Origin of the sequence: Dysgonomonas sp. (genome assembly GCF_035323175.1) — a bacterium.
Classification (GTDB): domain Bacteria; phylum Bacteroidota; class Bacteroidia; order Bacteroidales; family Dysgonomonadaceae; genus Dysgonomonas.
On record NZ_DAOKYH010000005.1, the window covers coordinates 115,343 to 173,013 of the forward strand.

The 57,671-nt window shown below is 38.3% G+C and carries 46 protein-coding genes (2 of these 46 running past the window's edge); 14 read left to right on the forward strand and 32 right to left on the reverse strand.

Translation table 11 applies throughout. The features are described 5' to 3' along the window. A protein-coding gene (locus PKC55_RS08550; RefSeq protein ID WP_283685554.1) for a porin family protein crosses the window boundary here: on the forward strand, window positions 1-69 show its final stretch. The gene continues 585 nt to the left of window position 1, outside the view; 69 of the gene's 654 nt are visible here — the last part of the coding sequence; its start codon lies beyond the left edge, outside the window; it ends in the stop codon at window positions 67-69. A 55-nt stretch (window positions 70-124) separates the two neighbouring features. Here PKC55_RS08550 and thrC read toward each other — a convergent pair whose 3' ends face one another. The 10 genes from thrC to PKC55_RS08600 all read right to left on the reverse strand — a co-directional run bounded on the left by thrC (window position 125) and on the right by PKC55_RS08600 (window position 9,945). Further along, window positions 125-1,423 (reverse strand): threonine synthase, encoded by a 1,299-nt coding sequence (thrC, locus tag PKC55_RS08555; RefSeq protein WP_324372659.1) that lies wholly within the window; start codon window positions 1,421-1,423, stop codon window positions 125-127. 195 nt (window positions 1,424-1,618) lie between these two features. Next, window positions 1,619-2,155, reverse strand: coding sequence for a DUF4251 domain-containing protein (locus PKC55_RS08560; RefSeq protein ID WP_283685552.1), 537 nt, complete (start codon window positions 2,153-2,155; stop codon window positions 1,619-1,621). Between the two features lie 142 nt (window positions 2,156-2,297). Continuing rightward, on the reverse strand, window positions 2,298-2,903 hold the full coding sequence (locus PKC55_RS08565; RefSeq protein ID WP_006841631.1) for an SIS domain-containing protein: 606 nt from the start codon (window positions 2,901-2,903) through the stop codon (window positions 2,298-2,300). 166 nt (window positions 2,904-3,069) lie between these two features. Next, window positions 3,070-3,576: a 5-(carboxyamino)imidazole ribonucleotide mutase gene (purE, locus tag PKC55_RS08570; RefSeq protein ID WP_006841632.1), complete on the reverse strand. Its 507-nt coding sequence runs from the start codon at window positions 3,574-3,576 to the stop codon at window positions 3,070-3,072. Window positions 3,577-3,582: 6 nt separating this feature from the next. After that, on the reverse strand, window positions 3,583-3,963 hold the full coding sequence (gene gcvH, locus PKC55_RS08575; protein ID WP_135105369.1) for a glycine cleavage system protein GcvH: 381 nt from the start codon (window positions 3,961-3,963) through the stop codon (window positions 3,583-3,585). 25 nt (window positions 3,964-3,988) lie between these two features. Further along, on the reverse strand, window positions 3,989-4,720 hold the full coding sequence (locus PKC55_RS08580) for a hypothetical protein (RefSeq protein ID WP_324372663.1): 732 nt from the start codon (window positions 4,718-4,720) through the stop codon (window positions 3,989-3,991). Then, window positions 4,717-6,174, reverse strand: a complete 1,458-nt coding sequence (rpoN, locus tag PKC55_RS08585; protein ID WP_324372665.1) for an RNA polymerase factor sigma-54 — start codon at window positions 6,172-6,174, stop codon at window positions 4,717-4,719. Before rpoN ends, PKC55_RS08580 begins: the two co-directional genes overlap by 4 nt. Before the next feature lie 52 nt (window positions 6,175-6,226). After that, window positions 6,227-6,739: a DNA-deoxyinosine glycosylase gene (locus PKC55_RS08590; protein ID WP_291126151.1), complete on the reverse strand. Its 513-nt coding sequence runs from the start codon at window positions 6,737-6,739 to the stop codon at window positions 6,227-6,229. Window positions 6,740-6,745: 6 nt separating this feature from the next. Beyond that, window positions 6,746-8,509, reverse strand: coding sequence for a peptide MFS transporter (locus PKC55_RS08595; RefSeq protein ID WP_291126149.1), 1,764 nt, complete (start codon window positions 8,507-8,509; stop codon window positions 6,746-6,748). A gap of 74 nt (window positions 8,510-8,583) precedes the next feature. Further along, window positions 8,584-9,945 (reverse strand): MFS transporter, encoded by a 1,362-nt coding sequence (locus PKC55_RS08600; protein WP_283685547.1) that lies wholly within the window; start codon window positions 9,943-9,945, stop codon window positions 8,584-8,586. Between the two features lie 239 nt (window positions 9,946-10,184). On the opposite strand from PKC55_RS08600, the gene coaBC reads away from it, so the two are divergent. Both coaBC and PKC55_RS08610 read left to right on the forward strand, forming a co-directional pair. Then, on the forward strand, window positions 10,185-11,378 hold the full coding sequence (coaBC, locus tag PKC55_RS08605) for a bifunctional phosphopantothenoylcysteine decarboxylase/phosphopantothenate--cysteine ligase CoaBC (RefSeq protein WP_291126147.1): 1,194 nt from the start codon (window positions 10,185-10,187) through the stop codon (window positions 11,376-11,378). Window positions 11,379-11,641: 263 nt separating this feature from the next. Beyond that, complete coding sequence (locus PKC55_RS08610; RefSeq protein ID WP_324372670.1) at window positions 11,642-15,484, forward strand: hypothetical protein; 3,843 nt, start codon at window positions 11,642-11,644, stop codon at window positions 15,482-15,484. Here the strand turns inward: PKC55_RS08610 and mnmL are convergent, their stop codons facing one another. Together mnmL and PKC55_RS08620 are read right to left on the reverse strand one after the other, a co-directional pair. Then, window positions 15,485-16,408 (reverse strand): tRNA modification radical SAM protein MnmL/YtqA, encoded by a 924-nt coding sequence (mnmL, locus tag PKC55_RS08615; protein ID WP_291126142.1) that lies wholly within the window; start codon window positions 16,406-16,408, stop codon window positions 15,485-15,487. A gap of 135 nt (window positions 16,409-16,543) precedes the next feature. After that, entirely contained in the window at window positions 16,544-17,365 is an 822-nt protein-coding gene (locus tag PKC55_RS08620) for an aldo/keto reductase (RefSeq protein WP_291126140.1), read from the reverse strand. Between the two features lie 232 nt (window positions 17,366-17,597). Here PKC55_RS08620 and PKC55_RS08625 point away from each other — a divergent pair, with 232 nt between their 5' ends. The 4 genes from PKC55_RS08625 to tsaE all read left to right on the forward strand — a co-directional run bounded on the left by PKC55_RS08625 (window position 17,598) and on the right by tsaE (window position 22,711). Then, window positions 17,598-19,058 carry a tryptophanase gene (locus PKC55_RS08625; RefSeq protein ID WP_291126138.1) on the forward strand — a complete coding sequence of 487 codons (1,461 nt, stop codon included), beginning with the start codon at window positions 17,598-17,600 and terminating at the stop codon, window positions 19,056-19,058. A 360-nt stretch (window positions 19,059-19,418) separates the two neighbouring features. Next, window positions 19,419-20,555, forward strand: a complete 1,137-nt coding sequence (locus tag PKC55_RS08630; RefSeq protein WP_324372674.1) for a glycoside hydrolase family 18 protein — start codon at window positions 19,419-19,421, stop codon at window positions 20,553-20,555. Window positions 20,556-20,684: 129 nt separating this feature from the next. Beyond that, a complete protein-coding gene (gene porX / locus PKC55_RS08635) occupies window positions 20,685-22,229 on the forward strand; it encodes a T9SS response regulator signal transducer PorX (protein WP_291128761.1) in 1,545 nt (514 codons plus the stop codon). Window positions 22,230-22,294: 65 nt separating this feature from the next. Further along, window positions 22,295-22,711 carry a tRNA (adenosine(37)-N6)-threonylcarbamoyltransferase complex ATPase subunit type 1 TsaE gene (tsaE, locus tag PKC55_RS08640; RefSeq protein ID WP_135105381.1) on the forward strand — a complete coding sequence of 139 codons (417 nt, stop codon included), beginning with the start codon at window positions 22,295-22,297 and terminating at the stop codon, window positions 22,709-22,711. On the opposite strand, the gene PKC55_RS08645 is transcribed toward tsaE, so the two are convergent. Continuing rightward, window positions 22,708-25,410 (reverse strand): TonB-dependent receptor domain-containing protein, encoded by a 2,703-nt coding sequence (locus PKC55_RS08645; RefSeq protein WP_324372678.1) that lies wholly within the window; start codon window positions 25,408-25,410, stop codon window positions 22,708-22,710. The genes tsaE and PKC55_RS08645 overlap by 4 nt on opposite strands. 258 nt (window positions 25,411-25,668) lie before the next feature. Between PKC55_RS08645 and PKC55_RS08650 the strand changes: the two genes are divergently transcribed. Next, a complete protein-coding gene (locus PKC55_RS08650) occupies window positions 25,669-27,207 on the forward strand; it encodes a glycine--tRNA ligase (RefSeq protein WP_324372680.1) in 1,539 nt (512 codons plus the stop codon). A 28-nt stretch (window positions 27,208-27,235) separates the two neighbouring features. After that, window positions 27,236-27,814: an FKBP-type peptidyl-prolyl cis-trans isomerase gene (locus PKC55_RS08655; RefSeq protein ID WP_291130488.1), complete on the forward strand. Its 579-nt coding sequence runs from the start codon at window positions 27,236-27,238 to the stop codon at window positions 27,812-27,814. A 52-nt stretch (window positions 27,815-27,866) separates the two neighbouring features. Here the strand turns inward: PKC55_RS08655 and PKC55_RS08660 are convergent, their stop codons facing one another. The 7 genes from PKC55_RS08660 to PKC55_RS08690 form a co-directional block, all read right to left on the reverse strand. Continuing rightward, window positions 27,867-29,078, reverse strand: coding sequence for a cofactor-independent phosphoglycerate mutase (locus tag PKC55_RS08660; protein WP_291130485.1), 1,212 nt, complete (start codon window positions 29,076-29,078; stop codon window positions 27,867-27,869). Between the two features lie 82 nt (window positions 29,079-29,160). Next, complete coding sequence (thrA, locus tag PKC55_RS08665) at window positions 29,161-31,602, reverse strand: bifunctional aspartate kinase/homoserine dehydrogenase I (RefSeq protein ID WP_291130483.1); 2,442 nt, start codon at window positions 31,600-31,602, stop codon at window positions 29,161-29,163. Window positions 31,603-31,616: 14 nt separating this feature from the next. Continuing rightward, on the reverse strand, window positions 31,617-33,155 hold the full coding sequence (locus PKC55_RS08670) for a S41 family peptidase (protein ID WP_291130480.1): 1,539 nt from the start codon (window positions 33,153-33,155) through the stop codon (window positions 31,617-31,619). Between the two features lie 80 nt (window positions 33,156-33,235). Continuing rightward, on the reverse strand, window positions 33,236-33,844 hold the full coding sequence (locus tag PKC55_RS08675; protein WP_135105388.1) for an L-threonylcarbamoyladenylate synthase: 609 nt from the start codon (window positions 33,842-33,844) through the stop codon (window positions 33,236-33,238). A 108-nt stretch (window positions 33,845-33,952) separates the two neighbouring features. After that, window positions 33,953-34,771, reverse strand: coding sequence for an enoyl-ACP reductase FabI (locus PKC55_RS08680; protein ID WP_006841656.1), 819 nt, complete (start codon window positions 34,769-34,771; stop codon window positions 33,953-33,955). A 129-nt stretch (window positions 34,772-34,900) separates the two neighbouring features. Continuing rightward, entirely contained in the window at window positions 34,901-35,296 is a 396-nt protein-coding gene (locus PKC55_RS08685; protein ID WP_291130477.1) for a Dabb family protein, read from the reverse strand. 56 nt (window positions 35,297-35,352) lie between these two features. Next, entirely contained in the window at window positions 35,353-37,164 is a 1,812-nt protein-coding gene (locus PKC55_RS08690) for a YgiQ family radical SAM protein (RefSeq protein ID WP_291130474.1), read from the reverse strand. 251 nt (window positions 37,165-37,415) lie between these two features. Here PKC55_RS08690 and tamL point away from each other — a divergent pair, with 251 nt between their 5' ends. Further along, window positions 37,416-39,728, forward strand: a complete 2,313-nt coding sequence (gene tamL, locus PKC55_RS08695; protein WP_291123907.1) for a translocation and assembly module lipoprotein TamL — start codon at window positions 37,416-37,418, stop codon at window positions 39,726-39,728. A 69-nt stretch (window positions 39,729-39,797) separates the two neighbouring features. Here tamL and bsh read toward each other — a convergent pair whose 3' ends face one another. Together bsh and PKC55_RS08705 are read right to left on the reverse strand one after the other, a co-directional pair. Then, complete coding sequence (bsh, locus tag PKC55_RS08700; protein WP_291123909.1) at window positions 39,798-40,838, reverse strand: bile salt hydrolase; 1,041 nt, start codon at window positions 40,836-40,838, stop codon at window positions 39,798-39,800. A gap of 137 nt (window positions 40,839-40,975) precedes the next feature. Then, the gene (locus PKC55_RS08705) at window positions 40,976-42,313 is read right to left on the reverse strand and encodes a dihydroorotase (RefSeq protein WP_291123911.1); all 1,338 of its coding nucleotides are present in this window, start codon (window positions 42,311-42,313) and stop codon (window positions 40,976-40,978) included. A gap of 581 nt (window positions 42,314-42,894) precedes the next feature. On the opposite strand from PKC55_RS08705, the gene PKC55_RS08710 reads away from it, so the two are divergent. Further along, on the forward strand, window positions 42,895-43,026 hold the full coding sequence (locus tag PKC55_RS08710; protein WP_291129148.1) for a hypothetical protein: 132 nt from the start codon (window positions 42,895-42,897) through the stop codon (window positions 43,024-43,026). Between the two features lie 475 nt (window positions 43,027-43,501). Here the strand turns inward: PKC55_RS08710 and PKC55_RS08715 are convergent, their stop codons facing one another. From PKC55_RS08715 to PKC55_RS08740, 6 genes are all read right to left on the reverse strand, one after another. After that, window positions 43,502-43,723 carry a DUF2795 domain-containing protein gene (locus PKC55_RS08715; RefSeq protein WP_006800744.1) on the reverse strand — a complete coding sequence of 74 codons (222 nt, stop codon included), beginning with the start codon at window positions 43,721-43,723 and terminating at the stop codon, window positions 43,502-43,504. 68 nt (window positions 43,724-43,791) lie between these two features. After that, on the reverse strand, window positions 43,792-44,352 hold the full coding sequence (locus PKC55_RS08720) for a cob(I)yrinic acid a,c-diamide adenosyltransferase (RefSeq protein WP_006841663.1): 561 nt from the start codon (window positions 44,350-44,352) through the stop codon (window positions 43,792-43,794). Window positions 44,353-44,363: 11 nt separating this feature from the next. Then, window positions 44,364-45,044: an O-methyltransferase gene (locus PKC55_RS08725; protein WP_291129146.1), complete on the reverse strand. Its 681-nt coding sequence runs from the start codon at window positions 45,042-45,044 to the stop codon at window positions 44,364-44,366. 1 nt (window position 45,045) lies between these two features. After that, window positions 45,046-45,771 carry a porin family protein gene (locus PKC55_RS08730; RefSeq protein ID WP_283685524.1) on the reverse strand — a complete coding sequence of 242 codons (726 nt, stop codon included), beginning with the start codon at window positions 45,769-45,771 and terminating at the stop codon, window positions 45,046-45,048. Further along, entirely contained in the window at window positions 45,772-47,523 is a 1,752-nt protein-coding gene (locus PKC55_RS08735; RefSeq protein ID WP_291129143.1) for an amino acid ABC transporter substrate-binding protein, read from the reverse strand. A gap of 176 nt (window positions 47,524-47,699) precedes the next feature. After that, window positions 47,700-48,431: a lysophospholipid acyltransferase family protein gene (locus PKC55_RS08740; protein ID WP_291129141.1), complete on the reverse strand. Its 732-nt coding sequence runs from the start codon at window positions 48,429-48,431 to the stop codon at window positions 47,700-47,702. 142 nt (window positions 48,432-48,573) lie between these two features. On the opposite strand from PKC55_RS08740, the gene uvrB reads away from it, so the two are divergent. From uvrB to PKC55_RS08755, 3 genes are all read left to right on the forward strand, one after another. Further along, window positions 48,574-50,595: an excinuclease ABC subunit UvrB gene (gene uvrB / locus PKC55_RS08745; protein WP_291129139.1), complete on the forward strand. Its 2,022-nt coding sequence runs from the start codon at window positions 48,574-48,576 to the stop codon at window positions 50,593-50,595. Window positions 50,596-50,958: 363 nt separating this feature from the next. Next, entirely contained in the window at window positions 50,959-51,195 is a 237-nt protein-coding gene (locus PKC55_RS08750; RefSeq protein WP_135105404.1) for a hypothetical protein, read from the forward strand. A 65-nt stretch (window positions 51,196-51,260) separates the two neighbouring features. Then, entirely contained in the window at window positions 51,261-51,908 is a 648-nt protein-coding gene (locus PKC55_RS08755; protein WP_291129136.1) for an NAD(P)-dependent oxidoreductase, read from the forward strand. Between the two features lie 119 nt (window positions 51,909-52,027). Here PKC55_RS08755 and PKC55_RS08760 read toward each other — a convergent pair whose 3' ends face one another. From PKC55_RS08760 to PKC55_RS08775, 4 genes are all read right to left on the reverse strand, one after another. After that, complete coding sequence (locus PKC55_RS08760) at window positions 52,028-53,017, reverse strand: PhoH family protein (RefSeq protein ID WP_135105406.1); 990 nt, start codon at window positions 53,015-53,017, stop codon at window positions 52,028-52,030. Between the two features lie 253 nt (window positions 53,018-53,270). Then, window positions 53,271-54,764 carry a glycoside hydrolase family 125 protein gene (locus PKC55_RS08765; protein ID WP_324372695.1) on the reverse strand — a complete coding sequence of 498 codons (1,494 nt, stop codon included), beginning with the start codon at window positions 54,762-54,764 and terminating at the stop codon, window positions 53,271-53,273. A 38-nt stretch (window positions 54,765-54,802) separates the two neighbouring features. Continuing rightward, window positions 54,803-55,801, reverse strand: coding sequence for a glycosyltransferase (locus tag PKC55_RS08770; RefSeq protein ID WP_135105408.1), 999 nt, complete (start codon window positions 55,799-55,801; stop codon window positions 54,803-54,805). A 3-nt stretch (window positions 55,802-55,804) separates the two neighbouring features. Further along, window positions 55,805-57,671, reverse strand: the 3' portion of a protein-coding gene (locus PKC55_RS08775; RefSeq protein ID WP_135105409.1) for a GH92 family glycosyl hydrolase. 446 nt of this gene lie beyond the right edge of the window; the window shows 1,867 of its 2,313 coding nt (coding positions 447-2,313); its start codon lies beyond the right edge, outside the window — the gene reads right to left on this strand; the stop codon is at window positions 55,805-55,807.

Sequence of the window (57,671 nt, forward strand, 5' to 3'; positions counted from 1 at the left end):
AAATTGGATGCTAGCAGCGTATCAGTGAAAAATATGAATGTGGGTATTTCTCTTGGATACAAGTTTTAATAAACTATACCCATTATATACACAAATAAGCCCGATAAAATCGGGCTTATTCTTTTTATTTCAATAGATATTCTTTAAACTCTTCAAATGTTTTTCCCATACTGATGCTTTTCTTTTCACCTTTCATAAAGGCTTGCAATTTTTCCGGTATGGCAACCGATTTCTCGATAATGGCTTCTACCGTTTCCAGAAATTTTGCAGGATGAGCCGTTTCTAAAAAAACGCCCGTTTCGTCTGCTGCAAGTGAGTCCTCTAGTGCTGAATATCCACATGCCCCATGGGGATCAAGTAGATAGCCTGTTTTTTCGTATGTATCTTTCACCACTTTCCTGATTGTATCATCATCATACCATTCTCCGGTAATTTCTTTTTTTATCTTGTTCCAAGAATGTTCGTAAAGATCAAGTACACGTACAAAGTTACTGGGATCACCTACATCCATTGCATTTGCTATAGTCTGTACAGATGGGCGAGGATTGTATTTTCCTGTTTGTAGATATTCATAGAAAATATCATTACTGTTATTTGCTGCAATAAATCGCCTTACAGGCAATCCCATGCGTTTGGCTATAAGTCCTGCCGTAATATTGCCAAAATTGCCGCTAGGGACGCAAAAAACGATATCCTCGGCCTTTTCTTGCTTCTTCAGCTGAGCGTAAGCATTAAAGTAATAAAACGCTTGCGGAAGGAAGCGAGCGACATTGATCGAATTAGCAGACGTGAGATTTAGCTTTTTATTTAGTTCATCGTCTAAAAAAGCTGTTTTAACCAGAGCCTGACAGTCATCGAAAGTGCCATCTATCTCAATGGCTGTTATGTTTTGTCCCAGTGTGGTAAACTGACATTCTTGTATCGCACTTACTTTTCCTTTGGGATACAGTACATATACATGTATTCCGTCAACGCCTAAAAATCCGTTTGCAACCGCACTACCCGTATCTCCCGATGTGGCAACAAGGACTTTTACATCCTTTTGACCTTGTTTTTTGATAAAATATCCTAGCAGGCGAGCCATAAATCGACCTCCTACATCTTTGAAAGCGAGGGTAGGGCCATGAAATAGCTCGAGGCTGTATATATTATCATTTACATGTACAACTGGCGTATCGAAGCTTAGCGTGTCATATACTATTTCTTTCAACGTTTCGGACTCTATATCTTCGCCAAAAAACGCATCGGCTACGGTATACGCTATTTCCTGAAAGCTCATATTGCCAATATTATCGTAAAAAGATTGTGGCAATATCTTTATTTTTTCAGGCATATAGAGCCCTTTATCGGGGGCCAAACCTTTTACTACCGCTTCCTGTAAACTGACATCAGGAGCAAGTTTATTTGTACTATAATATTTCATATTCATCAGGTTAATGAAAGGCGAAAGTAATAAAATGAAAGGAAAGAATCAATTAAAAGATTTTTTTATTTGTAAAAGGACTATAAATAGGTTAATTTGTATTGATAAAAAAAGCTGTGGCTAATCACTGCTTCTTCTTATTCTTTCTTTATCTATTTTCTTAAAAGGGTTAGTATAGAATAGCTCGAACCTGTCTTATAACGCACGTCCCTTAAATACATTCGAATCTTCTTCGTGATAAAGGCTTCCGCGGAAACTTATTCTATTACTGTTGAAATTAGGGGTTACTACCGCATCACATTTATTGTCTCCTTTATATATTCTGATGAAGACATTCGCTGACACTCCTATGCCCTGCACCATCATGCTGAATGTAACAACTCCTTTCTTATCGGTTTCCATCTTTACGCTCGAAACCCTTCCATCTACAGTAATTCCACCTATTCCGTTTGGACCTGCATACGGTGAGTTGAATGCCATTTGGATAGTTGCTTTGTCTCCATTCATGGATATGAAATTGGTATTAGGTGTTACATAGGCAAAATTTCCATGTTTAAAGTCAATTCTGTCTGCCTCTAATACAAACTTCCTCTCATTTAAAGCCTGGATTGCTTTTTCCCCCCAATAAGCTCTTTCACTGTCTGCTGCTGCCTTTTGTGCAGGATCCTGCTGTGTTTTACACCCTGTGAAAAACAACATGCTTGTAACTAAGATAAATACAATTTTTCTCATAGCATTTCTTTATAATAATTATATAACGCTATAGAATAAAATTAAGTTTTGTCTTTTTGAAATAATCACTCCCAATCTATATTAATTTAAGATTATTGCCTAAGTTATTAATATAGAATGATCTGTTTATTCCTGTCGATTTTTATTTGCAGTCTTCTCTCGACTTCTGACCTAAATACCCGCCATGATGACGTTTTGCATAGTCAACCTTCGTAAACCCTATTCTTTTCATGGTTCCCACTACAAGGATATCTCCTATAACGGTCATTACTGTCGTTGAGGTAGTTGGCGTTAAACCTAGGGTGCAGACCTCCTCAGGGCGTCCTGTGTGAATAAATACGTCTGCCTTCTGAGCAAGCAGGCTTTCCGAATCACTGGTTATGACAATAAATTTTATGCCCGGAATCAGATCTTTTGCCAATGTAATAAGCTCAATTATTTCTCTTGTCTTCCCCGAGTTGGAGATAGCTAATACAATATCATTTTCTTGTAGGATACCTAAATCTCCATGTTGAGCCTCGCTTGGATGTAGAAATACAGCCGGTGTTCCGGTCGAACTGAATGTCGTGGCAATATTCTGCGCTATCTGTCCGGCTTTGCCCATACCGCTTGTCACAAGCTTGCCTTTTTTCTGATTAACTTGTTCTACAATAAGGTCTATGGCTCTACTATATGCATCGCTGATAGGAATATTCAATATCGCAGAAGACTCATGTTCTAAAATAGAGCGTATTTCGTTTGTATCCATTTAAATTTTTTTTTGCCAAAGATACAATATTATCCCGACTTTTTACAATAAGTGCTCAGGCTGATTATAAGCCCAATTTTACAATTTAAAATAAGAAAGCATGGATAATATCCATGCTTTCTTCTCTATGTTTTTACTTACCGGAAAGAATCCAAGAAAGGGTATCTTAGTTTGTCTTGAATTTAAACTGAATTTTTGACAAGTCTTCGTTTGCCTTTTCAATTTTTCCTTTCAGATTTTCTTTGTAAGCAACCAGCTTATTGTACAAGGCTTCGTCGCCTGTGGCAATCATCTGCAATGCAAGAATTCCCGCATTTAATGAACCATTTATACCTACAGTAGCAACCGGTATTCCCGGAGGCATTTGTACGATAGCCAGCAACGCATCCATACCATCTAGCGAAGCATCGATAGGAACTCCGATTACGGGAATCGGTGTCATAGATGCAATCACCCCGGGTAAATGGGCAGCCATACCGGCAGCAGCGATAATTACTTTTATCCCTCTCTCTTTTGCTCCCTTAGCGAAAGCTTCTACACGTTCGGGAGTACGGTGTGCAGACAAAGCGTTGATTTCGAATGGAACTTCCATCTCGTCAAAAAACTTTGCTGCTTTTTCCATTACGGGAAGGTCTGATGTACTTCCCATAATTATACTTATAACAGGTTTCATTTTTTATTATTTACCAATTAAGTTTTTGTAATCAGAAGCAGAAAGCAATGTATCTAATTCAGAAGCATCGCTTACCGCTATTTTAATAATCCATCCTTTTCCGTATGGATCTTCATTTATTAGTTCGGGTTTTTCTTCCAATTCAGCATTTACCTCCAAAACTTCTCCGGATACAGGCATCAAAAGGTCAGAGACTGTTTTCACAGCTTCTACACTTCCGAATACACCGTTTTGTTCTATAGTTTCACCTTCGCTGGTTACATCAACATATACGATTTCGCCCAACTCACTCTGAGCAAATTCGGTGATACCTACAAGGGCAGTGTCGCCTTCTACTTTTATCCATTCGTGGTCTTTGGAATACTTCAAATTCTCAGGAAAGTTCATAATTCTTTTATTTTTAGTTTATATATTATAAGTTTCTCAGAAACAAAATCAAACTCCAGTATGTGCCGATATATACCCACAGATAGGAAACAACCGATCCGATCAGAAAACCCACATATACCTGTGCCGGAGTACTTCTGTTGAGCATCAGACGCGATACCCCTAAACACCCTGCTAAGATAAACAAAATCATGAATAAAACAGGTAGGTTGAGTCCTTTTATATTGTAGCAAACTGACAAGATGCAACCAATCATTCCCCCTATGGCTATCATATACGCGCTTATCTTCCAAAATCGTGAAATAATAGCATATATAACCAGCAATATTAAAGGAGTCAGGATAACGGCAAGGAACCAGATATACAATTTGGCAGAGAAGAAATAATAGAACAAAAGGACATAAGAGAGGAAGAATACACTGAGAGGTAAAATCCACTCGCTCCTGTTGTCCAGATGATAATCCTTGATAACATGTGTCAATCGCAGGAAGTAAATACCCGAAACCGGAATAATGCACGAGAAAAAGATTACAGGAGTCATGAATCTTATAAACTGATTGGCAAAAAGGAATGTAAAATCAGTAGATAAAAAGATAATAGCCACACTGTATATAACCATGAAAACAGGATTCAGCACAAACGAAATTATTTGTGGTAGAATAGGCTCTTTCTCTTGTGGTGGACTGTATATAATAGATGCTCTCTGCTCTATATGGTTATTTTCTTCAACTAACGTGTACTCCTTTTCTTCTTTCATATTTCTTTTCTTAGTCGGGCGACAGGCAGATTCATCTGTTCCCTATATTTTGCTACAGTACGGCGTGCTATGATGTATCCTCGTTCGTTTAATATTTCTGATAGCTTATCGTCTGTCAAAGGTTTCTTTTTATCCTCATTTTCGATACATTCCTTTAGAATTGCTTTTACCTCACGGGAAGAGATTTCCTCTCCTGTGTCGGTTTGCATAGACTCCGAAAAGAAATACTTCAACGGGTATATTCCAAAGCTTGTTTGCACGTACTTGCTGTTACTAACCCGAGAGATTGTAGATATGTCATAGCCGGTTCGCTGCGCAACATCTTTTAGTATCATGGGTTTCAGCTGCGATTCGTCTCCCGTAAGGAAGAAGTCATATTGCATATCCATTATTGCTTGCATAGTCCGTTGTAGAGTATCTTGCCGCTGTTTGATGGCATCGATAAACCAACGGGCTGAGTCTAGCTTTTGCTTTACAAATAATACTGTATTCTTACTGTCGAGAGACATACTTTCTTTGTTGTCCGAAAAACCTTTAAAAAGTTCAGAGTATTCGCGGCTGACTCTCAGATCGGGTATATTTCGGTTATTCAAACTCAGAAAAAGTTCACCTCCATACGAGTCTATCGTAAAATCGGGTACAATCGTGCTGAGAGTAATAGATAACGAATCGCCCCAATTATTTCCCGGCTTGGGGTTCAGAGTTGTGATTTCCTGAATCACTTCTTTGAGTATCTCTTCGTCTATATTCAGTTGTCTGATGATTTTATCATAATGCCTTTTGGTAAATTCATCGAAAAGGTTGGTTATGATATTTATTGCATAATCTACAATCTCTGATTTGTCTTTTCTACCGAGCTGTAGCAGCAAGCATTCTTGTAGATTGCGTGCAGCAATTCCCGCAGGTTCAAAGTCTTGAATAACTTTAAGTATCTCCTCAAGCCTTGAAACGGGGATATCTATATTTTGCTGAAAAATGAGGTCATCCGAGATTGCCGATAAAGAGCGGTCGAGATAGCCGCTTTCGTCAATGTTGCCGATTATATATTCTGCTACCTTTTGGTTTTCATCACTCAATTCACATTCGCCGAGTTGTTCGATAAGGTATTCATGTAGAGATGCTGCTACTGAAAACGGAATTTCTTCTTGTTTTCCTACTCCTTGCCTGTTGTTGTCGCGGAGTTGGTAATCAGGTATTTCGTCTTCGTTCATGTAGTCGCCTAGCGTGAGGTCTTCCTGCGAGATATTTGTATCGTCCTCCGAACCATATTCATCTTCATATTCGGAGTTGTCGTTGGGTTCGAGCCCTTCTTCCAACGCAGGATTTTCTTCGAGCTCCTGTTTTATTCGTTCTTCCAATTCAAGTACAGGCAATTCGGTTAGTTTTATAACCTGCATCTGCATAGGCGAAAGCTTCTGCTGTTGTTTGAGCTGTAATTGTTGTTTTAGAGCCATAAATACTACTGAATTCTATTAAAACAAAGATAATAATAAAAACAATATTACATTATCGATAGTTTTCTATATAGTAAGAATTCACAATCTCTGCCAATATTTTCCATTTTTCTATTTTCTGATCCAAAGTCATTCTTGCATTCGCCGAACTGGGAGAGGGCAGGGTGATAAATTTCTTTTTTGTATCGAAACCTACATATTTTTTATAAAATTCTTCCGCTTTTTTACTGGTGAAAAATACGTATTCGATCTGAGGATATTCTTTGAAAAATTTCTTGAAATTGTTAGGCTTTTCATTTTTGATGCTGCTGTCTAAGCTTCCCTTTCCTTCGCACGATTCGAGGACATCCCATATTGCTATATTCTTCTTTATCAGGAAATCGCTTTTTTCTTTGTAGCTATCCGGTAACTCTTCCCCGAAGAGGGTGAAAATTATTCTCCAAAACTGATTGCTTTTGTGCCCGTATCTTTCTTGTTTGCGTAAAGATTCCTCGCTCGGCATTGTTCCAAGAATCAATACCTTGCAATCTTTATTTACGATAGGGTCAAATGCAATTTTTCTCATATCTCATTATTTTATGCCATGCATCATTTTCAGTAATCTTCTGGAGAGGAAGAAAAGAATGACCGACGCTGCTCCTGCCATGAATACGAATAACATGAAGAAGTCGTAAAGATTTGATATCTGATAGCCTATGAATGTTTTTGGATTTTCCAATTGTTGCTTTTCCAAACTCTGCTGTACTTCAGTCTTCAGATTCTCATTTTCTATTTTAGAAAATGTTATTCGATCGAATGGAATAACCGCTGTCCCGTCTTTTTGAGTTACCAACTCCTTAAAATCTTCAGGTAATAAAGTTAATGAATTTTCTTTTTCTACCGATTGTACCAACGAAAGCTCGATAATTGGCTCAGGATAATAACTGCTTAATGTCCCTGCAAACTTATTTGCTGCAGCCGTACTCAAATACCAAACAGCCATAAGCAGCGAAGCAAATCGGAGTGGAGCCAGCTTGTTTACCATTGATAATCCTATAGGCGATAAGCATAACTCTCCGAAGGTATGTATAACATAGAGGCTGATAAGCCATAGCATACTTACTTTTACTCCCGGAGCGAGCCCTTTTACTCCAAAAGCGATAATCAAATATCCTAATGCTAATAGAAATAAGCCGATAGCCTGTTTAATAGGCGATGCCGGCTCTTTTCCTCGTTTGCCCAGCTTTGTCCATAAAAACACGAACACAGGGGCAAAAACAATGATGGAAAGAGCATTTATTGCCTGAAAGTAGGATGTAGGAACAGTCCAGTTGAATAGTTGAATATGTCTTTCGGTCTGTTCTTCGGCAAAATAGGTAAGAGATGCTCCGGCCTGTTCGAAGGCAGCCCAGAAGAAAATTACGAAAAATGCGATGATATATATTACCCAGATACGTGACTGCTCTATTTTTGTAAGTGAAGAGTCTGAAATAATATATCCGGGTGCTGCGACAGCTATAGAGAAAATGATAGCTCCGATAATATCTGTTTCGAGAACAGAATAAAGCAGGAAGAATAATAAAATCCACACCATCCCCCAGATTATTATCTGTCTCGCATTCCCTTTTTTGTTTTTTGTTTCAGAGAAGTCGGATTCTTTTACTTTTGTCTTCAGTAGGTCTTTGTTGTTTGGGATCACCCCGATGGCCTCTCCTGATGGAGTTACCAGATATTTATTCTTGAAAAAGATGAAAACTACGATACCTAAAAGCATGCCTATACATCCTGCAAGAAAACCCCATTTGAAGTCGGACGGATGTCCCGTATCACCGAAGAAACCGCAAACTAATGGTGCAAAGAACGAGCCTACATTTACTCCCATATAGAATATCGTATATGCCGAATCTTTGCGACTATCTCCCGGCTCGTATAGTTGGCCAACCATCGAAGACATATTTGGTTTAAAAAAGCCGTTGCCTAAGATGAGGAATCCCAATCCCGAGAACATTAACATGGTGGCTATGTCTATACTCTCGAGGAAACTGCCCGATAGAAACAATAAAAATTGTCCGATAGCCATCAGCGAAGCCCCTACGATTATAGAGCGTCTGTTGCCCCAATAACGGTCGGCGATATAGCCTCCAATGAGGGGGGTGAGATAAACAAGCCCTGTGTAGCTTCCGTATATCTGCCCGCTATATGCTTTGTCGAACAATAATGCGTTGAGCATATATAGAGAAAATAATGCCCGCATGCCGTAATAGCTGAAGCGTTCCCACATTTCGGTCGCAAATATGAGATAGATACCTTTAGGATGCCCTTTGGCTGAAGCGGCTAATTCTGTCTCAGAATTCATGGATAGTCTAAAATTAAAAATGATTATTATTAAAATGAATAGACCCGGATTTTTGTTTATCCGGGTCTAATTCTTTATTTCTTTATGTTTGGTAATTCAAGCCCGTAGCCCTTTGCCTTATCCTCTCGTTTGAGTAATATGGCGACTATAAGTGCCAATATCCCAAAGGAGGTGAATATTATCATGGGTAGGGTATAGTCGTATGTGAAACTTCCATCAGGTCGCTGTCCTGTAACACAATACTTTTCTAATACTTTTCCGATCAGGTAAGGAACACCCATTAATCCCCAGTTTTGTACCCAGAAAATCAACGCATAAGCTGTACCCAATTTATTTTCAGGAATTATTTTAGGTACAGATGGCCACATAGCTGAAGGCACAAGTGAAAATGCAATACCTAACAATACCATCAAGGCTGTTGCAAACCACCATACATTAAGGAATGGAATAGCAAATAAGAAATGGACAACGATAAGCAAAATAGCGCCTATCATCATTATAGATGCGCCTTTTCCTTTTTTGTCATATACACCTCCAAAGAACGGAGTTAAGAATATTGCTCCAAGTGGAAGTATTGCCGGAATGTTTCCTGCAAATTCAGGCTCCACGTTGTACTTGTTTATCATAAGGTCAACAGCATACTTCAGGAATGGAAATACTGCCGAGTAGAAGAGTACACATAATAATGCTATTAACCAGAAGCCTCTGTTTTTTACAATATACAGAATATCTGATGCTTTGAAAGGATCTTCCTGGCTTTCGCTTGTCTGAGCAATTGAAGCATCGAGCTTTCTGTCCATTACGCTGAATACGAGAAATGCGATTAATCCGATACAAAGTAAAACAAGTCCGAATAAGATAGGTGCAGAAATACTATTGAAATATTTAGCAATAGGTATAGCTCCCGATAAAGCCAAGGTTGTTCCTATACGTGCAACCGATACTTGCAGACCCATTGCCAGAGCCATTTCATAGCCTTTAAACCATCTTACAATTATTTTAGTGACAGTAATACCGGCGATTTCGACTCCCATGCCAAATATTGCAAATCCAATACTTGCCACCATAACCTGGGAGCTAATCCCGAAGATAGAACCCTCGAAAGTTTTTCCATAAGCTACTGCGTAGTATTTCAGGGCACAGCCAACAACCATTAGTATGCATGCTCCCAGACCGGTAAAACGCACTCCCATTTTATCGAGAATAATACCTCCGAAAATAAGCATAAGCAAAAATACATTGAACCATCCGTATGCACTGGTGAAAAATCCGTAGTCAGAACTATCCCATCCTAGCTGGCTTTCAAGCATTGGTTTCAATGGAGCCATAACGTCAGTAATGAAATAGCCACAAAACATAGTGAGGGCAACAACTCCCAATACGGTCCATCGGGCTGCTTTGGAGTCACTCAATTTTTGCCTTAGTATTTCGGTCATAATTAATTGATTTTTGAGTAATAAATATTCGGTTTTTGATTTTTTTTGTGCAAAAGTATCGAAAAGAATTATAATAAAGTGGCAATCTGCTAAAAAACATAGGTTAAAACTAGTTAGCAAGTCAGTCTTTTAGTACTTACACAAGGTGCGAAAAGGAGGGAGGGTGTAACTTATCTTTCGTAATGGGCTACTTATTATCCAAAAAATGTATCTTTGTTTCTAAAAATAAAACTAAGGATATGACCTTAAAGGATAAACATATTGTATTGGGTATAACCGGTAGCATTGCAGCATATAAGGCTGCTTCGCTTGCTCGTTTGCTTATAAAAGCAGGAGCCGAAGTGCAAATAGTTATAACACCTGCAGGAAAAGAATTTATCACCCCTGTTACATTATCCGCGTTGACAGGTAAACCTGTCGTTAGCGAGTTTTTCACGGCAAATGATGGTACATGGCATAGTCATGTCGATTTGGGACAATGGGCCGATCTGATGCTTATTGCTCCGGCTACTGCTTCTACACTTGGCAAGATGGCAAATGGGGTTGCCGATAATATGCTTATCACCACTTATATGTCGATGAAAGCACCCGTAATGATAGCGCCCGCTATGGACTTGGACATGTTTGCCCATCCTGCAACTACTCGCAATTTGGAGATTCTTCGATCTTATGGCAATATTATTATTGAGCCTGCTGCCGGAGAGTTAGCAAGCCATTTGATAGGCAAGGGACGGATGGAAGAACCTGAGAAAATACTATCTGCTGTTGAGGACTTTTTCAATCAGCAAGAAACTCTTTCAAAAAAAAAAATACTGATAACGGCCGGACCGACTTATGAAAAAATAGACCCTGTACGTTTTATCGGGAACTATTCATCGGGTAAAATGGGTTTTGCCTTGGCTGAAGAATGTGCACGTCGTGGTGCAGAAGTCGTTTTGGTTGCAGGCCCTGTTTCACTAAAAGTAAATCACCCCAATATAAAAAGAATTGACGTGGAGTCGGCAGAGGAAATGTATAATGCGTCCGTAAAAGAATTTCCGGCAATGGATGCCGCTATTCTTTGCGCTGCCGTGGCTGATTTTCGTCCATCGGAACAGTATTCTCAAAAAGTAAAGAGAGGAGAAGATTTATTGACGATCTCTCTTGTTCCTAACAAAGATATTGCTGCATCGCTTGGCAAGATGAAGAAGGCAAACCAATTGCTTATAGGCTTTGCCTTGGAGACAAACGACGAAGAGACAAACGCTCTTAAAAAAATGGCAAAGAAAAATCTTGACTATATTGTCCTTAATTCGCTTAATGACGCAGGGGCCGGATTTAAGTATGATACGAATAAAGTTGCTATTTTGAAGAAAAATGGAGAGCGAAAAGATTTCGGGCTAAAATCTAAATACGAGGTTGCCTCTGATATTATTGATAACACTATGCAATAAACTTATCCCGCACATTATTTTTTTGATATATAATTATCTAATATAAGAAGGCTTTACAGAGTATGTAAAGCCTTTGTTTTTAATTTTTTAAGTAGAAAGTGACAATGCGAAAACGTATTTAAAAGTGTCACTTTTGTCACTTTTTAGGAACAATCTATATTTATATGTGTTTCATAATTAATATCTTGGAGACAAGAAATGTTGATATAAAATGAATACATTTATACGGATATTGTCACTTTCTTATTTGCAACTTGTGTGAGATGGCTAAAAGTAGACACAAAATATTAAAAATTTCACTCTTTGCACTTGCTCTGCTTGTTGTGCTTGGCCTTTCTGTGAACTGGTATATGACTTATCGCCTTAAAGACAAGTTGAATAAAACATTGGCGGAAGCAGTATCGAATGCAACAAATGGTTTTTATCGCTTTTCCTTCGAGAAGCTCTCTGTAGGGTTTCTTTCGGGAGAGCTTTCTATATACGGTCTACAACTTGTTCCCGACTCTCTTGTATTTGATCAATGGCAACAGGGAGATAGCCTTCCCAAAGTATATTATAAAATTAATGTTGAAGAAATTCACTTCAAAGGTGTTAACCTGACTTGGCGCCGAGATTATAAAAAGTTGAAGTTTAATCTCTTTGAGGTAAATTCGCCGGATATAAAAGTTTTTGAACCTACATATTCAACAGATACTCTCGATGAGCAGCATAAAAATAGAAAGTCGCAAACACTATATCAAATTGTATCTCCTTATATAAATCGACTTGCAGTAAGTAGGATCAACCTCACCAATATGAATGTTTCATATACTGTGGTCGATTCTGTATCACCTGTTGTCTACGGATTGAAGGAAGCTAACTTTTTTGCATTTAATTTCTTGTTGGATGAAAATTCTTCAGAATCGGGAAAGCTTCTGTTGTGCGATAATTTTGAGTTCTCGGCAAGTACTCCGCAATCCCTTTTGTATAGTGACGAAATCATTCTTAATACGAAGAATATTCAACTCAGTACGATCGATTCCATTATTCAAATTGACGGTGTGGATATTCACCCTAAAGATGAATTTTGGGCACGTCGGCTTGAGAAAACGGGAGATTATCTAAAAGCTACAGTGGATGAGGTGAAGGTGAAGGGGATTGGATTTGAAAGGAGAAAAGGATTAAATCACCTTCATGCCCGTACTTTCGATATCAGGTCTACAGACATACAGTATCATAGCGTACAAGGAGCATCGGACGACTCTATCCCTGTGGAAGAGAAGAATTTGCAAGATGAGCCTTGGTCTTTATATACAATACTGTCTCCTATTCTTTATCGGACATCTATAGACAAAATAAGTGTAGAAGAAACCAAATTTAATTATGTACATACTCAAAATAACATTACGGATGTTTATACGCTGGGAAAGTTTGATTTTCATGCCAATGATTTTCTTGTAGATTCTCTTTCCGAAAAATTGTGGAAATTCTGGTATGTGGATAACTTCACGATGATAGCAGATAATATTAATGGAACACAAAGAAGCAATAATTCTGAGTTAAATGTAAAACGCTTGTATTTAGATACAAATACTGAAAAATTTGAAATATCAGATATAAAAATCAAACCTTTATCTACCAATACTAAGAAGGATTATTTGTTCGGAGATGTAAAGTCTATAAGTGTTGATGGACTCGAATATACCGCAGGAGTTTCTGCTGAGCTTCTTAATATTGAATCGCCTAATATTGAATATTTTAAATTAACGGAAAAAAATAATGGAAAATCGAAAGATAAAAAGAAGGTCTCACCCGAGAATGTCCTTGATTTTTTTACACCGTATTCCGATTTCTTATCTGTAAAAAGAATAAATCTGAAGAATGCAAATCTGATATATCATAATAAGGAAGACGATGAAACCTTTCGTCTGAAAGATTTGAATTTCCATGCATCCAAATTTCTTATCAGTAAAGAGACTCGGGTGACTTCACCCTATTTATTCAGAAGTGATGATATAAGTCTTTCCTTTAGGGATTTTGATAATCTCCTATTCGGGAAGAAATATCAATTGCAGATAGCTGCTGCTGATGTATCTACCAGCACGGGGGAAATGGTGTTGAAGGATATAAAGCTAACTCCGCAAGCCAAATCTTGGGAACAGGCTTCTGTCGTTTATGATATTGCTTCGCCCCTGATACAGATTACAGGATTTGACAATATTGACTACTTCAAAGATAAAACAATCGCTCTTAAAGACTTTTTTGTAGAAGCTCCTCAGATAAAGGTCATGAAAACAAAAATAGATGGAGGTGATAATAAGAAGAAAGCCCTGTCTCCGGAAAAGTCTTCTTTTTTAACGAAGCTTTCTGTCGATAATTTGTCTATAACTGACCCCAATTTTACTTATATCGGTAAAGAAGAAGATAGTTTGAGAGCTGAATTGACTGCGTTTAAATTAGATTCTTTGAAATGGAATATTCATCATAACTTGAATATCGCAGAGTTAATGTTGCAGTCTCCACAGGTATATTATGCGAATAATAGCAAAAAAGAAAAATTAGACAAAGGGGCAAGTCGTAAAATAGATCTTGAATTCCTCGGTAGAAACATCAATATAGGTAAGCTTGTCGTTTCGAATGCAGGAGTTAATCTGAATCGACCTTCCGATACGCTTGATTTCAAAATTGCACAGTTTGATTTTTCAGGCCTTAGCTGGATCATGAAGGAAGATGGTTCTTCATTGGGTTTGGCTGTGATCAATTTTTATAAACCGACTTTGGATATACGCAAGCACTCTATAGAAAAGCAGGATATAGATTCGCAAACTGTCTCTTCACGAAAGGATATTTATTCTTTTATTGAACCCTATCTTCATAATCTGTCAGTGGGAGAGTTCAATCTTAGGGATGCAAATATCAATTACTCTAATTCTAAAACAGACAACAAAGAAGAAACACAAAAGCTAAACGAGACTAGCCTCTTTCTTCGTGGTCTGAATTTAGGTACACAAAAGAGGAAATTTGACCTAGCTGATATTCGTTTTAATACCAAAGACCTTTCTTTTCCAATCATGGATGGATTCTATACTCTTAGTTTTGGTAATATCAATATAGATAAGAAAGGGCAGATAGCAGAAGTGTCGGATGTGAAGATGAAATCTACTTATCCCAAATTTGAATTTGCATACAAACATCCGAAGCATAAAGACTGGTTTGATTTTACAATGGGTAAGTTTCAGCTTTCAGGGCTCGATTATTCAGTGCTGACTGCCGATAATAAGATAAAGGCTAAGCACTTGAAGATGGATGATGTCGTTCTATTGAACCTTAAGAATCAGCAAATAAAGATAGAGCATAATATTATGCCGCTGATCTATGAAAAAATACAGCAACTGCCTGTTCAGCTAGATATCGATTCGGCAAATGTTAATAATTTCTCTGTGCTGTATGAAGAGCTGCCAAGAAACGGCAATATGTCTGGTAAGATTCACTTTGACAATATGAATGGTAAAATAAGCGGCTTGACAAATATAGCTTCTTACCCCGAGCAATTTATCCGTTTAGATGTAGATGGTAAATTTATGGGAGGTCCTTTTACCGCCCGCTGGGATATTCCCGTAAGTGCTGATTATGATTGTTTTGTATTAGAAGCAAATATGAAGCAGTTTGATATGACGAGATTGAATGGTGTATTTCTCCCTTTAGCAAAAGTTGAGTTGCAGAGTGGTATATTGCAGGATTTCTATTTCAGGACAGAGGCTTCCAGTATAGATGCCAGAGCCAATATGCTGTTTCGGTATAATGATTTTAAATTAACCATATTCAAAGATATAGAAATTGAAGAGCAAAATAAGCTTTTGTCAAGGATTGCCAATATTCTTGTACGGTCTAATAATCCGAATAACAAGCGGTCAAAGCCTCGTGTGGCTGATGTAACGCTCGATCGTGACCCTTATCACTCCACATTCAATTACTTTTGGCAGATATTGCAGCCTGCTCTTGCCGAGTCGGTAGGTGTTTCGCAACAAAAGCAAAACATGGCGAAAAAAGTAACTCAGTTTTTCTCAAAGGTCAAGAATTTCTTTACCGGGAAAAAGGAGAGTAAAGAGAAAGAAGATAAAAAGTAATTATTTATTATACAACCGTCCTTGCCACGTTTTTCTTTCCTCAAACTTTTTCAATACTTTGGCAGTGAATTCGAAGTTTTTCAATCCCCAATCAGGTGCTATCAGTAGTTGTTTCGGCGATTGAGAAATAAAACGCTCTATGATAAAGTCAGGATTAAGTTTCTCGGCAAAGTCGATACATAGGTCGATGTAATCGTCTACCTCGAACAGATTGAACCATTCGGGATGCTCCCGATATTGCCTTGCCATTACTGTCCCTTTTATCAGTTGTAGCTGGTGAAGCTTTATCGTTGTCAGTGGAAGCTTGGCTACTACGTCAGCATGAGCCAGTACCTGCTCACGGCTTTCATGAGGCAGCCCGAGAATAAGATGTGCTCCTGCATATATTCCTTTGGCTGCTGTTTTAAGTATGGCCTCTTCACTTTCCTGATGCGTGTGTCCACGATTGATAAATTCAAGAGTGGAATCAAGCGTTGATTCCAAGCCGTATTCTATGATGAGGAAAGTTCTTTTATTTAGCTCAGCGAAATAATCGAGTAACTCGTCCGGCATGCAGTCGGGGCGTGTGCCGATAATCAATCCCACAACATTGGGATATGATAATGCTTCTTCATACAGCTCAATCAACTTCTCGATACTATCATAGGTATTCGTGTATGACTGAAAGTATGCGAGGTATTTCATTTCAGGATACTTGTAAGAGAAGAAAGCAATGCCATCTCTGAGTTGGTCGCTAACACTGCGTTGCTTTCCTCCATACCCCGGACTAAAGCTTTGGTTGTTGCAATATGTACATCCTCCTACGGCTTTCGACCCATCTCTGTTTGGACAAGTAAATCCCGCATTTATCGATATTTTCTGAACCTTATATGGGAAGTGTTTTGTAAGAAGCTCTCCAAATTCTTTATAGAATTTATTTTCCATTCGTCTTTTTTATTTTGGATGCAAAGGTAATGATATGCGAAATGAAATTATTATAAAGCTCATATTTTAACCACTTGGCGTATATCATTACCCTATTCCCTTAATCGCATTTAATGAATTGCGTGATAAGCTTTCTTAGAAATTTACATGATCCGGATCTGGTCCGATACGCAGATTTTTATTTAGCGAATTTATGCTTTTGATTTCATCATCGTTCAGGCTAAAGTCAAATATATTCAGATTCTCGACCATGCGCTTCTCGTTTGCTGATTTAGGTATGGTTACTACTCCACGTTGGTAATCCCAACGAAGTATTATCTGAGCAGGAGATTTTGAGTATTTGTTTGCGAGGTCAGTCAATATCTTTTCATTGAATAATCCCGTCTGATTCGCCGCAAACGGGCTCCATGCTTCTACACGGATACCTGCTTTCTTGCAATAGCTCAAATCATTTTCTTGTACAAGGTATGGGTGCAATTCTATCTGATTTACGGCAGGAGTTATGGTCGATTCTTTCGCCAATGCCTCCAAGTGGTATTGCTTGAAATTGCTGACGCCAATTGCTTTCACTTTACCAGTTTGATATATTTCCTCAAACTTTTTCCATGTTTCTATGAACTTCCCTTCTACAGGCCAGTGAACCAGATATAGATCGATGTAATTGAGATCAAGCTTTCTTAAGCTGGTCTCAAAGGCTTCTTTTACCTTGCCGCTTCGCTGGTCAGAGTTCCACATCTTTGTGGTTACGAATATTTCTTCCCGAGGAATACCCGAGTTTTTAATTGCTTTTCCTACAGCTTCTTCGTTGTGATAATACATGGCTGTGTCAATATGCCTGTATCCAACTGACAATGCGGTTCCGATCACCTTTTCAGCTTCCTTGTTGTCTTCCAAGCGGAATACGCCTAGTCCAACCCATGGTATATCTATACCATTATTCAATTTTACTTTTTCCATTTTCTGTGTAATTTATATTTGATATTTATACATTATTCGGAGAGTAACTAATTTAACAAATAAAGCGAATGAATTGTTCCTTTTTAAAATTATGACTATTTGTTTCAAAAAAGAAATTAAAACGAATAAATTTTGCTTATTAGCCACTTCCTTGCATCTTTTTCATTTGTTTATCAGATATTTATTTATAAATTGCGAAATCTAATTTTTAGCATTACTATAAACTAATATCATGTCAGAAAACTCTTCTAAGATTAAATTCTACAGTGGAGAAAGTATTCCGCTGGAATTGCACAAGGTGCGTGTTGTACAAAAATTACATTTAGTCCCAATTGAACGTCGTTTGGAAGCTCTTTGCGAAGCCGGATTCAATACATTCAGGCTCGACACAAAAGATGTTTTCCTGGATATGCTTACCGACAGCGGTACCAATGCATTGAGTGATCGCCAGATGGGTGCTATGATGATAGCCGATGATGCTTACGCCGGATCGCAAAGTTTTGTCCGCTATCAGAAAGCTGTGGACGAAGTACTCGGTAAAAAATATCTTCTTCCCGTACATCAAGGTCGTGCCGCAGAGAATATCATATCCAACGCTTATATTCGTAAGGGAAGCATTGTGCCGATGAACTATCACTTCACTACAGCAATGGCACACATTACCCAATATGGCGGTAAAATCGAAGAATTGCTCTATGATGAAGCCTATGTAATAAATAGTAAGCATCCCTTTAAGGGGAATATGAACCTTGAAAAGTTGGAGAAATGCATCAACAAACATGGAGCTGCCAATATTCCTTATATCCGCATGGAAGCATCTACCAACCTTATTGGCGGACAGCCTTTCTCGATGGAAAACTTTCGGGGGGTGCGTGCTATTGCCGATAAATACAAAATACGCCTTGTCCTCGATGCTAGTTTGCTAGGAGAAAATGCATGGCTGATCAAGCAACGTGAGGAGGAGTTTAAGAACAGCTCGATGGCTGAGATTATCCTTGCGATGACCAATCTTGCCGACTTGGTTTACTTCTCGGCACGAAAGCTGAGCTCGTCTCGTGGGGGTGGTATCTGTACCAATGATTATGCCATCATGAAGGAGTTGGAACCGCTTGTTCCTCTGTTCGAAGGGTTTCTTACCTATGGCGGTATGTCGGTTCGTGAGATAGAAGCTATTGCCATCGGACTGTATGAAACATTGGATGAGGGTATGATATGCCAAAGCCCGCAGTTTATTGAATATCTGGTTAATGCTTTTGAAAAGAAAGGTATCCCCGTAGTGACACCTCCCGGTGTATTAGGCGCACACGTCAATGCGATGGAAATTTGTTCTCATATCCCTCAGAAAGAATATCCGGCGGGTGCTTTAGCCGCTGCGTTTTTCCTTATCTCGGGAGTACGTGGTATGGAGAGAGGGTCGGTATCTAACCAGCGTGATGAATATGGCAACGAGACTTATGCAGATATGGAATTACTTCGCTTGGCTGTTCCTCGCCGTGTGTTTACTCTTTCACAAATCAAATATGTGGAAGATCGAATGACATGGCTGTATGAAAATCGCAACCTGATAGGAGGGCTGAAATTCGTATACGAACCGCCTGTTCTTCGCTTTTTTATGGGAGGGCTCGAACCGATAAATGATTGGCCGCAGCGATTGATGGCTAAATTCAGAGAAGATTTTGGCGATAGCTTATAGAAAATACGATATAATATCATCACGGCATGGGTCTTATGGCTTATGCCGTTTTTGTTTTCTATGCTTTTTATTCGGAGAGGAATTGTTAAAAGGTGACAAAAGTGACACTTTTACCCTATTTTTTAATGTCACTTTTTTTTATTGTACAACTACCTAAAATATCCCATTATATCAAAGAGCTCTTTATAATGAGATAATTTTAATAAAATGAAATACGAGCTTTCTATAAGAAAATTTTGAGGAATATGTAGAGGCTATTAAGTCATATATTGAGAAATAAAACTCTTTTGCTAACTAATTAATTTACAATTATTTTTCTTAGTTTTGTATTCAAAGCAAACTATCAAAAAAAATAATAGCATGAAAAACATCTTTACGTATGGCATTCTATGTGCCCTTATTTTCTCTGGTTTCTGTTCGTGTGGCAAGAAGTCAAAGACATCAGGAGAACCTTCACGCCCGGTTATTATCGCTTATGTAGGAGGATATAATGGTTTAGTGGATGTAGACAAAATCTCGCCTAACAAAATTACGCATATCAACTATGCCTTTGTCGATGTAAAGGATGGAAAAGCATTTCTTACGAATGAGGCGACCGATACGACCAATTTCAGGAAGCTAAACGAATTGAGGCAGCAAAACCCTGATCTCAAAATCCTGATATCTATCGGAGGCTGGTCTTGGAGCCGTAATTTTTCGGACGCCGTGCTGACTACTCAAGGACAGAAAACATTTGCTAAATCTGCGGTGGAAATTATGAAAAACAATAATCTTGACGGGGTAGACATCGATTGGGAATATCCTGCTCTTCCGGGTGATGTGGGGAATGTATACCGTCCCGAAGACAAGCATAATTATACGTTGATGTTTGCTGCTATCAGAGATGAACTCGATGCGTTGGAAAAAGAGACTGATAAGAAATATCTATTAACAACGGCTGTTGGTGGGTTTCAGCAATTTATAGATAGTACCGAAATGGACAAAGCACAGGAATATCTCGATTATGTAAATATCATGACCTACGATTCGCAAAGTAATGAACAAGCAATACACCATACCAATCTCTATCCTTCCGACAAATATCCTCAAAAGCAAGGGGCTGATGTTGCCGTAAAGGCTTATTTAGCCGCCGGTGTTCCCGCCGAAAAGCTAGTGATGGGCATTGCTTTTTATGGACGAGCTTTTAATCTGAAGAAGGGAGCGTCTAAAGGTATTGGCGATCCTGTTGCAGAACAGATAAGGGGTAGGGGCTATACCTATATCAAGGATAGCCTTGTAAATCAGAACGAGTACTATCGATATTGGGATCAGAGTGCACGTGCACCATACTTGTTTAATTTCTACAAAGGAGTATTTGTTACTTACGACGATGAGGAGTCAGTAAAAGAAAAATGTAAGTATGTATTGGATAATAAAATGGGAGGAGTGATGTTTTGGGAATATAGCTCCGATCCTAAAGAATATTTGTTGAACGAAATAAACAAGGTACTTAAATAATAAAGTTTAACAGTATCAAATTTTCATATTGAACTTCTGTTTGTACTTTTGAGAATGAAGCGCAACGAATGATATAGCAAGCCACTTTATATTCAAATAATGTGGTTTGCTTTATTTAATAGATTATAAATGAGGAAAAGACGGATACTTTGGGCTGACGATGAAATTTATATGCTACGATCGCATATCCTTTTTTTAGAAGAGAAGGGATATGAAGTCACCCCTGTAAATAGTGGTCAGGATGCTATTGATAGTATAAAAAGCGAATCTTTCGATATTGTTTTTCTTGACGAGAATATGCCCGGTGTTTCGGGGCTCGATGCATTAAGCATCATCAAAGAGATCAACCCCAATATTCCCGTTATTATGATTACAAAAAGCGAAGACGAAGGGATTATGACTCACGCTATTGGGAAAAAGATAGCAGACTATCTTATCAAGCCCGTCAATCCCAATCAAATCCTCCTTTCCATCAAGAAAAACCTGCACAAGGACGATATTGTTTCAGAGGTTACGGTTGAAGGTTATCGCGAAGAATTTAATAAAATCAGTGCGCAGATAAATGATTCGAATACGTACGACCAATGGGTGGATATCTACAAAAAGCTTGTTTACTGGGAGCTTGAGCTGGCAGCATCAGACAGCCCCTTGATGGACTTGCTTCGGATACAAAAGAATGAAGCCAATAATAGTTACTGTAAGTTTGTAAAGAAGAATTATGAGTCATGGGTACAAAATCCGGATAAGAGACCTTTGATAAGCCCTGAGCTTTTTTCGCAGAAAGTATTTCCACTTCTGGATAATGGCGAAAAATTGTTCTTTATCCTTATTGATAATTTCAGACTCGATCAGTGGTCTGATATAAAAGATCTTTTGGCAAATGATTTTACAATTTCCGAAGACGAATACTTAAGCATATTACCCACTGCGACTCAATATGCACGCAACGCCATTTTTTCGGGGTTGATGCCTTCCCAAATGGCCAAATTGTATCCCGATCTTTGGGTGGATGAAGATGAGGATGAAAGTAAAAACCTGAATGAGGAAGCCTTACTGCAAACTCAGATTGAGCGATACAGAAAAAATTATACTTTCTCATACAATAAGCTACTGTCCTCTTCATCGGGAGAAAAGCTGTTGCAAGGGATGGATCGGCTAAGCAATAAGCAACTGAATGTAGTTGTTATCAACTTTGTGGATATGCTTTCCCATGCCCGTACAGAATCAAGAATGATACGGGAACTTGCATCCGACGAAGCAGCCTATCGCTCTTTGACTCGGTCTTGGTTTAAACATTCGAGTACAATGGATATTCTGAAGAAGGCAAAAGCAATGGGATATAAAATTATTTTGACTACCGATCACGGAACGATACGGGTAAAAAATCCGCTCAAGGTAATTGGCGATAAGACGGTGAATACGAATATTCGTTATAAGGTAGGGCGCAATCTGGATTATGACCGCAAAAAAGTATACGACATTCATTCTCCTGAAAAGATAGGCTTACCCGCATTGCATATCAGCTCTAAGTATATCTTTGCTACAGGCGACGATTTTTTTGCTTATCCGAATAATTATAATTACTACGTGTCTTATTACACAGATACCTTTCAGCATGGGGGCATTTCGCTCGAAGAAATGATTGTTCCTTTTATTACTTTGATCGGGAAATAACAGAAAATTTGTTTTCCAAAATATATCTTTGCAATCAGAAGTTACATTGTAGAATAATTTTGAATATGAATATAAAGATAGAATCATTAGATAAAATAGACGAGGCGGCTCTCGAGTTTATCCGTGCTATGGGCGATAATACTGTATTTGCTTTTCATGGAGATATGGGAGCTGGTAAAACGACATTTATAAAAGCTATCTGCGAGAATCTCGGTGTCTCTGATACCATCAATAGCCCTACGTTTGCTATCGTAAACGAATACCGTTCCGACAGTGGAGAATTGATCTATCATTTCGACTTTTATCGTATCAATAAAATTGAGGAGGTTTTTGATTTTGGCTACGAAGATTACTTTTATAGCGGCAGCCTTTGCTTTATTGAATGGCCTGAGAAAGTTGACACTTTACTGCCAAAAGATACGGTAAATGTTTATGTCAAAGTACAAGAGGATGGTAGCCGGGAGGTAAGTCTGAGTATTTAATTGTATTCTAGTTCATCTATATCGCCATCATTACTTTTTCCCTTACTCTTGATAATATTAAACTTATAAGAGAAGCTAAACATGAAGTATCGGTTGATACTATTTGTGCGCGAGTCTGACATGTAGTTACTGCTTACATAGCGTGACAGGTTATTTCTGTCGTTCAGTATATCATAGAATTCAACCTTCAGTGTACCTCTTTTCTTTTTCAGGAATAGTTTTGAGACAGAAGCATTCCAAAGTATCTCTTTCTTCTTAAAATCATCGCCATACCCTGCATAATATGTCATATTGAGGAAGTTCTGTATCGAAAAATCGTAGGGTAGTTTCCATAACACAGAATGTTGGATATTGTAATTGGATGTGTTTCTATCCTGCACATTCGACAAATTATTCTTTGTTATGTTATATGTCATACCTAGTTCGAGGCGTGTTTCAAGTTTGTCAACCTTAAACTTTCCTGAAACTTTTTCGCTAAGTACTATATTATGCGTTTTCGCTTCTTCACCGTTCGTGTAGCCAATATTCTTGTAATAGTTGGCATAGGTGCTGTTGTCGATCGTGAATTTCTTATTTCGTAATGGGGTATTGAATATAAAATTGATATTTGCGCCCATATTACCGCTTACATTTCTATATGTATTCGTACTGTTCCCCAAATCATCTATCAGAGTATAGTCTACAATGTTGTTGAATGTATAATTGAATCCTCCCGAAAGCATCATATAACGATTTGAGGCGTAGTCAGATTTCCGATAATATACATTGAAGTTGTTGCTATAGCTTGGTTTCAAATTTGGGTTTCCATAATATTTAGATAATGCACTAACGATAACCGTATCGGCAGATAGCTGAGTGATCCCCGGTTGACTGGTCGATCCCGAATAGCTGATATCTAGGTTGGTGTGATCGTTTGGTTGGTACGAAAAGTTTAGAGTTGGCGAAAAGTTGATTACATTCTGCTTCAAGTTTTCGATGATAGAATCGGCAATGCTTACCTTGCTTCGCGAATATGACGGATCGATACTCAATCCAATAGTATAATTATACTTTTCCTTCGTAGTCTGAAAGTTCAAACTTATATTTTGGTTCACATATCTATTCTCGGTATTTCGTGCATAAGCCGTATCCATAACAGTATAATTGCCTGCACCATCCTTTTTGCGGACATCACGCATCCGCTCCGAATTATTTACCCCATACGAGTATGCAAACTGCAATCTATGGTCTTTTCCCAACGGCTCTACATACGATAGGGATAAAGTGTAGTTACTGGTATTATTATCTGTCTTGTTTTGCTGGTCTATTATTTTATCATCTTTTCCTTCGTTATAGGTCGTTTGAGAATAATTAGTTCCTTTACTATTATCCTTTCTGATAGAATTGTTGAAAGTAAAGCTTACCGTCCTCCCTTTGTCATTCAATTTTCGGCCGATAGTTACAAAATTATTTATGTTGTAACCATCACCTTTCGATTGACTATTCGAATATCCCGACGTGGTATCCTTTTCGGCTACGTAAGAAAGATTGGTCGAACTTTGAATATTCTTTGTGTTGTTAAGACTAATATATGACCGTGCAAAAATGGTAGTGAGCGAATCGGGTTTCCATTGCAGGTTCATTCCTAAGTTTGCATTTTCTCTTTTGCTGCGGTACGATGCATCCTGTTTGGAGAAACGATCACCCGAAGATAAGAAAGTCTGAGTATTGGTTTTTGTTTCCATCAGGTTGTCGTTATTTGCATAGCGGATACTGCCGCCTACTCTGATTTTTTCTGAAGGCTGTAGAAAAATATTTGCACCCAGATTTTTATTCTTCTCAATCCCGTTGTCCATCCCCATCGGATACCCATTGTCATTGGTATTACTCATTTCTCCGACTAAAGACACCTGATTGTCGTTGCGCATATAGTTTGTTATTGCTTTATTGGCGTATCTGTCGTCACTCCCATATCCGGCTTTTACTTCTCCAAAGATGCTCTGTTTCAGTTCTTCTTTTACAACCAGATTGAGTACCTGATCGGGATCTTTATCTTTAAATCCGGTTACTTTTGCTGTTTCAGACTCCTCTTTATAGAGTTGGAGCTTTTTTATCATGTTTGCGGGAAGATTTGCCAATGCCATCGGAATATCATTTCCGAAAAACTCCTTTCCGTCTACTAGTATTTTTTTCACAGGCTTCCCATTTGCCGATATATTGCCCTGTGCGTCTATCTCTACTCCGGGCATATTTTTTATTATGTCTTGCAGCATATCACTCTCCTGAGATGTGTATGATGTGGCATTATACTCGATGGTGTCGCCTTTCACCAATATATCGGGGACCTTCGCTTCTACGATGGCATCTTTGAGCTGAATGGTATTTTCTACGAGATAGATATTCCCAAATGAATAGCCTGGATTTTGTGTAGAAATATTAAAGTTTTGTAAAAATCTTTTATATCCTAAAAAAGAAGCTTCCAAAATGTATTTTCCTGTCGTAACCGATAGTTTGAAATTACCTTTTTCGTTGGTTGCAACCCCTTTTATGTAGCTGCTATCTGCCTCATTAAGCAATCTGACGGTGACAAATGGGATAGGATCTTTTGTTATTGAGTCATATACAGAGCCTTGCACATATCCTGATGGGTTGCCTTCAACTGTTTGAGCCACAGCTGAAAGGGTTGTAAAGATGAATAGTAAAAGATATAAATATCTCATCAGAATACATTTGTTTTAGTGACAACGAAGATAAGTTTTTTTATATAGAGTGTAAAATCAATGGAATTCGTTAAACACCCTTCTGTTTTATATCAAAAAAAAATGCTTACTTTGTGCAACTTATTCATTTTAGGTCAGATCTGTTTATTGCCTGTTTAAGTATAATCTCTTTCAGAATGATTATAGCTTACAATATAAGGCATTATATATGTTCTGTTTGTTTATTTATTAGATAACGTAAAAAAGAGTCATAGGAATATGTCAGAAGATGTTTTTAAGAAGATAGTTTCCCATTGCAAGGAGTATGGTTTTGTTTTTCAGTCTAGTGAAATATATGATGGGCTAAGTGCCGTATATGATTATGGGCAAATGGGTGTAGAATTAAAAAACAATATCAAAAAGTACTGGTGGGACAGTATGGTACTTTTGAATGAAAATGTTGTTGGTATTGATTCTGCTATCTTTATGCACCCTACTATCTGGAAAGCATCCGGACACGTTGATGCGTTCAACGATCCTTTGATTGACAATAAAGACAGTAAAAAGCGTTATCGTGCCGATGTTCTGATCGAAGACTATTTGGCTAAGATAGACGACAAAGTAAATAAAGAAGTAGAGAAAGCAGCAAAACGATTTGGTGAAAGTTTCGATGAAGCCATGTTTCGTCAGACCAATCCTCGTGTATTAGAAAATCAAGCTAAGCGTGATGAAGTGCATGCTCGTTTTACAAAAGCATTGAATGATAGTAACCTCGAAGAATTACGTCAAATCATTCTCGATTGCGAGATAGTTGACCCTATCAGTGGAACACGTAACTGGACTGAGGTTCGTCAGTTCAATCTTATGTTTTCTACAGAAATGGGATCTACTGCCGATGGTGCAATGAAAGTATACCTTCGTCCTGAGACTGCACAGGGTATTTTTGTAAACTTCCTGAATGTGCAAAAAACAGGGCGTATGAAGATTCCTTTCGGTATTGCGCAGATTGGTAAAGCATTCCGTAACGAGATTGTAGCTCGTCAGTTTATCTTCCGTATGCGTGAGTTCGAACAGATGGAGATGCAGTTCTTCGTTCGTCCGGGAGAAGAGCTCGATTGGTTTGCAAAATGGAAAGAGTTTCGCATGAAATGGCATAAGTCGCTTGGATTCGGCGATAATAAATATCGTTTCCACGATCATGACAAGCTTGCCCATTATGCAAATGCAGCAACTGATATCGAATTTGAAATGCCATTCGGATTTAAAGAAGTAGAAGGCATACACTCTCGTACCGATTTTGACTTGGCAAGCCATGAGAAGTTTTCTGGTAAAAAATTACAATATTTCGATCCTGAACTCAATAAATCATACACTCCTTACGTTATTGAAACGTCTATCGGTGTAGACCGTATGTTCTTATCTACACTTTCGGCTGCGTATGCAGAGGAAGTATTAGAAGACGGAGAAACTCGTGTAGTATTAAGATTGCCGGCAGCTCTGGCTCCTATCAAGCTTGCTGTATTACCTTTGGTAAAAAAAGACGGCCTTCCTGAGAAAGCACGTGAAATTGTTGATGCTCTGAAATTTGACTTTAAATGTCAATACGATGAGAAGGACAGTATCGGCAAGCGTTACCGCCGTCAGGATGCGATAGGAACTCCTTACTGTGTTACTGTAGATCATCAGTCATTGCAGGATAATACTGTAACAATCCGCTATCGTGATACAATGCAGCAGGAGCGTGTGGCTATAGACAAATTATCGGATATTATTGCTGATAAAGTAAGTATGAAGAATTTATTGAAAACAATTGGCTAAACCCGATTGTAACCCATATAATGAATATATGAATAGAAGAATTTTAATATTAGCTGTTTTATTTGGTGTTCTCATCTCTTTCGGCTCATGCGTGAATGATGACGATGACAGCACTGTAAGTCAAGAATGGAAAACATATAATGAACAGCAGGTAAGAAATGCCTCTTCTTCAGGATATACACCCCGCCCTTCGCAAAGTGGTAATGGAAGTGTATATTGGAAATCGATAACTGATTTCGTTCCTGGGGATGAGCCTTCAATAGATCGATTTCCGATCTTTACGGATAGTGTTTCTGTAAAATATGAAGGTTGGTTTTTCCGCTTGGACGATACGAAATATGTATTTGATAGTACCGAAGGAGACAAAAATGGTATGGTGCTTAGGACTAGAGTGAATGGTGGATGGATTGATGGGTTTGCGACCATGCTTCAGAATATGAAAATAGATGAACAAGCCGAGGTTTGTATTCCTTACCAACTTGGTTATGGAACTGTAGGATTATATAGTAGTGGAGTCCAAATAATACCCGGATATACTACACTTTGGTTCAAGATTAAACTTCTGAATATCTATGATGAGAAGAAAAAAGAATGGGTGAAGAAATAAGGCTATAGAGAGAAAATAATAGAAAAGGAGAAGGTTTAACCTTCTCCTTTTTTCATTTATCGCTAAATAATGTTTCCATAAATTCTTTCCCTCGTATCAATCCGTACGCTCCCTTCGGAGATTCGAACTCATCGTAAACTTGTACACTATCCGCTTCTCCATTCGAGCGGTATATAACGAACGGTATAGGCTTGTTTGTATGAGTTTTTATAGCACATGGGGTAGGGTGGTCAGGTAGAATAGCAATTGTTACAGGTTCGTCCCAGTCTTTTGTCGCTTCATATATTGTTTTTACAACCCGATTGTCAAGATATTCGATTGTTTTAGTTTTCAGTTCATAATCGCCTTCATGTCCTGCCTCGTCACTAGCTTCTATGTGTAGATATACGAAATCGTCTTTTTTAAGGGCTTCTATCGCAGCTTGCGCCTTTCCTTCATAATTGGTGTCGTACAACCCCGTTGCTCCTTCTACATGGATTAATTTAAGCCCTGCGTATACACCAATGCCCATGATTAAGTCTACAGCAGAAATTACCGATCCACTTTTGATTCCGAACAGTTCTTGCAATGTTTGCATCTGCGGGTGGTAACCCGGAGACCATGGCCAAATACTATTTGCAGGATCTTTACCCTCTGCAATGCGCTTCTTGTTCACAGGATGCTCTTTGAGCAGTTCCTGTGATTTTATAATGAGCTGATTCAGATAATCGGTTGTTTCTTGTGCTTCCGCTGTTTCCGCTTGTATCAAAACCTCTTTGTATGGTGTTCCTGTAACATCGTGCGGAGCAGTACAATCGAGATTCTTATTTCCGCCTTTTAGTTTTAAAAGGTGGCGGTATGAAACTCCCGGATAAAAGCTTACTTTCCCATCGTTTAGTTCTTTATCTAAGAAAAGAATCAATTCTTTAGCTTCTTCACTTGAAATATGCCCCGCTGAATGATTCTTTATTTTACCATCTTCTATACAGATCAGATTGCATCGCATAGCCATTTCTCCGGGAAGTATATCTACTCCCATGCTTGCTGCCTCTAGCGAACCTCTACCTTCAAATACTTTCGGAACATCATATCCCAGTACCGATAGGTTGGCAATCTCACTTCCGGGTTTGAAGCCCGCAGGGATTGTATCCAGTTCTCCACTTTTCCCCTTAGCCGCGAGCATATCTATATATGGTTTTTTTGCAGCTTGTAACGGAGTTTTACCTCCGAGTTCGGCAATAGGCTCATCAGCAGCACCGTCTGCTAAAATTATAATTGTTTTCATTTAGGATCTCTTTTACTTCCCCTATTGTCGTAATGGAGGAGTTAGTTATGTTATAAGTTTAAATAAAATCTTGCTATTTGAGTTACCTCACATTTGCAATACTGATAATATCAGAGAATACGCCTGCTGCCGTGACACTTGCCCCTGCTCCATACCCTTTTATTATCATCGGATACTCGTTATATCTTTCGGTCGTTATCTGAATTATGTTGTTGCTCCCTTCTAAATCGTAGAATGGGTGGTTTTGCCCGACTTCCTGGAGCCCGACTTCACAGTGTCCGTTCTCGTATTTGGCTACAAATCGTAAATGCTTGTGTTCGTTTTCGAGCTTTTTGCGCCTTTCTTCAAACTCGGCATCCTGATTTCTGATCGTAGCCCAAAATTCTTCTATTGTACCGTCAAAATACTCTTGGGGTATGAATAGGTTCTTCTTAACTTCTGTTTGTTCTACTCGGTAACCTGCTTCTCGGGTTAGAATAACGAGTTTTCTTATAACATCCATACCGCTGAGATCGATACGAGGGTCCGGCTCTGAGAAGCCGCACTCCTTAGCCATATAGATCGCCTTGCTGAAAGGTATATCGGCACTGATCGTGTTGAATATATAATTGAGTGTTCCCGAAAGTACAGCTTCTATTTTCACTATTTTATCTCCTGAGTTTACAAGAGAGTTCATTGTATTGATTACAGGAAGTCCTGCACCGACATTTGTCTCAAATAAGAACTTAATGTTTCTTTCCCGCGCTGTATTCTTTAGCTTTATATAATTATCATAAGCCGAAGATGCAGCCACTTTGTTGGCTGTAACCACAGAAATACTATGTGAAAGAAGATCTCTGTATATCTGGGCAACGGTTTCGCTTGCAGTACAGTCTACAAATACTGCGTTGAATATATTCATGTTGAGGATCTCGTCTCTCAGAATTTCCGGAGAGCTTGGTATCCCCTTTTCGTCCAGTTCTTCTTTGTATCTGTTCAGGTTGATTCCTTCGCGACAGAATAAAGCTTTCTTTCCCCGGGCAATACCCACCACATTCAGCTTGAGGCTGTATTGCTCTATCAGCTTCGGTTGTTGTTGCCTGATTTGTTCAATCAAATTTCCTCCAACTGTACCAATGCCGACAATAAAGAGATTGAGTACCTTATAGTCGGACAAGAAAAACGAGTCGTGAATAGAGTTTAATGCCTTCCTAAGATATTTGTTTTTTATAACAAAAGATATATTTACCTCCGATGCACCCTGAGCACAAGCGATGACGCTAATACCACTCTTGCCTAATGTTTCGAATAACCTACCGGCAATTCCTGGAGTATATTTCATGTTTTCGCCAACAATAGCTACTGTAGCAAGGTCTGTTTCCAGTTGTACACGGTTGATGCTGCCTAATGCTATTTCTTTGGCAAACTCTTCTTCGAGAACATGTACAGCCAGTTCGGAGTCGGCAGTGCGTACACCAATAGACGTGCTATTTTCGGATGATGCCTGAGATACTAAGAAAACACTGATACCATTATTTGCCAGAGCCCTGAATATTCGGTAGTTTACACCGATAATACCTACCATTCCGAGTCCGAGAACTGTTATCAGGCATGTGTCGGATATGGATGATATACCTTTTATCATCGCCTTTCCTTTCTTTATATCCCCGTCGTGAGAGATATAAGTTCCGGGAGCTTCGGGCTTAAAAGTATTTTTTATGCGAATGGGTATATTCTTGTGATAGACAGGGAAAATCGTTGGCGGATAAATTATTTTTGCTCCGAAATTACAAAGCTCTGTTGCTTCGGTAAATGTTAGGTTCTCTATCACATGAGCGCCATTGATTACCTTCGGGTCGGCAGACATAAAGCCGTCAACATCAGACCATATCTCTAATATATTAGCATCGAGTGCTGAAGCAAATATGGCAGCAGTATAATCCGATCCTCCGCGACCCAGATTGGTGATCTCTCCTGTTGTTTTGCATGTGGATATATATCCTGCAACAAGAATCCTTTTTGACGAATTTTCGAAAGCATCTCTTATCAATTTGCTTGACAATTCGATATCGGGTATATGTTTTCCGAAGGAGGAATCTGTTTTTATTAACTGTGTGACATCCAGAAAATCAAGATCGGAGAATGCAACGCTTATTATCAGCGACGACAGGCGTTCGCCATAGCTTACTATCTTATCCGATGTTTTTGCCGAAAGGTCGTTTATAAGAAATACTCCTTTGAATATATTACTGAGCTCTTCCAATAGTTTATTCACATCCGCCTGTAACGAGGGGCGAGCCTCTTCCGGAATATCCAGCTTACTGACTACTGTAATATGGTGCTCGATAATTTCACGAAACTCCCGTTCGTAAGAATAATCGCCGGCTGCAGCCAGATTGGAAATGAGCAACAATTTATCTGTGATTCCTTTGAAAGCAGAGACAACCACAACTATGGGTTCTTCTATTGTCCCTATTATCTTTTTTACATTCGCTATATTAGTAGCGGAACCTACGGATGTTCCGCCAAACTTCATTACTTTCATTCGCTATTATGGTCTTATTTACTTTTGTTTAGAGTTGAGAACTTATCTTGGTCTATTATAATTCGTTGAAGATGTTCATTATGGCTAAGTTTAGGAACTCTAATGGCTCCTTGACTCGACTTCACAGTTTTTGCAGCTTTCTTCATGCGAGAAGTTCCCGTTGTTATTTGTGCAATTGCCTCGGCAAGGAGTGGCTCTGAAGTATCTCCCAGTTCGGTTAACCCGCCTCGCCATTCTGATAGAAGAGGGCACTGAGTTTCAACTCTATTTCCGTTGTCGTCTACATAATAAGCGGATTGCATTGTATATCCTTCCTCCCATTCCGAAACTTCAGAATCAGGTGTTAGACCATTAATATATTCACCTTTCCCATTTGCATCAGTAAGTCTGGAAATTAGAGGTTGCAATTGCCATTTAATTTTTGAATTATCTGATTTCACAGTCATAGATGCTTTATCTTTCCCTACAGTTGTTTTTCCAATCTGGAAAACTGTCATGTAAGGTTTTAAGCCATGTATAACCAACTCGCTGGCGGATGCTGTATATTCAGTAGCAATCACATACAGACGGCTAAGGCTTAGTTGCGGGATTGATGTACTCGTTCCATATACTTTGTTCAGGAAATATTCATTAAGAGCATCATTGCCATATTCTTTTACGATAGAGTCTTGAAAATGAGTGTTATATTTTTCTTTTGCAAATATATTACTGGTTTTTCTGTTTGGAACCAAAGCACTAGCTAGATCCATAGCAGAGGTAAGATATCCTCCGGGATTGTAGCGAAGATCAAGCACAAAGTCTGTTATTCCTTGGCTGTTTAATGATCGAATGCTTTCAATTAGTTCGATGTCATATTCGTAGTTGTTTTCGTCACTTTCATCAGCACTTCTTTCAAATCCGTTATACATCAAATATCCTATTTTAGTTCCGGGTATAACTTTGCTTATGAATATTGGTGATTTTTTAGACTCTGCTGCCTGAAATGTTTCTAGCTTCACTTTTTCACCTTTATTGTTATATATCCAGAGCGAAAGCGATGTGTTTTCTTTGAGAATAGTCGAATAATTATCGTAGTTTACATCTGTATCATTCACTTTGTATATTACCTGACCTCTTTTTAATCCTTTGCTTTCAGCCGCAGACCCTTCATTTACATAGAGAACAAAAAGACCTATAGATGTATTTTGAGAGCTGGAGGTCGCAAAGTAATTCATTGGTATATATTCAAATCCTAGATTTGCATCAGCATATAATGTCTTTGTTTTTTTAGAAGTGTCTTCTTCTATCCATGAAAAACGGTCGCCATCAATCTTTCCATAATTATAGAGTATACCATAAAAGAATTTTTCAGGATCTTGCGTGTAGTCGGGGGATGAAGGCAAATTTGTATTCCACAGGTACAAACTTTTCATCTTGTTGTAAGCCCACTGGTTTGTGAGTTCGTTGTCGGTTAATTCTTTGGGAGGAGTAATCGGATCATCCTCTTCTTTATCTTTGCATCCATTGAAAGATAATAGAATTATTGCTAATAAAAATATGCTTTTTGCTTTCATAAATGACAAAATAGTTAGCCTTGGGTGGATTTTTGTCCTCGAAAGGCAGAATTTTACAAATGTATGTATTTAATGGTTTCTTACAAAATTAATTCACCTTTCCCCTGACGAATTATTTCCGGCTCATCACCTGTGCAATCTACAACTGTAGAGCCTTCTATACCCCCAAATCCGCCATCGATAACGATATCTATCTTGTCTTGATATTTCTCGTAGATGAGTTCGGGGTCGGTCGTATATTCAACCACTTCATCTTCGTCTTTCACCGAAGTGGTAAGTATTGGGTTTCCTAGGTTACGGACAAGCTCTCTTATTATGTTATTATCAGGAATACGTATCCCCACCGTTTTTTTGTTTTTATATATCTTCGGCAGAGATGATGTTGTATTAAGTATAAACGTAAAAGGTCCCGGTAAATTTTTCTTCATCAGTTTAAAAATAGCATTATCTACTTTTGCATATTCACTGATATTGCTTAAATCATAGCAAATGATAGAAAGATTACTCTTTGCCGGATTTATATCCTTCATCTTGCATATCTCTTCCACCGCGCGTACATTGAGCGCATCACAGCCGATAGCATAAACTGTGTCGGTAGGGTATATAATTAGTCCGCCATCTTGCAAAACAGATACAACCCTGTCAATTTCTTTCTGATTGGGGTTTTGTTCGTATAATTTTATAAGCATGTCATCCTTTATATTTTTTTATTAAAATCAAAAGTAATGATTAATATGAAAAAACGGCCCATAAATAATTATTTATGGGCCGCTCGTCTATTTTATTGTTTTATCTGCTTATTTCTTCTCGATATAATCTTCAACAATTGCCTGAGTTAGACCCATATTAGAAAATCCTCCGTCGTGGAACAAGTTTTGCATCGTTACCATACGCGTCAAATCAGAGAACATCACAATACAGTAGTCGGCACAAGATTCTGCACTGGCATTTCCAAGAGGAGACATTTTTTCTGCAAAGTCGAAAAATGCATCCATTCCGCCAATACCTTGTCCGGCAGTAGTTAAAGTAGGCGACTGTGAAATTGTATTCACACGTACCTTCTTATCACGACCATATATATAACCAAAGCTGCGACCGAATGACTCAAGCAATGCTTTTGCGTCTGCCATATCGTTGTATCCGGTAAATGTACGTTGTGCAGCAATGTGAGTAAGAGCTACAACGGAACCACCTTCTGCAATTGCATCCAGTTTTTTCGCTACCTGCATCATTTTGTGGAAAGAGATAGCTGAAATATCCAATGTTTTATCTAAAAATCCATAATCAAGGTCATCGTACTGTCTTCCTTTACGGAGGTTGAGCGACATACCAATTGAGTGAAGTACAAAATCAATTTTTCCGCCAAGGGCTTCCATAGACTGAACAAAGACTTGCTCAAGATCTTCTACGCTAGTTGCATCAGCAGCAATAACCTTAGCATTCAGCTTTTCGCTCAAAGCCTTGGTCTCACCCATTCTTACAGCTATAGGAGTGTTTGACAATGTTATGATTGCACCTTGTTCTACAGCTTTCTCAGCTACTTTCCAAGCAATAGACTTCTCGTTTAATGCGCCGAAGACAATTCCTCTTTTGCCTTTTAATAAATTGTTACTCATGTTTATATCTATTTATTGATTATTAGCTACTTATAAAAATACGACGATAGCTTATAATAGTTTATCGCACAAAAATAGTAAAAATGTGCAATAGTAAAGCCAGAATCCATCTAAATTTACATGTACGTCTTATTTATAATTCTCCAGATCGATTTCCATAAAGTCTGAAACCTCTGTTTCCCACCTTTCTTTTACAAATTTTACATGCTCAGGATTATCGTTATATGTTTTATATGCAGTAGAGTCGGCAAATTCCATATAAAAACAGAAGTTGAAATTCGTCTTTTTACTGACCTGACGGAATACCTGGAAATTTTTTACTTCGGGTATAGCTGTTAATATCTCTTTGCCTTCTTCCAGAAATTGAGCAGTTTTAGGATCATCCAACTCGTGTTTAAGATTAAAAACAACTACGTGTCTGATATTCGTATTCGTGCTTTCAGCTTCTTTCTTTTCTTGTTTACTCTTATCGGAGCAAGCATACAGAGGGAGGAATAGTAAAATGAGCAGAATTAAGTTTTTCATAAGCGAAGTGTTTAATAATTTAAGATATTACTAAAGTAAATAATTCTATGTAGGTCTTAATACAACCTTTTTAAAAGATCTTCTCTTTTCAATCTCTTTAATTCTTTTATGATTTGCGGACGGTAATCTTTATCATACCAAAAGAAGAATTGGCGTTGTGCCAATTTTTGTTCTTTTGTCCGTGCTGTATATACTTTTTCTAGCGTATACGGATGATACCCTGTATAGTATATTTCTGTAGCTACGGTCATAGGAGATGGGGTGAAATCTTGTATCTGTTCCAGTTTGAATCCTAGAGGCTTTGTTGCAACGGCCAACTCAGCCATATCTATCTCTGTACACCCGGGGTGTGAAGATATAAAATAAGGGATGAGCTGTTGCTTGAGTCCCGACTCTTTGTTTATTTTCTCAAATATTTTCTGAAAAGTGTAAAATTGCTCGAAGCTCCGCTTGCGCATATAGCTGAGCACTTTGTCGGATGTATGTTCCGGAGCAACTTTAAGACGTCCTGATACGTGATTTACAATCAGCTCTTTGGTGTACTCTTCAGATATCTTATTCAGCCTGTCATCTTCATTCCGGTGTAGAAGCATATCGTAACGTACCCCGCTACCAATAAATGATTTCTTTATCTTAGGTATTTTATCTACAGCCTTGTATATTTCCAAGAGGTGAGAATGGTCCACATTCAAATTCTTACATATCTTGGGATGAATACATGATGGGCGTTTACATTTTGCACAGATGTTTTCATCTTTCCCTTTCATCTTATACATGTTGGCAGAAGGGCCTCCAAGGTCACTTAGGTAGCCTTTGAAATCGGGCATGTCTGTTATTTCCTTTACCTCTTTCAGTATAGATTCCTTAGATCGTGAAGCGATAAATTTACCCTGATGGGCTGATATGGTACAAAATGCACAGCCTCCAAAACAGCCACGGTGCATATTGACCGAGAATTTTATCATCTCAAAAGCCGGAATTGTCTTTCCCTTATATTTGGGATGGGGTAGGCGCGTATATGGAAGATCAAACGATGCGTCCACCTCTTTTTCCGACATCGGAGCGTAGGGTGGGTTGATAATGACAGACTGCTCACCACATTTTTGAATGATGCGGGAAGCATTTATCATATTCGATTGCTCTTCTACAATCTTGAAGTTTTTTGCTTGATTCAGCTTTTCTGACAAGCATTCTTCGTGTGAAAAGAGATAGATATCCTTTTCCTTTCCATCCGGCGTTTTGTCCGATAGATATGCGGTTTGAGGAATATCTTTGAGATCTTTTATCGATTTGCCGCTCTTTAGTTCCCCGATTATAGCTCTCAGAGGTAGTTCTCCCATTCCATATACCAACAGGTCGGCTTTGGAATCTACTAATATTGACTTATGAAGTTTATCGTCCCAATAGTCATAATGTGTTACCCGGCGTAGTGATGCTTCTATCCCTCCTAGAAGGACAGGGATATCGGGGAAAATCTCTTTTAGAATATTGGTGTATACAATCGAAGGTCTATCTGGTCGCATGTCAGCTCTTCCATCGGGTGTATAAGCATCATCAGAGCGTAGCCGTTTGTTTGCAGTATAGTGATTGATCATCGAATCCATTGCTCCGGCCGTTACTCCGAAAAAAAGGCGAGGCTTACCCAATTTTTTAAAATCACGCAAATCGTCCCGCCAGTTAGGTTGGGGTACGATTGCCACTTTTAGCCCCTCGGCTTCTAAAATGCGGCCGATCACAGCAGCTCCAAAAGAGGGGTGATCTATATATGCATCTCCCGAGAAAAGGATAACGTCAAGTTCATCCCATCCTCTGAGGTCAATCTCTTTTTTTGTTGTAGGTAACCAGTCAGTAAGACGATATTCTTTCATAATCAGATGCAAAGGTATTGTTTTTTTGTAGTTGAGGTATTTTTAGGAATGATTCTTAACATTTTATTTATTCATCGTTATATCCAAAACCGCTCCATTTTCTTTTTCTTGAAGAAAGGAAAATTGTCATCAAAAGAACACGATTCTTTGAGACTTTATTATAGATAACATGGTCACAATAAATGAAACTTAGTATTTTAATGTTATCTATTTATTAAACATTATATCTTTGTTGTATGTTAATATTTGTAATGAAAAAAGTTTTATCCATATCATTTATCCTTGTTTTAATTCTTACGGCATGTTCTACTACCAAAAACATTCCGGACGGAAGCTATTTGTTGGATGATTTTACCATAAAGCATGATACAAAGAATGCAACCTCTGACTTGGAAGATTTTGTTCGCCAACAACCAAACACAACATTGCCCCTTCTGGGAAAGGTAACCCTAAAAATCTACAATATAGCCGGAAGCGATTCTTCATGGATAAATAGGAATATCCGTAAACTAGGAGCACCGCCTGTAATATATAGCTCGGGACAAACCTGGCAATCAAGAAACCAACTTCTTAAACAGTTGAATAACCAAGGATATTTGAATGCCGAGGCAGATACTATATTGAAGATAAAAGGGAAGAAAATATCTGTAACGTACGATCTTAAAGGAGGTAAACCCTATACTGTTCGTGACTATAAATATACGCTTAGCGATACCACAATGACTCGCATTTTGACACGTATCCCAATGAAACCTTACATAACCTCTGGGGATATGTTTGATATGGAGCTCCTTGAGGAAGAAAGACAAAGAGTGAATAGCATAATGCGAAATGTGGGCTACTATAACTTTTCGAAAGAATATCTCTATTTCAAAGTGGATTCTACACTCAACTCACATCAGGTAGATTTATTTTTGGATGTATATCCTGCAAAAGATAGTTTGCCTTACCCTCGTTATAAAATAAACAATGTAACGATAATATCCGGCTTGAATTCAACTGCTGATACAAGAGGGCAAAATGATGGGTTGGTGAGTGCAAACAGATGGTTTTTCAGGAATGCAGATACTGTGGACTATAAAGGAATAAAAATTATCAGGGGACGAAATAATTTCTTACGAAGTTCTACCATTGTTCGAAATAATTATCTGCGTAAAGGAAGCTACTTCTCAGATATGGCTCTCAATGGTACATACGAGGCATATACCAAAATGGGAGCAATAAAGCAGGCAAATATATCTGTAGCCCCATCGACTCAAGATAGCACTCATTTGCTGGATGCAACGATAGTCTTGCTGCCGGCAAATGCCCATTGGTTTAAGGCTGGACTTGATGGTACTAATTCGGCAGGAGATATCGGTATTGCCCCAAGTATAACATATCAGCATCAGAATCTTTTTAATGGAGGGGAGCAATTCAATATAAAGCTGAAAGGGGCCTATGAATTTATTGCCGGAAAGGAGAAGAATGACTTGTTGAATCAAAACTTCTATGAGTATGGGATAGAAACCGGACTTACCTTTCCGATGTTCTTATTCCCTTGGCTGAAAAAAAGTTGGAGAGAGCAGCCTTCCGCTTCTACCAGAGTCTCTGTTGGTCTTACCAATCAGCATCGTAAGGAATATACACGTCAGTTCTTCAATACTTCATTGAACTACGGTTGGTCTACATACAATAATAGATTACGTCACACTCTTGATTTGTTTGATATTAACTTCATGCGGATGCCTAGTATGTCTGACGATTTTAAAAAATATCTTGACGATGACAAGAATGCTTTGCTACGAGAGAGCTATCGAGATCAACTCGTTTCGCGCATGGCATATACCATTACGCTAGTGAATGCACGCCGATTGAATGCACTTTATCCGACATATGCTATCCGAAGTTCTATTGAATTTGCGGGAGGGTTGCCTCGACTTGTTACCACTCTGAATGGAGCAAAAGTTGATCAGGAAACAGGGCAGAAAAAGATATTGGGTGTTGCCTATGCCGAATATATAAAAGGTAGTGTAGAATATTCCCGAACTTTTTATTTCTCAAAAATACATTCATTGGCTTATCGTGTCGGGCTCGGTTTAGCTCACCCTTATGGTAATTCGGATGTCTTGCCTTTCGAAAGGAGATTTTTTGCCGGAGGAGCAAACAGTATCAGGGGGTGGAGTACCCGATCTCTTGGTCCGGGATCTTATAGACGTGCCGAAAAAACAGAAAGTGATTTTGTAAACCAGACAGGGGATATGAAGCTCGAATTTAGTATAGAGAATAGATATAAGCTGACACCTCTTTTCGAATTTGCTCAGTTTATTGATGCCGGCAATGTTTGGACTTTAAAGAATTATGAAACTCAACCCGGAGGACAATTTGAATTCAAGAACTTTTATAAAGAAATTGGCGTTTCGTACGGATTGGGTATTCGCTTAGATTTGAGTTTTCTGTTATTACGTTTTGATGCAGGTATGAAAGCGTATGATCCGGGGCTTCTACAATCTGAACGATTTGTATTGTTCAAGCCGCGATTAAACCGCATGGCATGGCATTTTGGTATAGGATATCCATTCTAAATAATATGTATAAAACAACAAAGCCAATCATAACGGATTGGCTGTGTTGTTTATATTCAGTCTTATGGGTTAATTGTCTATTCCTTGAAATTTGAAAGGCTTGGCATCTATAAAGTCTTTGATTGTGTTTCCTGAATAGGAATTTCCGTTTACCAAATCCAGCATCTTTACCGGAGCTTTTTCCGAAAAATTTATGTCTTTGAAATCAACCCAAACGACATTCGGGTATAGAGTTGATTCGAAATAATACACTTTGTTCTTCTGATCCGAAACTGTTCTCCATCTTGTAGAAGAAATATTCGGCTCATTCGGTGTAGTTATACCATAAGGTACAGAAGCATTGCGAATAACACTAAACACACTGGCCACAGCGATACGTGTATCGTCTGTTTGAGGAATGGTGTTTATATAATAAGATGCTCTTACAAAACGGTCTGCTGCACGGTTTGTGCCGGGAAGGAATGTTAGTCCTCCAATATTTTTCCAATAATCGTTTAATGCCAATTGCTGATCGAAAACAGGCGAATTGGTCATTACCTGATATGATCTGTCGTGGTGTATTTTCAATTCTCCGTTGATATACTCAAATATAGCATTATCGCCTGTGGCATCGGATATAGATAAGTGTAAAGTAGCCATACGGGAACCATCATGCATCATGTCGGATATGACTTCGAAATCTCTCTTCTCCATTGCTGTAACGGCTTCGCTTACTGTCTCAAAGTTGTCGAGCATATATTGCACCCAAGCGGCGATTGACAATGCAGGCTTCTTGCCGTCCCAATTCGGATACGAAGATTCAGCTAACCAAAGAAGATTGGCTACCAACCCTTTCTCATTCATGCCGTCGGTGCTACAGATATCATAGGCAGAGGCTATAACACTGCCATACTTTGAAGTCCATTTCATAGGGTTTTTGCCCACTTCGCCACTACGTTCCATTCCTCTTGGGAATATCCAAAGGTTGCTACGGCTGTCCTCTTTCCAGTCCATAGAACGGGCTGTGAGGATCGTGTTGTTTGGGCCTTGATAAACAACTCGTGTACAAGCATCTATTCTGCCAAACTGAAGCGCAAGAATGACGCTAAGAACAATACCAAACTTTTTCATAATTAGATTGAAGTTTATGAGTGAATTCCTCTCTATTTAACAATTTAACTTAAATGAAAGTTTCGTATTATCCCTATTTTATCCTAGAGATCTTACGTTTTCTATTTTTTGAACGATTTTTTTTGAGTGAATAGAGGTTATCGATCAAACTTCAACATTTCTCCTCTTACTTCGTTTACGGCTCCGTTTTCGAATGCAATTTTTCCGTTCAAGAATGTTTTTTCTATCGTGGTAGACATTGTTTCACCCTCTAGTGGAGCCCATTTGCATTTATACAGAATATTATCTTTAGTAATCGTATATGGTTTATTAGGGTTTACGAGTACAAGGTCAGCAAAGTACCCTTTGCGGATGTATCCTCGTTTATATATTTGGAACATTACAGCAGGAGCGTGGCACATCTTATTTACAACCTGCTCTTTTGATATTTTTCCTTTTTTAGATAGTTCCAGCATCATCTGCAATGAGTGTTGAACCAAAGGTCCTCCCGATGCTGCTTTCGAAGCTCCTCCTACTTTTTCTTCTATCAAATGCGGAGCGTGATCTGTTGCTATCACATCTAGTTTTCCTTTTAGCAGGCCTTGCATAAGAGCACCTCTGTCTTGCCGTGTCTTTACCGAAGGGTTCCACTTTATGCGCGTGCCATACTTTGAATAGTCTTCGTCCGAAAACCAAAGGTGATGCACACACACTTCTCCTGTTATTTTTTTCTCTGTAAGCGGTTTAATATCAAACAGGCTGATTTCTTTCTCGGTGGAAAGGTGAAGGATGTGCAGGCGGGTCTGATACTTATCGGCTAGTTCAACAGCTTCGGCAGAAGAGCGGTAGCATGCCTCTGTGCTACGTATGAGCGGGTGGTACTGAATTGGTATATCTCCACCGAATTCTGCTTTATATTTTGCCAGATTTTCTCTGATGATCTCTTCTTTTTCGCAGTGTGTAGCAATGAGCATGTCTATTTCGGCAAAAATAGCTTGCAATACTTTCTTGTCATCTACAAGCATGTTGCCGGTTGACGATCCCATAAAGACTTTTACGCCACATACTTCTTTTTGGTTTACCTTCTTTAGCTCGGCGAGGTTGTCGTTTGTAGCACCCATATAGAAGGAGTAGTTTGCGTAGGATTTTTGTGCGCCTATCTCAAACTTCTGTTCCAGTAATTCTATGGTTGTCGTTTGCGGGTTTGTGTTTGGCATTTCCATAAAGGATGTTACTCCACCTGCTATCGCAGCACGGCTTTCGCTCGCAATATCTCCCTTGTGAGTTAATCCCGGCTCGCGAAAGTGCACCTGATCGTCTATTACTCCCGGAAGCAACCATAAATCTTTGGCGTCTATTACTGTTGCTTTGTTGAGAATTGTCTCAGGAACTTCTTCCGATCTATATATTTCAGATATAATGTCTTTTTCTATCAATACGGAGCCTACAAATGAAGTTCCTTCGTTGATAATGGTGGCTTTATGTATTAGTATCATATTGGAGATATTTCTTGCAAAGATAAGAAAAAGGAATATTATTGAAAGGAAGTTGCAAATTACTATCAGTGAAATCAATCGTAATAGAATTTAGGCTATGCGATAGTGGTAATGGGTGTGTGTATTTTTTTAGCTATTGTGGTTTTCCATCGTTTGGAATATAGTATTTTGTAACTTGCGGAGCTTAATGCTCATTCTTATTGAAAAATGATTATTTATAATTAATATATAGACAATCAATTTTTTATTGTTTTTTTTGAAGTAAGTTTTAATGAAACTTATTTATTTCTCTTCAAATATTTGTGCGCATGATAGGGTCTATAATTCTAAAAAATATAAAGGTTAAATATTGTTAATTAAATCAAGAGAAATGACGTGTTTGGTTTGCGTTTGACGAACTTTTAACTTAGCTGTGCAGTTGTTAACATCCTGTTCAAAACTAGGCCTTAAAATGGCTTGCAAATGTCTTATGATTTAATTATATTTGCGTTATCTATAAGTGTATAGATACAAAAAAGAAGTTGAAAGGTAGGATTTTCAACTTCTCATTCGATTTTTAGTATTCATTAAAACAGTTTACAATGAAGAAAACTATTTTAGATGAAGCACCTACAGGTTATCATTTCGTTTTTTCTCGTTGGATTACCCGAAATGGTAAAAGGATTTATCATCCTAAAGGTGGCTTTTTTAGATTTCTAATAAAAGATTTCTAATTACTAAGACCCTCACATAAGTGGGGGTTTTTCTTTTTTATGTACTTAAATGTACTCTAATGTATTTTGTTGTATTTTGATGCGCTTTGTTGTACTATGATGCAAATATATACATATACAAACAAACAAACAAACATTTAAATAGCATTTAAACATATTTTAAATACAAAGAAGACACAAGGAGAATGCAAATCTATGATACACTTACAGGAACAGGAGGTTTCATACTGGGTTCAATAATAGCTAAACCTCCTTATTTTTATAATACTAATTAGTTGATTTATTTGAATATTTTTCATAGAACTTTGGCATCTGTTTCATCAGGAAAATAAAGCTCGGGTCAAAACGATTATTCTTTAAAGTATTCCATGTTTTTACTACGTTTCAAACGATACAAAAAAAGAGATTAAAGTAATTACAAATTACCCTAATCTCTTTCTTATTTGTTTCTATAGCCTTTTACAACGTGTGGAGTTTAATACTCATCCTCGTTAAAAAAGAAATCTTCTTTGCTTGGATAATCAGGCCAGATGTCTTCGATGGTATCAAAGATTTCATCTTCATCCTCAATTTCCTGTAGATTTTCTATTACTTCAAGAGGTGCACCCGAACGTTGGGCATAGTCAATCAACTCCTCTTTTGTTGCAGGCCATGGTGCATCTTCTAGTTTAGATGCCAATTCTAGTGTCCAGTACATAATATTTTTATTTATTTTTATTTTTTGCCAGTTTGCTTATATTTTCCGCAAAAATATAACAATATTTCTTATATCAAAGCCTGATTCCAAAATATTTCATTTCCTTTCTTATTGCTCTCTTTTCTAGCGAGTAAGAAAAAGTAGTCGGAGAGCCTGTTTATGAACATTAAGACCAGATCATCCACCGGATATTCTTCCTTCACTTTGTATACGCAACGCTCAGCACGTCGGCAAACGGTACGGCAGATATGTGCCCGCGCAGCCGATTCGCTTCCTCCCGGTAAGACAAATTGCCTCAATTGAGGGAGCTCGCTATCCATCCTGTCCATTTCATTCTCGAGGGTGGCTATATCTTTGTCTGTAATGATGCTCGCTGCTTTGGGTGGCATGGCTTCTGTCTCCGTTGCCAGATAAGAGCCTACAGTAAACAACTTATGCTGAATAAAAGATAATATTTTCAAGTCGTGCTCATCTTCTATCTTTTCTGTAAGAAATCCGACAAACGAATTGAGCTCATCTGTTGTACCATATGCATCAAGCCTCACATGAGCCTTTATCACACGTTTGCCTCCTACAAGGGAAGTTGTTCCTTTGTCTCCGGTTTTCGTATATATGCCACTTTTCTTCATTTTCGTTTAGTTTAAAAACTGATTTTATATTCCCATCGGTAAAGAGTCTTGTCAAAAAATACAATACCAATGTTGAATAAGTCCAGTATTACTGTTCTGCTATCCATGCTTGCGATGCATTTCCATAACGTTTGGTTGCGTCTATTTGTTCTTATGCCTCTTACAATTATAAATGTTTTTTCGTGACAAATATTATCCAAGTATTTGCAAACATCTGATGATAAGAGACTATAGTTATTTAAATCGATAAGGATACAGTCTTGCTTTTCTTGTAGTTCGGGTAGCTCTGGATCAGTCAATAACTCTATATTTCTGTTCCATTCACTGTATAAACGTTTGGCAATACTATATTTTCTCTCGCTTGTTTCTATACTTATACACTTTGTATTGCTCGATGCTGCTGTCATACAAATTGTATTCACTCCATATCCTGCACCTATTTCGAGTATTCTCTCTGCATTGAAATAATTAACCAATCGAAATAAAAGCAAGTTGTACTTCTTCAAGTGCAAAAAAACATAAGGATCTATAATGGTTCTTATATCATCATAGATATGATAAGGCGTTTTTTCTTCAATTACTTTATTTATCAGATTGAAAACAAAGGGAGAATGTATGCCATGACCTCTATGATGGCGTATCTTATAAAGTATTTTTAATCCTGTTTTCGAGAGCTTGTATATGCGTGGCATATCAGAATAGCTTGACGTAATAGGTTAACTTACCGTAAATAACTCTGTTTGCCGATCTCGAAAAGTAGTCGGCTTTACTGCTTTTATAAATATCTCCTAACCCGAAAGAGTATCTTCCTTCTAAAGCAAAATTGCCGATACCCGTACGAAATTCTAGTCCAAGACCTGCCATTAAGGCATAATCGATTTTATTCTCAGCCATACGATAATATTGGTTGGTTTCGAATGATGGAGACACTCCGCTAGCCAAATAGTTTTCGAGCTTGTCGTTTATTTTTTCACTGTCACTTATCAGAAATCCAATTTTAGGTCCCAGATTGAAAAAGAAGCGTACTTTGTTTCCGAAGTAGATATGCGTGAGTACGGGTAATTCAAAATAGTTTAATTGGTGAGAATGTTCAAAACCTAAATTTGCAAATACGTCATTCTTGCTGAAATTTTGTTTCCACCCTTCCTGGCTATAGTTGAGCTCGGCAATGATACCGATGTTTTTTTCAGAGATGTATCGTATAGCTATACCTCCGTGATACTGCATCTGGTTTTTTGTCGAGATGCGCATCTTGTTGGCATTTTCAGAGTTTGGGACGGATTGAAAATCCACAGATGAAAATGTGGGTCCGAATCCTACGCCTATGTTCCACTCAGGTTTGAAGTCTTTATTTTGTCCATACATGAATGAACCAAAAATAAAAGGTAGAAGCAATAATAATAAATATCTATTTACCATTTAATCAGTGATATCTATTTTTTCGAGACTGGAATTATCTTTATAGTGGATAAAGTATATACCGTTGTTTACATATCCTCCATTTTTTTCATTTGCTTTTTCGAAGTAAATGCAAGACTGTAATGTGGGTACATTTATTTTGGATATATTATCTTCGAAAGAACTTCCATACTGTTTTAGTGCAGTTAAGAAGTAAAGACCTGTATCATATCCAAGATATCCCCATTTAGGGAACGAGTTAATCAGATTCTTATTGTACCACTGTTTGTAGTCATCCGCAAAGTTTTGCACAGCATTTTGCTGTTCGTTGAGGAAGAATATGCTGTAAATGTACGCATCATATTTATGGAGATTCTCTACCTGGCTGTTATATACCTGCCATTCGGGATAACCAAAGAGGCTGAACGAGGTATCATTCGAAACATTCAGCACTGCTGTTATTCTTCTTAATGTTGCTTCGGAAGACGATGTAGGTACGATTATATTGTTTGTAGCATTTGCTGCAGCTTTGAGGTCTTCGCCCAAATTGCTCGATTTTGTGATTGTCTTCGATTGAATTCCCGCCTTGCTGAGGCTTTTCTTTAGATCGTTTACAAAATCTATTTTATCATTATTTGAACCATCTTCGGATACGAAGATTATATTGTAATTTCTGAATCTTTTTACAAAAGCAGAAGTCACTTCGGGATACAATGATGAATGCGATGACGTCATTTGGAATAGCAGAGGTGTGCCTGTTATCTCGCTGGAAGAGCCAAAAGGTATCACATACTTTATGCCTGTTTTTTTAGAGAATTTCACTAAGGCATCTATCTGTTGTTTCGATACTCCTCCTATAATGAGGTGCATGTTTTTCATCTCATTTGTTTCCAAAAGGCTTTCAAGTCTTTTGGTGTTTTTTTCAGAGCCTGTATCGAATGTATATATCTCAGCATTCAGTCCCTTACTTTTCAGGTCTTTCACTGCCAGTAAGAACCCTTCGTAGTATTCGGCAAGCTTGTCTTTTGATATACTTCCGCTGTTGTCTGTGAATGGCAACAGGATACCTACTCTTACGGTTTCGCCTTTAGTCGCACGAGGAGCTTCGCTTTTTCTGATGTTGTTTGTTTGCGATAAGTTGTTTTTAGATGTGGCTTCACCGGCAGGTATGATTATTGTCATACCATTTCTCAATCCCTCTGTTCTGAGTGATGGATTGGCATCCAATAAAGCTTCAACGCTTACATTGTTTGCTTTTCCAATGCTATATAGTGTTTCTTTCTTTTGTACTTTATATTCTTTGTTTGACCTGCTTGCAGCTTGTCCGGCATAGTTTGAAGTAGAAGAGCTTCCTCCAAACATCGGAATTCGGATGGTCTTACCTATACTGAAAGTACTTTCAGTAAGTCCGGGATTTGCATTTTTCAGGTCATCTACCGATATTTTATAGAGGCGTGAAACCGAAAATAGCGTCTCCTTTGCTTCTATCAGGTGGTTGCTGTAACTTGCTACGGCTTTCGCTTTGGATAGTAGAAGTTTGTCACCGGCCTTAATACCTTGCTCGGCTTTTGGGTTCAACTTATATATTTGCTGTACGGAAGTGTTATGTGCAGCAGCAATAGAATATACAGTTTCTCCTTTGGCTACAGTATAGGTGGTAATTTCATCCTTCGGTGTTTGAGTAACGGAAATTGATGTATTATATGCATACGAAAGGCTTGAATGACAAGCGATCAGTATGAATGATAAAAATAATATGTGCTTCAATTTCATTTCTAAATATTGTTATATGGTTAATCGCAAAAGTACAAAAAAATGAATGTTATCTTGTTATTTACTGTTGTGATGTTTATTATGAATTAATTTTCTAACATTTATTAGGGTTCAGGTTCGTCTGTATAAGCCTATTTAAAACCGTTCTGTCTTTTGTATAGTTCTTTAAAGTTTAATTATTTATATTTTTCCCAAAGTCCCGAATATACAATTTCCCGACAGTTATCTATAAATTCAGACATATTGTCTTCATTCAAATCTTTTGTAGAGATCGGTTCGTGTATTATCAGTTCCAGTTTACATGGGTTCAAGAAGTATGTATTTATTTTCATCAGGTCGTAAGGTCCGTTTACGGTTACAGGAACAACCTCCAGATTCATTTCTTTGGCAATAATGAAAGCTCCCCTTTTAAATCGTCCCATCTTGCCTGTTTTTGTGCGTGCACCTTCGGGAAAGATTACCATCGATGATCCTTCTTTCAATTCAGCTTCGGCTTTAACTATCGTATCTTTCATCGATTTGAGGTTGGACTGATCTACAAATACATGCCCTGCAATCTCGGATGCTTTTCCTACAAAAGGAAGCTTACGAAGTTCTTGTTTTTGAACCCACTTTATATTTTGATTCAGATACCCGTAAATCAGGAATATATCGAAAGCCCCTTGGTGGTTTGGTACGAATATATATGATTTGTTTGGATCTAGTTTCCCGTTTCTGACAACATTTATTTTGCACAGAGCAAGCCTGCATGCAAGTTTAGACCAATATTTTGGAGGGTAGTAACCCCAGAAAGTCCTGTTGCCGACCAGGCATCCGATCATGACGGTTACGGCCGTGACAATAGTAGCTAAGATGAAGATAGGAGCAAAAATAAATAGCTCATAGAGGAATAGAACAATTTTTTTCATACTCAAAATATTCCGTTTGTAATACAAAAATACATTATTTAATTTGAATACATTTTTCATGATGAGTAGTTAATCCTATTTATTTAAGAATATAAATGCAAAATTCTTGTTATCTTTGATTTAGGAAAGAGGAAAATAACAGATGGATTTTAAATTAACTTCAAATTATAGCCCAACAGGAGACCAGCCGGCTGCGATAGCTGCTTTATCCGAAGGGGTTTTACAAGATATTCCGTTTCAGACATTGTTGGGAGTCACCGGCTCAGGAAAAACATTTACGGTAGCTAATGTTATTCAAAATGTAGACAAGCCCACATTGGTGTTAAGCCATAATAAGACACTTGCCGCCCAGTTGTATAGTGAGTTTAAGACATTTTTTCCTGATAATGCGGTCGAATACTTTGTTTCATATTATGACTATTATCAGCCGGAAGCATATATTCCGTCTACGAATACCTACATAGAGAAAGATTTATCTATCAACGATGAGATAGAAAAGTTGCGACTGGCAACTACAACGTCTCTCTTATCGGGTCGTCGCGATATAATTGTTGTATCTTCTGTGTCTTGCCTCTATGGCATGGGGAATCCCGAAGACTTTGAAAGCTCTACAATTAGTTTAAAGGTGGGACAGAAAATTGTACGTGATGTTTTTCTAAGATCATTGGTTAGTGCTCTGTATTCACGTAACGAAGTTGATCCCAAAGCCGGCAATTTTCGTGTAAAGGGCGATACAGTGGATGTTTTCCTTGCTTATGGAGATCCTATTGTGAGAGTTGTTTTTTGGGGAGATGAGATAGAGAGTATAGAATGTCTCGATCCACTCACCGGAATAAAAATCGATAGCTATAATGATTTTAGGATTTACCCTGCAAACCTATTCGTAACGACCAAAGACCGTATGGATAGGGCAATTGGGGAAATTGAGATAGATCTGGGACGTCAAGTAGATTTCTTTCAATCGATAGGAAAACCGTTGGAGGCTAAACGCCTTTATGAACGAGTAACTTACGATCTGGAAATGATCCGTGAAGTAGGACACTGCTCCGGTATAGAGAACTATTCTCGCTATTTTGATAATCGCAAACCCGGTACACGTCCATTCTGCCTGTTGGATTTCTTCCCTGATGATTTTCTTTTAGTCGTTGACGAAAGTCACGTGACTATTCCCCAAATACGAGCAATGTATGGAGGAGACCATTCCCGCAAGGAGAACTTGGTTGAATATGGTTTTCGTCTTCCTGCAGCTTTAGATAACAGGCCATTGAAGTTTGAAGAGTTTGAATCTCTTGTACCACAAACCATTTATGTGAGCGCAACGCCTGCCGATTACGAGCTGTTAAAATCAGAAGGGGTAATTGTAGAGCAATTGATTCGTCCCACTGGTCTTTTAGACCCTCCAATTGATGTGCGTCCGAGTTTAAATCAGATTGATGATCTGATGGAAGAAATACAAATGCGTGTTGAGCAGAATGAGCGTACACTTGTAACAACTCTTACAAAGCGTATGGCCGAAGAGCTGACAAATTATTTGTCAAACAACGGAATAAGTTGTAGCTACATACATTCCGACGTGGATACTCTCGATCGTATTCAGATTATGGATAGCTTGCGAACGGGAGAATTTGATGTACTTGTAGGTGTCAACCTTCTGCGTGAAGGGCTTGACTTACCCGAAGTTTCGCTTGTTGCAATCTTGGATGCTGATAAAGAAGGTTTTTTACGTTCGCATAGGTCTCTCACTCAGACAGTAGGTCGTGCAGCCCGTAATGTAAATGGTAAGGTTATTTTCTATGCCGATAAGATTACGGATAGTATGGCAAAGACTATCAATGAAACCAATCGCCGACGAGAGAAGCAGATGGCGTATAACGAGGAGCATGGTATTGTACCTAAACAAATACAGAAAGCCCGTACGTCCGTGTTCACGCAGCGTAAAGGAGAAGATTCTGCTACTCCTCAGCCATATAATCAAGATAGCATGCTTTCTATCGCTTCGGAAGACCAGATGCAGTATATGAGCGCAGAGGAACTGAAGAAAGCTATCGCAAAAGCAAAAAAGCAAATGTCTGCGGCTGCTAAAAAGCTCGAATTTCTTGAAGCTGCCCAATACCGTGATCAGGTGATTAAATTAGAAGATGAATTAAAGAGCAAAGGGAAGTGATCAGCTTCCTTTTTTCTTTTGTATTTCCGCCGCTTAATTATTTCTTTATTCCTCCCGATTTTATCTCATATAATCTCCAAAAAATAATAGTGTTTTGTTAAGTTTTTTATTTTCATTAACTTAGCGTATGATGGTGTTGGTAAAGTATAAGATTTGTTATTTATCATGCTTTTGCCTCTTTATTTGTAAAGTTTCTATAAAATATTTGTAAATCTGCACTTTAAGTGTTATGTTTATCTGTTTCACATAAATATGACAGTTTTCCAAAACTACATGTGATGTGATTTTTGGTGAAGTAGAAGAATATTCTGCTTCTTTAAAAATTTGCATTAATCGCACAATTAAATTAAAAAATCAAATAAAATGAGTGTACAACAAACAACTCCTAAAGCAGGGAGAAGAACTGCTATGAAAAGGACTGAAAGACAGACTCCGGAAGATACGTTAAGAAGAATAATAGAAGAACACAAAAAAGATATGGGAGAGACAGTATGGCTGAAAATTGATGACAGAACCCATATCGAAGTGGCTGCCAGTCTGACCGAAGATGAGCGAAACAAAAGAGTAGAAAATTATCTCGAAAATATAGGTCGCAGATAGTAAGAGCGATAAAATATAAAAGATAATTATTTTTTCAATAACATTATAAATCAATTGTATATATTATGAAAGTAGCATTAATTGGGGCAACCGGGTTTGTGGGTTCTCAACTATTAGAAGAATTGTTGTCGAGGGATCATGAAGTGACAGCGATTGCACGAAATGCTGATAAAATCACAGTGAAGAATGATAAGCTAAACGCTGTGAGTGTTGATATCAAAGATACAGATGCACTTACAGAAGTGTTAAGAAACAATCAGATGGTAATATCTGCATATAATGCCGGTTGGGACAATGCGAATCTTTATAACGATTATATTGATGGTTATGAATCGATACAAAAAGCGGTTCGTGCAGCAAATATCAGACGCTATTTTGTAGTAGGCAATGCCGGAACTCTATATATAGGAGGAACTCAATTAGTAGATACTGATGATTTCCCCGCTAAAATGAAAGAAGGCGCAAAAGCCTCACGAGATCATTTTGATAAGCTGAGGCGAGAGACATATCTGGATTGGGTGTACCTTTCTCCACCTACAGAAATGAATGAAAATATAACTACAGGACGAACAGGGCGATTCAGAATGGGAAAAGACGAGCCTGTAATGAGAGATGGTACGTCCTCTATTTCTGTTCAGGATTTGGCTATCGTTGTTGCTGATGAGGTTGAAAATAGAAAACACTCCCGCCAGCATTACACTGTAGGATATTAATTATTTCGCATACACAACTATACTATAAATGCAAAACGGGTACAATGTAACATTGACATTGTACCCGTTTTTATTCTATATGACGTTTTTATGATTTATAAAAGCCTTTAGGAGAGAGGTCATGCCTCCTTTTTATCATACTCTTTCTTTTCTTTTTTCTCTAAGGTTTTTTCTCGTTTATCCTCTTTCTCGTATGCTTCAACAATTCGTTGTACCAGTTTATGGCGGACAATATCTCCTTTGTCAAATTCAATATGACCAATGCCTTTCACGTCTTTGAGTACACGTAAAGCATGTTTAAGCCCAGACTGTTGAGAGGGTGGGAGGTCTATTTGAGTAACATCTCCTGTTATGATCATCTTCGCATTCATACCAAGGCGTGTCAGAAACATTTTTATCTGAAGTACAGTTGTGTTCTGTGCTTCGTCAAGTATGATTACTGCATCGCTAAGAGTTCGCCCACGCATAAAGGCTAAAGGAGCAATCTGTATTGTTTTATTTTCAATATAGTCTTTTAGTTTTGCCGGAGCAATCATATCTTCTAATGCATCATACAATGGCTGTAGATACGGATCTATCTTTTCTTTCATATCTCCCGGCAGAAATCCAAGCTTTTCTCCGGCTTCAACAGCAGGACGACTCAGAATAATCTTTTTTACCTCTTTGTTTTTCAATGCTTTTACAGCCAAGGCGATTGCCGTATATGTCTTACCCGAGCCCGCAGGACCGATACCAAATACCATATCATTTTTATAAAAGCTATTTACAAAATTCTGTTGGTTTGGTGTGCGTGCAGAGATAGGCTTGCCATTCACTCCGTATATAATCAGATTCTCTTGCTTGACAACATTCGGAGAGTTGCCTTTAACGATATCTATAATGTCTTCTTGAGTTAGCTTATTTCGGTCCACAGAGAATTTCTCCAACTCTCTGATCTTTTCTTCGAATAAAGGAACATCTTCTGCATTTCCTGTTACTTTGATAGCGTTTCCCCGTGCAACGATATGTAATTTAGAAAAGAGCGTTTTTATTAATTGTAAATTGGAATTATTTATGCCGAAAAAGACTACAGGGTCTACGTGTTCTAAAATAATTATTTGTTCTATCATTCAGTTTAATTATCAACAAAGTACCATAATGATTTTAACTTGGTTAGTCGGGTTCTATATAATGTAATGGTTCACAAATATAATTATAATCTTCAATATTTTAGGTTTTTCTTAATTTAAACAAAAATGTATTTTAGAAAGCGAATCATTCTTGTTTCAAAGAAAGGTTGAAGCAAAATATTATTGCTGTTATAGAAAACAAAAAATCGTGCAAGTAAAACTTGCACGATTCCTTCATATTTTAATCTTAGTCTTATTTTATATCATTCAATAAGCCAACTTTGCCTTCGTTTACCAGTTTGAGGATTAACTCTCCAAACAAAGTGTTTTGCCAAGCAAACCATTCACGAGTAAATTTGTTCGGATCATTTACATTAAATGATTCATGCATAAATCCTGTATCTGCATCGGTGTCTATCAGCATTTTTATGCACCATTTTATTTCCTGATCATCCTTGCTTGTAAAGGCTTTCATCATAAGACTCATAGGCCATGCCATGTCGTAACCGATATGCGGTCCTCCGATACCTTCACCCGCTTTTCCACGGAAGAAATAAGGATTATCTTCGCTCCACACATATTTGCGTGTATTTTGGTAGATAGGGTCATTTGCATCTACATCTCCCAAGTATGGCATAGCCAAAAGGCTTGGAACATTTGCATCGTCCATCAATAGGTGATTACCAAAGCCATCAACTTCGAATGCATAGATTTTACCATACTTCGGATGGTTGTAAACGGCATGTTCTTTTAATGCTGTTTCTACTTCCTGAGCAAGATCGCTGCACTCCTTAGCCTGGGCAGGTTTTTTGTTTACTTCGGTCAATATTTCGGCTGCTTTTCTGAGAGAAGATACAGCAAAGAAGTTAGATGGTACAAGGAATTGCAGTGTGGTTGCATCATCCGACGGACGGAATGAAGAAACAATCAATCCTACCGGTTTCACCGGAGCGCCTAATCCTCCATTGTTTAATGTATCCAACGCTCTGTCTGTTACACGAAGGAAAGAGTAAGGACCTACACCGTCTTTGCGTTGTTGTTCTTTAAATGTTTGTAAAACCAGCGTGATTGCTTGTAGCCATTCTTCATCAAAGATGCTTGTATCACCCGTGGTTTTCCAATAGTGATATGCTAAGCGTATAGGATAGCATAGCGAGTCAATTTCCCATTTTCGTTCGTGCAATTCCGGCTTCATCGCTGTACCGTCCGACATCCACTGATGATCGGGGTTCGGATCATACGGATCAAGAAACGCATTTGCATACGGGTCGATGATGATGCACTTAAACTGACGGCGGATAACTCCCGCCAACATTGCTTTTAATTCAGGGTCGCTATTTGCTAACTGTACATAAGGCCAAACCTGAGCTCCTGAATCACGTAGCCACATAGCATGGATATCTCCTGTATATACGACAGTGTCATCTTTTCCGTTGCTCTTTCTGTGTCTTACAGTTGTGTCAAGTGTATTCGGAAAACAGTTTTCAAACATCCATGCCAGTTTTTGATTTTTCAGCATTTTTTTGATGCGTACTATTTCGCTTTCTACAGCTTTGGATTGGAATAGACGTTTGTCTACCGCAGGACGGTTGCTTTTGTAAGGATCATCCTTTTTGATAGCAGTGTTATCCTGAGATAAAACTGTATTGTTTTCTAATTTGATCAAGGTACTAGCTTCGGCCGACATTGCTGTCATACTGGCTAGGCATAGTCCTATGATTCCTTTTTTTATGTAGTTATTTTTCATAATTAGTACATGTTTCTAAAAAACATTTAATCAATAATCTATTTTCGGGTACCAAATTTAATCAAAAATGAGAAGATAATAATAGTCGGTTTCATCTCTAATAAGGCAGATAGATTTTCTTTTTTGTATAGAAATCTAAACTGACTCATTATCAGATTGTTTTTTCTTAATGCATTTATCTCTCCAAATGCTTTTCTGAGAGGAAATAGCAGGATGGCTTGACGAGAGGCACTATAAAATGAACGAACTACATTTTTGAATAGGAAAGCATTGCATTTGCTTTCACTAATCCCTTTACTTTTCAGAAACTTATGCAATTCTTCAAAAAATGCAATTCTATTTTTGATAGATCGATAAGCGTATACTTTCCCTGTATTGTTAGAATGAAAGACATGATAATATAAAAAGTCCGGAACAAGCCCGATCTTATCTATTTTATCATATACATTTATGAAAAAAATGCTGTCTTCGGAACAAATATTTCTTGAGTCTAAGAAAGATAGTGCATTTTGTTTCAGAAAATCAGCTTTATACAGATGGTTCCATATAACGCACGAAATTTTATCGCTGCATACATTTTCATAAAACCATTCTTTATCCGTTGCATTGGTAGAATTATCAGGATATTTATATCCTTCTTCTACATATTCGGATTTCACTTTATAAACACACAGAAAGTTACACCTTACAACATCTAAACGTTCTTCTTCTGCTTTTTGATATAACAACTCATACATATCAGGCTCGCAATAATCGTCGTGATCGAAGAAGCCGATGTATTTTCCTTTGGCTGCTTCTATTCCTTTATTCCTGCTGATTCCTGTATGCAGATTTTCGTCGTTATAAATCAGTACTATTCTCTTATCTTTTGCAGCAAAACCTTCAGCAATATCATTGCTCCCGTCGGTAGGGCAGTCGAGAACCAAAATGATCTCAATCTCTTTCAATGTTTGGCTAACAATAGAAGTCAAACATTTTTCAAGATATTTACCCGCATTATGAACAGGAACAATAATACTGACTTTAGGCTGCTCCATTTCTTATTTTTTCTTTTTTGTATTCGTTACCTTATATTCTTTCGAGAACGAATATGGCAAGTCGCTGTCGCTTGTACCTCTGTTTTGGTTGGCAGTAGGAGACATTTTATAGCTGATGTTTGCTCCGCCAAGAAGATCTCCGTGTGTCACGTAGTTCTTTGTATATGGCTGTCCATTTACTGTCATGCTCTCCACATAGCGGTTTGCTTTGCTGTTGTTATCTGCCTTTATCGTTACTTTCTTTCCGTTCTCTAGGTTTAGAGTCACAGATTTGAATAGTGGCGATCCTAAGATATATTCATCCGATCCCGGGCATACAGGGTAGAATCCTAATGCAGAGAATACATACCAGGCAGATGTCTGGCCGTTATCTTCGTCTCCACAATATCCGTCAGGATTAGGTGTATACAATTTATCCATCACCTCACGTACCCAGTATTGGGCTTTCCAAGGTTCAGCTGAATAGTTGTACATATATATCATGTGTTGGATCGGCTGGTTACCATGTGCATAGTTACCCATGTTCATAATCTGCATTTCGCGGATCTCATGAATTACACCTCCGTAATAACTGTCATCAAATAATGGCGGTACATTGAATACCGAGTCCATCATGCGGTTGAAGCCGGCTTTGCCTCCCATCAGATCGATCAATCCTTGAGGATCGTGGAATACCGACCATGTGTAGTGCCAGCTGTTACCTTCGGTGAAAGCATCACCCCATTTCAATGGATTGAAAGGAGATTGGAACTTACCGTCTGCATTCTTTCCTCTCATCAACTTATGTTCAGGATCGAAAAGGTTTTTATAGTTCATCGCACGCTTAGCGTAGATCTCGATTTCTTTTTCAGGTTTACCCAGCTTCTTACCGAACTGATAGATACACCAATCGTCGTATGCATATTCGAGTGTACGTGCTGCACTCTCATTGATCTTCACATCGTAAGGTACGTAACCCAGTTTGTTATAGTGTTCCCAGCCTAAACGCCCGGTAGAACTTACAGTAGGGTGTACAGCGTTTGCTCCGTGAACGACTGCTTGCCATAGCGTTTCAGCATCGTATCCACGAAGTCCTTTCAGGTAAGCATCAGCTACTACAGAAGCAGAATTGTTACCCACCATGCAACCACGGTGACCGGGACTTGCCCATTCCGGTAAGAATCCGCTTTCTTTGTAGGTGTTCACTAATCCTTCTTGCATCTTGGTGTTCATTTCCGGATACATCAAGTTGAGGAATGGGAACAAGCAACGGAAGGTATCCCAGAAGCCTGTGTCTGTAAACATATAGCCTGGAAGAACTTCTCCGTTGTATGGGCTGTAGTGTACTACCTCGTTCTTTGCATTTATCTCATAGAAAGAACGTGGAAATAATACTGAGCGGTATAGACAAGAATAGAATGTACGAAGATTGTCGATGTTATTGTCTTCTACTTGGATACGTCCCAATGTTTTGTTCCATTCTGCACGTCCTTGCGCAGTTACCTGGTCGAATGATTTTCCGTCCAATTCTTTCAGATTTTGTTCTGCTTGTTCAGGGCTGATGAATGAAGAAGCAATGCGGGCATGTACTTTTTCTCCTCTCTTGGTAGAGAAGCCGATAATACCACCAGCGTGGCTGTCTTTAACTTCCAGGCTTTTGGTAGAAAGAACTCCTCCGGCAACAGAAGCTGTATATGTAAATGGTTTGTCGAAAACGATTACAAAGTAATTTTTGAAGTTTTCAGGTACACCACCACTGTTACGTGTTGTGTAACCTATAATCTTGTTTTCGGCAGGAATAATTTTTACATAAGACCCACGATCGAAAGCATCAACTACAACGTATGAGTTTTGCTCTTCGGGGAATGTAAAACGAAACATAACCGCACGA

Coding starts and splice junctions, on each gene's coding strand:
- porX (WP_291128761.1), top strand. CDS start 20,685: ATGAGGAAAAGACGGATACTTTGGGCTGACGATGAAATTTATATGCTA.
- PKC55_RS08760 (WP_135105406.1), bottom strand. CDS start 53,017: ATGATAGAACAAATAATTATTTTAGAACACGTAGACCCTGTAGTCTTT.
- gcvH (WP_135105369.1), bottom strand. CDS start 3,963: ATGAACTTTCCTGAGAATTTGAAGTATTCCAAAGACCACGAATGGATA.
- PKC55_RS08655 (WP_291130488.1), top strand. CDS start 27,236: ATGAATAGAAGAATTTTAATATTAGCTGTTTTATTTGGTGTTCTCATC.
- PKC55_RS08565 (WP_006841631.1), bottom strand. CDS start 2,903: ATGGATACAAACGAAATACGCTCTATTTTAGAACATGAGTCTTCTGCG.
- PKC55_RS08560 (WP_283685552.1), bottom strand. CDS start 2,155: ATGAGAAAAATTGTATTTATCTTAGTTACAAGCATGTTGTTTTTCACA.
- PKC55_RS08690 (WP_291130474.1), bottom strand. CDS start 37,164: ATGAAAGAATATCGTCTTACTGACTGGTTACCTACAACAAAAAAAGAG.
- PKC55_RS08755 (WP_291129136.1), top strand. CDS start 51,261: ATGAAAGTAGCATTAATTGGGGCAACCGGGTTTGTGGGTTCTCAACTA.
- PKC55_RS08595 (WP_291126149.1), bottom strand. CDS start 8,509: ATGAATTCTGAGACAGAATTAGCCGCTTCAGCCAAAGGGCATCCTAAA.
- PKC55_RS08625 (WP_291126138.1), top strand. CDS start 17,598: ATGTCAGAAAACTCTTCTAAGATTAAATTCTACAGTGGAGAAAGTATT.
- PKC55_RS08670 (WP_291130480.1), bottom strand. CDS start 33,155: ATGAAAGCAAAAAGCATATTTTTATTAGCAATAATTCTATTATCTTTC.
- mnmL (WP_291126142.1), bottom strand. CDS start 16,408: ATGGAAAATAAATTCTATAAAGAATTTGGAGAGCTTCTTACAAAACAC.
- PKC55_RS08630 (WP_324372674.1), top strand. CDS start 19,419: ATGAAAAACATCTTTACGTATGGCATTCTATGTGCCCTTATTTTCTCT.
- PKC55_RS08765 (WP_324372695.1), bottom strand. CDS start 54,764: ATGAAAAATAACTACATAAAAAAAGGAATCATAGGACTATGCCTAGCC.
- PKC55_RS08645 (WP_324372678.1), bottom strand. CDS start 25,410: ATGAGATATTTATATCTTTTACTATTCATCTTTACAACCCTTTCAGCT.
- PKC55_RS08720 (WP_006841663.1), bottom strand. CDS start 44,352: ATGAAGAAAAGTGGCATATATACGAAAACCGGAGACAAAGGAACAACT.
- PKC55_RS08685 (WP_291130477.1), bottom strand. CDS start 35,296: ATGAAAAACTTAATTCTGCTCATTTTACTATTCCTCCCTCTGTATGCT.
- uvrB (WP_291129139.1), top strand. CDS start 48,574: ATGGATTTTAAATTAACTTCAAATTATAGCCCAACAGGAGACCAGCCG.
- PKC55_RS08650 (WP_324372680.1), top strand. CDS start 25,669: ATGTCAGAAGATGTTTTTAAGAAGATAGTTTCCCATTGCAAGGAGTAT.
- PKC55_RS08600 (WP_283685547.1), bottom strand. CDS start 9,945: ATGACCGAAATACTAAGGCAAAAATTGAGTGACTCCAAAGCAGCCCGA.
- PKC55_RS08610 (WP_324372670.1), top strand. CDS start 11,642: ATGGCTAAAAGTAGACACAAAATATTAAAAATTTCACTCTTTGCACTT.
- PKC55_RS08710 (WP_291129148.1), top strand. CDS start 42,895: ATGAAGAAAACTATTTTAGATGAAGCACCTACAGGTTATCATTTCGTT.
- PKC55_RS08730 (WP_283685524.1), bottom strand. CDS start 45,771: ATGGTAAATAGATATTTATTATTATTGCTTCTACCTTTTATTTTTGGT.
- PKC55_RS08740 (WP_291129141.1), bottom strand. CDS start 48,431: ATGAAAAAAATTGTTCTATTCCTCTATGAGCTATTTATTTTTGCTCCT.
- rpoN (WP_324372665.1), bottom strand. CDS start 6,174: ATGGCTCTAAAACAACAATTACAGCTCAAACAACAGCAGAAGCTTTCG.
- purE (WP_006841632.1), bottom strand. CDS start 3,576: ATGAAACCTGTTATAAGTATAATTATGGGAAGTACATCAGACCTTCCC.
- thrC (WP_324372659.1), bottom strand. CDS start 1,423: ATGAAATATTATAGTACAAATAAACTTGCTCCTGATGTCAGTTTACAG.
- tamL (WP_291123907.1), top strand. CDS start 37,416: ATGAAAAAAGTTTTATCCATATCATTTATCCTTGTTTTAATTCTTACG.
- PKC55_RS08770 (WP_135105408.1), bottom strand. CDS start 55,801: ATGGAGCAGCCTAAAGTCAGTATTATTGTTCCTGTTCATAATGCGGGT.
- thrA (WP_291130483.1), bottom strand. CDS start 31,602: ATGAAAGTAATGAAGTTTGGCGGAACATCCGTAGGTTCCGCTACTAAT.
- PKC55_RS08580 (WP_324372663.1), bottom strand. CDS start 4,720: ATGAAAGAAGAAAAGGAGTACACGTTAGTTGAAGAAAATAACCATATA.
- PKC55_RS08675 (WP_135105388.1), bottom strand. CDS start 33,844: ATGCTTATAAAATTATACGAACAAAACCCCAATCAGAAAGAAATTGAC.
- PKC55_RS08750 (WP_135105404.1), top strand. CDS start 50,959: ATGAGTGTACAACAAACAACTCCTAAAGCAGGGAGAAGAACTGCTATG.
- PKC55_RS08735 (WP_291129143.1), bottom strand. CDS start 47,523: ATGAAATTGAAGCACATATTATTTTTATCATTCATACTGATCGCTTGT.
- PKC55_RS08620 (WP_291126140.1), bottom strand. CDS start 17,365: ATGGAAAAAGTAAAATTGAATAATGGTATAGATATACCATGGGTTGGA.
- PKC55_RS08725 (WP_291129146.1), bottom strand. CDS start 45,044: ATGCCACGCATATACAAGCTCTCGAAAACAGGATTAAAAATACTTTAT.
- PKC55_RS08705 (WP_291123911.1), bottom strand. CDS start 42,313: ATGATACTAATACATAAAGCCACCATTATCAACGAAGGAACTTCATTT.
- PKC55_RS08590 (WP_291126151.1), bottom strand. CDS start 6,739: ATGAGAAAAATTGCATTTGACCCTATCGTAAATAAAGATTGCAAGGTA.
- bsh (WP_291123909.1), bottom strand. CDS start 40,838: ATGAAAAAGTTTGGTATTGTTCTTAGCGTCATTCTTGCGCTTCAGTTT.
- PKC55_RS08680 (WP_006841656.1), bottom strand. CDS start 34,771: ATGAGTAACAATTTATTAAAAGGCAAAAGAGGAATTGTCTTCGGCGCA.
- tsaE (WP_135105381.1), top strand. CDS start 22,295: ATGAATATAAAGATAGAATCATTAGATAAAATAGACGAGGCGGCTCTC.
- coaBC (WP_291126147.1), top strand. CDS start 10,185: ATGACCTTAAAGGATAAACATATTGTATTGGGTATAACCGGTAGCATT.
- PKC55_RS08715 (WP_006800744.1), bottom strand. CDS start 43,723: ATGTACTGGACACTAGAATTGGCATCTAAACTAGAAGATGCACCATGG.
- PKC55_RS08660 (WP_291130485.1), bottom strand. CDS start 29,078: ATGAAAACAATTATAATTTTAGCAGACGGTGCTGCTGATGAGCCTATT.